General features: G+C 67.5%; 52 protein-coding genes and 1 riboswitch (2 of these 53 running past the window's edge). Of the genes, 15 read left to right on the forward strand and 37 right to left on the reverse strand.

Annotated elements, in window-relative coordinates:
* Positions 1-887, forward strand: partial view of an ATP-dependent helicase HrpB gene (gene hrpB / locus QO207_RS06320; protein ID WP_301531650.1) — the 3' portion only. It extends 1,645 nt beyond the left edge of the window; the window shows 887 of its 2,532 coding nt (coding positions 1,646-2,532); its start codon lies beyond the left edge, outside the window; its stop codon occupies positions 885-887.
* 111 nt (positions 888-998) lie between these two features.
* On the opposite strand, the gene QO207_RS06325 is transcribed toward hrpB, so the two are convergent.
* Positions 999-1,766, reverse strand: a complete 768-nt coding sequence (locus QO207_RS06325) for an ABC transporter substrate-binding protein (protein ID WP_301531651.1) — start codon at positions 1,764-1,766, stop codon at positions 999-1,001.
* Between the two features lie 104 nt (positions 1,767-1,870).
* Complete coding sequence (locus QO207_RS06330) at positions 1,871-2,953, reverse strand: endonuclease/exonuclease/phosphatase family protein (protein ID WP_301531652.1); 1,083 nt, start codon at positions 2,951-2,953, stop codon at positions 1,871-1,873.
* A gap of 151 nt (positions 2,954-3,104) precedes the next feature.
* Between QO207_RS06330 and QO207_RS06335 the strand changes: the two genes are divergently transcribed.
* On the forward strand, positions 3,105-3,941 hold the full coding sequence (locus tag QO207_RS06335) for an SDR family oxidoreductase (RefSeq protein ID WP_301531653.1): 837 nt from the start codon (positions 3,105-3,107) through the stop codon (positions 3,939-3,941).
* 116 nt (positions 3,942-4,057) lie between these two features.
* Here QO207_RS06335 and QO207_RS06340 read toward each other — a convergent pair whose 3' ends face one another.
* Complete coding sequence (locus QO207_RS06340) at positions 4,058-4,489, reverse strand: VOC family protein (protein ID WP_301531654.1); 432 nt, start codon at positions 4,487-4,489, stop codon at positions 4,058-4,060.
* Positions 4,490-4,589: 100 nt separating this feature from the next.
* A complete protein-coding gene (locus QO207_RS06345; RefSeq protein WP_301531655.1) occupies positions 4,590-5,240 on the reverse strand; it encodes a YciC family protein in 651 nt (216 codons plus the stop codon).
* Positions 5,241-5,406: 166 nt separating this feature from the next.
* On the opposite strand from QO207_RS06345, the gene QO207_RS06350 reads away from it, so the two are divergent.
* From QO207_RS06350 to QO207_RS06360, 3 genes are all read left to right on the forward strand, one after another.
* Positions 5,407-6,156: a DUF2076 domain-containing protein gene (locus tag QO207_RS06350; protein ID WP_301531656.1), complete on the forward strand. Its 750-nt coding sequence runs from the start codon at positions 5,407-5,409 to the stop codon at positions 6,154-6,156.
* A gap of 93 nt (positions 6,157-6,249) precedes the next feature.
* Complete coding sequence (locus tag QO207_RS06355) at positions 6,250-6,726, forward strand: NYN domain-containing protein (RefSeq protein ID WP_301531657.1); 477 nt, start codon at positions 6,250-6,252, stop codon at positions 6,724-6,726.
* Between the two features lie 50 nt (positions 6,727-6,776).
* Positions 6,777-8,159, forward strand: a complete 1,383-nt coding sequence (locus QO207_RS06360; protein WP_301531658.1) for a DEAD/DEAH box helicase — start codon at positions 6,777-6,779, stop codon at positions 8,157-8,159.
* A gap of 151 nt (positions 8,160-8,310) precedes the next feature.
* Here QO207_RS06360 and QO207_RS06365 read toward each other — a convergent pair whose 3' ends face one another.
* The 3 genes from QO207_RS06365 to QO207_RS06375 form a co-directional block, all read right to left on the reverse strand.
* Positions 8,311-8,679, reverse strand: coding sequence for a VOC family protein (locus tag QO207_RS06365; protein ID WP_301531659.1), 369 nt, complete (start codon positions 8,677-8,679; stop codon positions 8,311-8,313).
* A gap of 89 nt (positions 8,680-8,768) precedes the next feature.
* Complete coding sequence (locus QO207_RS06370) at positions 8,769-9,374, reverse strand: GNAT family N-acetyltransferase (RefSeq protein ID WP_301531660.1); 606 nt, start codon at positions 9,372-9,374, stop codon at positions 8,769-8,771.
* A 60-nt stretch (positions 9,375-9,434) separates the two neighbouring features.
* A complete protein-coding gene (locus QO207_RS06375; RefSeq protein ID WP_301531661.1) occupies positions 9,435-10,676 on the reverse strand; it encodes a TIGR03862 family flavoprotein in 1,242 nt (413 codons plus the stop codon).
* A 376-nt stretch (positions 10,677-11,052) separates the two neighbouring features.
* On the opposite strand from QO207_RS06375, the gene QO207_RS06380 reads away from it, so the two are divergent.
* Positions 11,053-11,553, forward strand: coding sequence for a hypothetical protein (locus QO207_RS06380; RefSeq protein WP_301531662.1), 501 nt, complete (start codon positions 11,053-11,055; stop codon positions 11,551-11,553).
* Here QO207_RS06380 and QO207_RS06385 read toward each other — a convergent pair.
* Together QO207_RS06385 and QO207_RS06390 are read right to left on the reverse strand one after the other, a co-directional pair.
* Positions 11,538-12,461, reverse strand: a complete 924-nt coding sequence (locus QO207_RS06385; RefSeq protein WP_301531663.1) for a histone deacetylase — start codon at positions 12,459-12,461, stop codon at positions 11,538-11,540. The two genes, QO207_RS06380 and QO207_RS06385, sit on opposite strands and share 16 nt — an antisense overlap.
* Positions 12,462-12,549: 88 nt before the next feature.
* Positions 12,550-13,755, reverse strand: coding sequence for an MFS transporter (locus tag QO207_RS06390; RefSeq protein ID WP_301531664.1), 1,206 nt, complete (start codon positions 13,753-13,755; stop codon positions 12,550-12,552).
* A 209-nt stretch (positions 13,756-13,964) separates the two neighbouring features.
* On the opposite strand from QO207_RS06390, the gene QO207_RS06395 reads away from it, so the two are divergent.
* Genes QO207_RS06395 through QO207_RS06410 form a run of 4 tightly spaced genes read left to right on the forward strand, consistent with a single transcriptional unit; the run spans position 13,965 to position 17,611 of the window.
* Positions 13,965-14,507, forward strand: a complete 543-nt coding sequence (locus QO207_RS06395) for a GNAT family N-acetyltransferase (protein WP_301531665.1) — start codon at positions 13,965-13,967, stop codon at positions 14,505-14,507.
* Positions 14,504-16,120: a nitroreductase family protein gene (locus tag QO207_RS06400; protein WP_301531666.1), complete on the forward strand. Its 1,617-nt coding sequence runs from the start codon at positions 14,504-14,506 to the stop codon at positions 16,118-16,120. The genes QO207_RS06395 and QO207_RS06400 overlap by 4 nt, the downstream gene beginning before the upstream one ends.
* Before the next feature lie 13 nt (positions 16,121-16,133).
* Entirely contained in the window at positions 16,134-17,003 is an 870-nt protein-coding gene (gene tesB, locus QO207_RS06405; RefSeq protein ID WP_301531667.1) for an acyl-CoA thioesterase II, read from the forward strand.
* Positions 17,004-17,011: 8 nt separating this feature from the next.
* A complete protein-coding gene (locus QO207_RS06410) occupies positions 17,012-17,611 on the forward strand; it encodes an HAD family hydrolase (protein ID WP_301531817.1) in 600 nt (199 codons plus the stop codon).
* A gap of 232 nt (positions 17,612-17,843) precedes the next feature.
* Here the strand turns inward: QO207_RS06410 and QO207_RS06415 are convergent, their stop codons facing one another.
* Together QO207_RS06415 and dxs are read right to left on the reverse strand one after the other, a co-directional pair.
* Positions 17,844-19,700, reverse strand: coding sequence for a TonB-dependent receptor (locus tag QO207_RS06415; RefSeq protein ID WP_301531668.1), 1,857 nt, complete (start codon positions 19,698-19,700; stop codon positions 17,844-17,846).
* Positions 19,701-19,788: 88 nt separating this feature from the next.
* Positions 19,789-19,985: riboswitch (cobalamin riboswitch) on the reverse strand.
* 37 nt (positions 19,986-20,022) lie between these two features.
* Positions 20,023-21,933 carry a 1-deoxy-D-xylulose-5-phosphate synthase gene (dxs, locus tag QO207_RS06420; protein ID WP_301531669.1) on the reverse strand — a complete coding sequence of 637 codons (1,911 nt, stop codon included), beginning with the start codon at positions 21,931-21,933 and terminating at the stop codon, positions 20,023-20,025.
* 246 nt (positions 21,934-22,179) lie between these two features.
* On the opposite strand from dxs, the gene QO207_RS06425 reads away from it, so the two are divergent.
* Positions 22,180-23,184, forward strand: coding sequence for an Ldh family oxidoreductase (locus QO207_RS06425; RefSeq protein ID WP_301531670.1), 1,005 nt, complete (start codon positions 22,180-22,182; stop codon positions 23,182-23,184).
* A gap of 338 nt (positions 23,185-23,522) precedes the next feature.
* Here QO207_RS06425 and QO207_RS06430 read toward each other — a convergent pair whose 3' ends face one another.
* The 25 genes from QO207_RS06430 to eat form a co-directional block, all read right to left on the reverse strand.
* Positions 23,523-25,100: an aldehyde dehydrogenase (NADP(+)) gene (locus tag QO207_RS06430; RefSeq protein WP_301531671.1), complete on the reverse strand. Its 1,578-nt coding sequence runs from the start codon at positions 25,098-25,100 to the stop codon at positions 23,523-23,525.
* Between the two features lie 264 nt (positions 25,101-25,364).
* Positions 25,365-26,282 carry a dihydrodipicolinate synthase family protein gene (locus tag QO207_RS06435; RefSeq protein WP_301531672.1) on the reverse strand — a complete coding sequence of 306 codons (918 nt, stop codon included), beginning with the start codon at positions 26,280-26,282 and terminating at the stop codon, positions 25,365-25,367.
* Positions 26,283-26,389: 107 nt separating this feature from the next.
* Positions 26,390-27,421, reverse strand: coding sequence for a proline racemase family protein (locus tag QO207_RS06440; protein ID WP_301531673.1), 1,032 nt, complete (start codon positions 27,419-27,421; stop codon positions 26,390-26,392).
* A gap of 37 nt (positions 27,422-27,458) precedes the next feature.
* Complete coding sequence (locus tag QO207_RS06445; protein ID WP_138212079.1) at positions 27,459-28,181, reverse strand: amino acid ABC transporter ATP-binding protein; 723 nt, start codon at positions 28,179-28,181, stop codon at positions 27,459-27,461.
* Positions 28,174-28,824, reverse strand: a complete 651-nt coding sequence (locus QO207_RS06450; RefSeq protein ID WP_253449182.1) for an amino acid ABC transporter permease — start codon at positions 28,822-28,824, stop codon at positions 28,174-28,176. The genes QO207_RS06445 and QO207_RS06450 overlap by 8 nt, the downstream gene beginning before the upstream one ends.
* Before the next feature lie 11 nt (positions 28,825-28,835).
* Positions 28,836-29,501, reverse strand: a complete 666-nt coding sequence (locus tag QO207_RS06455) for an amino acid ABC transporter permease (RefSeq protein ID WP_045216994.1) — start codon at positions 29,499-29,501, stop codon at positions 28,836-28,838.
* Positions 29,501-31,219, reverse strand: a complete 1,719-nt coding sequence (locus QO207_RS06460; protein ID WP_301531674.1) for an aconitase family protein — start codon at positions 31,217-31,219, stop codon at positions 29,501-29,503. Before QO207_RS06460 ends, QO207_RS06455 begins: the two co-directional genes overlap by 1 nt.
* Before the next feature lie 70 nt (positions 31,220-31,289).
* A complete protein-coding gene (locus tag QO207_RS06465) occupies positions 31,290-32,096 on the reverse strand; it encodes a transporter substrate-binding domain-containing protein (RefSeq protein WP_138212082.1) in 807 nt (268 codons plus the stop codon).
* Between the two features lie 497 nt (positions 32,097-32,593).
* A complete protein-coding gene (locus QO207_RS06470) occupies positions 32,594-33,373 on the reverse strand; it encodes an AraC family transcriptional regulator (RefSeq protein ID WP_301531675.1) in 780 nt (259 codons plus the stop codon).
* Positions 33,374-33,547: 174 nt separating this feature from the next.
* Positions 33,548-34,795 (reverse strand): FAD/NAD(P)-binding oxidoreductase, encoded by a 1,248-nt coding sequence (locus QO207_RS06475; protein ID WP_301531676.1) that lies wholly within the window; start codon positions 34,793-34,795, stop codon positions 33,548-33,550.
* Positions 34,792-35,028: a 2Fe-2S iron-sulfur cluster-binding protein gene (locus QO207_RS06480; RefSeq protein ID WP_301531677.1), complete on the reverse strand. Its 237-nt coding sequence runs from the start codon at positions 35,026-35,028 to the stop codon at positions 34,792-34,794. Before QO207_RS06480 ends, QO207_RS06475 begins: the two co-directional genes overlap by 4 nt.
* Positions 35,021-36,133, reverse strand: a complete 1,113-nt coding sequence (locus tag QO207_RS06485; RefSeq protein WP_301531678.1) for an FAD-binding oxidoreductase — start codon at positions 36,131-36,133, stop codon at positions 35,021-35,023. Before QO207_RS06485 ends, QO207_RS06480 begins: the two co-directional genes overlap by 8 nt.
* The gene (locus QO207_RS06490; protein ID WP_301531679.1) at positions 36,130-37,074 is read right to left on the reverse strand and encodes a 4-hydroxyproline epimerase; all 945 of its coding nucleotides are present in this window, start codon (positions 37,072-37,074) and stop codon (positions 36,130-36,132) included. Before QO207_RS06490 ends, QO207_RS06485 begins: the two co-directional genes overlap by 4 nt.
* A 113-nt stretch (positions 37,075-37,187) precedes the next feature.
* Entirely contained in the window at positions 37,188-37,862 is a 675-nt protein-coding gene (locus QO207_RS06495; RefSeq protein ID WP_138212087.1) for a GntR family transcriptional regulator, read from the reverse strand.
* Positions 37,863-37,994: 132 nt separating this feature from the next.
* Entirely contained in the window at positions 37,995-38,882 is an 888-nt protein-coding gene (ispA, locus tag QO207_RS06500; protein ID WP_301531680.1) for a (2E,6E)-farnesyl diphosphate synthase, read from the reverse strand.
* The gene (locus QO207_RS06505; protein ID WP_024764669.1) at positions 38,879-39,124 is read right to left on the reverse strand and encodes an exodeoxyribonuclease VII small subunit; all 246 of its coding nucleotides are present in this window, start codon (positions 39,122-39,124) and stop codon (positions 38,879-38,881) included. The genes ispA and QO207_RS06505 overlap by 4 nt, the downstream gene beginning before the upstream one ends.
* 106 nt (positions 39,125-39,230) lie before the next feature.
* A complete protein-coding gene (locus tag QO207_RS06510; protein ID WP_301531681.1) occupies positions 39,231-39,860 on the reverse strand; it encodes an START domain-containing protein in 630 nt (209 codons plus the stop codon).
* A gap of 323 nt (positions 39,861-40,183) precedes the next feature.
* On the reverse strand, positions 40,184-40,714 hold the full coding sequence (gene ppa, locus QO207_RS06515) for an inorganic diphosphatase (protein WP_081517241.1): 531 nt from the start codon (positions 40,712-40,714) through the stop codon (positions 40,184-40,186).
* Between the two features lie 81 nt (positions 40,715-40,795).
* Positions 40,796-41,614 carry a zinc-dependent peptidase gene (locus QO207_RS06520; RefSeq protein WP_301531682.1) on the reverse strand — a complete coding sequence of 273 codons (819 nt, stop codon included), beginning with the start codon at positions 41,612-41,614 and terminating at the stop codon, positions 40,796-40,798.
* 6 nt (positions 41,615-41,620) lie between these two features.
* A complete protein-coding gene (locus QO207_RS06525; RefSeq protein ID WP_301531683.1) occupies positions 41,621-42,280 on the reverse strand; it encodes a DedA family protein in 660 nt (219 codons plus the stop codon).
* A gap of 194 nt (positions 42,281-42,474) precedes the next feature.
* On the reverse strand, positions 42,475-43,359 hold the full coding sequence (locus tag QO207_RS06530) for an ABC transporter substrate-binding protein (protein WP_301531684.1): 885 nt from the start codon (positions 43,357-43,359) through the stop codon (positions 42,475-42,477).
* 90 nt (positions 43,360-43,449) lie between these two features.
* Positions 43,450-43,914, reverse strand: a complete 465-nt coding sequence (locus QO207_RS06535) for an N-acetyltransferase (RefSeq protein WP_301531685.1) — start codon at positions 43,912-43,914, stop codon at positions 43,450-43,452.
* A gap of 334 nt (positions 43,915-44,248) precedes the next feature.
* A complete protein-coding gene (gene eutC / locus QO207_RS06540) occupies positions 44,249-45,046 on the reverse strand; it encodes an ethanolamine ammonia-lyase subunit EutC (RefSeq protein WP_301531686.1) in 798 nt (265 codons plus the stop codon).
* A 15-nt stretch (positions 45,047-45,061) separates the two neighbouring features.
* Positions 45,062-46,456 carry an ethanolamine ammonia-lyase subunit EutB gene (locus tag QO207_RS06545; RefSeq protein ID WP_301531687.1) on the reverse strand — a complete coding sequence of 465 codons (1,395 nt, stop codon included), beginning with the start codon at positions 46,454-46,456 and terminating at the stop codon, positions 45,062-45,064.
* An 11-nt stretch (positions 46,457-46,467) separates the two neighbouring features.
* Positions 46,468-47,832 (reverse strand): ethanolamine permease, encoded by a 1,365-nt coding sequence (gene eat, locus QO207_RS06550; protein WP_301531688.1) that lies wholly within the window; start codon positions 47,830-47,832, stop codon positions 46,468-46,470.
* A 338-nt stretch (positions 47,833-48,170) separates the two neighbouring features.
* Between eat and QO207_RS06555 the strand changes: the two genes are divergently transcribed.
* Complete coding sequence (locus QO207_RS06555) at positions 48,171-49,223, forward strand: AraC family transcriptional regulator (protein WP_301531689.1); 1,053 nt, start codon at positions 48,171-48,173, stop codon at positions 49,221-49,223.
* A gap of 431 nt (positions 49,224-49,654) precedes the next feature.
* Here QO207_RS06555 and QO207_RS06560 read toward each other — a convergent pair whose 3' ends face one another.
* A complete protein-coding gene (locus QO207_RS06560; protein ID WP_301531690.1) occupies positions 49,655-51,175 on the reverse strand; it encodes an aldehyde dehydrogenase family protein in 1,521 nt (506 codons plus the stop codon).
* 323 nt (positions 51,176-51,498) lie between these two features.
* Here QO207_RS06560 and QO207_RS06565 point away from each other — a divergent pair, with 323 nt between their 5' ends.
* The 3 genes from QO207_RS06565 to ubiX form a co-directional block, all read left to right on the forward strand.
* Entirely contained in the window at positions 51,499-53,415 is a 1,917-nt protein-coding gene (locus QO207_RS06565) for a sigma-54-dependent Fis family transcriptional regulator (protein ID WP_301531691.1), read from the forward strand.
* A gap of 477 nt (positions 53,416-53,892) precedes the next feature.
* Entirely contained in the window at positions 53,893-55,245 is a 1,353-nt protein-coding gene (gene mpl, locus QO207_RS06570) for a UDP-N-acetylmuramate:L-alanyl-gamma-D-glutamyl-meso-diaminopimelate ligase (protein WP_301531692.1), read from the forward strand.
* 2 nt (positions 55,246-55,247) lie between these two features.
* A protein-coding gene (gene ubiX, locus QO207_RS06575; protein ID WP_017521701.1) for a flavin prenyltransferase UbiX crosses the window boundary here: on the forward strand, positions 55,248-55,754 show its 5' portion. 123 nt of this gene lie beyond the right edge of the window; only the first 507 of its 630 coding nucleotides appear in the window; the start codon lies at positions 55,248-55,250; its stop codon lies beyond the right edge, outside the window.

Raw genomic sequence — 55,754 nt, forward strand, 5'->3', positions numbered from 1 at the left:
TGTTCGGCGAGCCGGATGCGCTGATGAAGGAAGGCTGGCTGGTGATCGCTGATCTGGGCAGCCGCCAGGGCCAGCGCGAGGAGCGCATCTATCTGGCGGCGGCGCTGGAGCCGGCACTGTTCGAGACGATCCTCGCCGAGCAGGTCAGCGTCCACGGCGAGCTGGAGTGGGATGAGCGCGAAGGCGTGCTGCGCGCGGAGCGTCAGCGCAAGGTCGGCGAGCTGGTGCTGTCCACCGAGGCGCTACCCAACCTCGACGCCGAGGCCCGCAGCCGTGCACTGCTCGGCCTGGTGCGACGCAAGGGCCTGGAGTTGCTGCCGTGGACGCCTGAGCTGCGCCAGTGGCAAGCGCGTATTGCCCTGCTGCGCCGGCTCGATCTGGAAGGCAAGGGCGAGAGCGAGTGGCCGGACGTCAGCGACGCTGCCTTGCTGGCTTCGCTGGAGGACTGGCTGCTGCCGTACCTGGGCAAGGTCTCGCGGCTGTCGCACTTCGCCAACCTGGAACTGAGCGGGATTCTCCACGCGCTGCTGCCCTGGCCACTGCCGCAACGGCTGGATGAGCTGGCGCCGCGCACTTTGCAGGTACCGTCCGGCTCCAACATCCGCCTGGATTACAGCGAGTTCCCGCCGGTGCTGGCGGTGCGTCTGCAGGAGCTGTTCGGCCTGGCCGATACGCCGCGCATTGCCGGTGGGCGGGTGGCAGTGAAGCTGCACCTGCTGTCCCCGGCGCAGCGGCCAGTGCAGGTGACCCAGGACCTGGCCAACTTCTGGCGCAGTACCTATGCGGAAGTGAAGAAGGACCTCAAGGGGCGCTATCCGAAGCACTACTGGCCGGACGATCCGCTGATCGCCGAACCGACGGCGCGGGCCAAGCCGCGCAAGACCTGATCGCGGAGAGGGCTGGTTCTTGTAGGAGCGGATTCATCCGCGATGATGTCCTGCGCGATGCGGGCCTATCGCGGACGGAGTCCGCTCCTACGCGATGCCATCTCTCTGGGATCAGGGCAACTTCATCTCGTAACCGGCGGCCTGCAATTCGTCATAGGCGCGGTCCAGCCGTGCGCGCAGGCCTTCGGCGTCGGGTGCGCGGCGCGAGATGATGAGTTTGGTCGGCACGCTGTAAAGGCGGTCGTAGGCCAGCGACTCCATGTTCAGCTCGCGTCGCGCCTGCTCCACCGGGGTCTGGTAGTCGATCAGGAAGTCGCCGCGGCCGCGTTCGAGCATCTGCAGGGCGGCAGTGTGGGTGCTGGTGCGGTGCAGTTCGAGGTTCAGGCGGGTGTCGGCCAGCAGCTCGGTGATGGGCCGCCAGTAGCTGTAGCCACTGATCAGGATCACCCGGCTGCCGCTCAGGCCTTCGGGCAGTTTCGGCGAGGCGCGCGAGGGCAGGTGATAGAGGTTCAGCTCGACATGGCCGAGGGTGCGTTCGCATTCCAGTGTTGCGCCTGCCAGTTCCACTTTGCCCGGTGCGCCGGCCCAGACCTGCACGCTGCCATCCTGCAGGCCGAGGTAGACGCGGGCGCTGGGCAGTGCGCGGAAGTCGGCGCGGTAGCCGGCCTTGAGCAGGATGCGCCGGACCATCTCGGCGCCGCTGCCGCGGGTGCTGCCATCGGGCGCGGTGTAGGTGTAGGGCGGGAACTCGTAGTAGCCCACGGTCAGCGCCGGCAGCGGGTGTGGCAGGCGGTCGGCCAGCGTGGGGCGGTCTACAGCAAAGGCGGTGACGTGGCAGAGCAGGGCGACTAGCAGCCCGGCGAGACGGCGAAAGTGCATGGATACCCGAAGTGCGTGTTGTCGTTATTGTTCGTTGTCGGGCGAGCATGGGGCCGCCGCGCCGGGATTGTCCAGCGCAGTGCAGTGGCGATGTGCCGCAGCCCTCAGTGGGGCAGCAGGAAGCGCGCGGTGAGCGGCAGGTGGTTGGAGATGCGCAGGGTGTCGTGGCGGCGCACGGCGGCTTCGACGCGGCTCAGGCTGGGGCTGTGGAACAGGTAGTCGAGGGTGCGGTCGGGCTTGTGCACGCGCGGGTCATTGGGGAAGTGGGTGTACCAGGTTTGCTGGTCGGCGCCGCTGGATTCCTCCACCGCCGGGATCACCGGGAAACGTGCCGCCAGCAGGTTCAGCTCGCTGTTGGCGCGGTAGGGCGCGCGCAGCACTTCCGGCAGATAGGGGTACTGGCCCAGCGGCAGCAGGCCGAGGTCGCCGCCCATCAGCCAGGGCCGGCCGGCGGCCTGCAGGGTGCTGAGCTGGGCTTCCAGGGCTTCGACCTGGCGCTGCGGGGTGTCGTCGCCATTGGGGCGTTCCAGGCGCGTGTTGATCACGCTGAGCTGGCCGCCACCGCGGATCGGCAGGTCGCTCTGCAGCAGTGCCGGTTGCGGGGCGAACAGGCGCAGCAGCGGGATGGAGGAGCGCTGCGGCAGGGCGATGCGCTCGGCGCTGGCGATCTGGAAGCGACTGAAAGTCACCAGCTTGCGCCCGGCGCTGCCGAACACGTGGGGGTTCGGGTCGAAGCGCGCCTTCCAGTCGAAGGCGGCGGCGGAGCAGGGGTAGAGGTCGGTCAGGCGGTCGCCGATCAGCGCCTGCTGGTCCACCTTGCCGGTGGCGGCGGCGCCGTCGTCGACTTCCTGCAGCAGGACGATATCCGGCGCTTCGTCGCGGATCACCCGCACCACTTCGTCGAGGCTGTTGGCGATGTCCGCGGAACTGGGGCGGTCGTCCGGGCCGGTGGTGTCGGGCAGGTCGTCCCAGAAGATGTAGCGCTTGCCGGCCAGGTACTGGACGTTCCAGGTCATCACCTTCAGCGCCTGGCCCGGTTGCAGCTGCGGCGCCGGGGTGCGGCACTGCGCGGCCACCGCTTCGCGTTCGGCGGGGTGCCAGGCCAGCAGCCAGGCGGCAGCGGTGGCGATGAGCAGCAGGGCGATGAACAGCACGAAGAGGATGCGACGGCGAAGCGAGAGGCTCATGGGTGACCAGGGGCTATGCTTGTTGGGTCCAGAGGATAGTGGCTGTGACCGCGCATTTCACCTGCGCATTTGCCTCGGGAAGCATCCGGCAACCTTCTGGCGGGTTGCGCGGGGAGCTGCGAGGCCCACGGCGTCATGCCGGGAGGTCGTCATGCCCAGCAAGTGGTTCTCGTCTTCGGCCTACCGGCATAAGGTGGTGCTGGTCAGTGGCGGCTGCTCCGGCATCGGCCGCGCCCTGGTGCTGCGCTTTGCCCAGGCGGGTGCGCATCCGGTGATCCTCGATCTCGACCAGGCGGCGCTCGATGCCCTGGTGCAGCACCTGCGCGAACACCTCAACGTCGAGGCCCTCGGCCTGCGCTGCGACATCGCCGACGCCGAGGCGGTGCAGCGCAGCGTGGCGCTGGCCATCGAGCGTTTCGGCGGTATCGACGTGCTGGTGAACAACGCCGGTATCACCCACCGCAGCCTGTTCATCGAGACCGAGCTGACGGTGTTCCGTCGGGTGATGGCGGTGAACTTCTACGGTGCGCTGCACTGCACCCAGGCGGCGCTGCCCAGCCTGCTGGCGCGGCACGGGCAGATCGTCGTGCTCAGCTCGCTGACCGGCTTCGCGCCGCTGCTCTATCGCAGCGCCTACAACGCCAGCAAGCACGCGTTGCATGGCCTGTTCGATACCTTGCGCATGGAGCTGGAGGGCACCGGCACGGCGATCACCCTGGCGTGCCCCGGCTTCACCGCGACCGACCTGCGGCGCAACGCCCTGGTGGGCGATGGCTCGGTGATCCGCCAGCCGGCCGTGGTGCTGGGCGCCGAAGTGGCTTCTCCGCGCGACGTGGCCGAGGCGATCTACCAGGGCGCGAGGCGGAGGCGCCGGCTGCTGGTGCTGTCCAACGTCAACTGGCGCGCACGGGTGCTCGCGCGCTTCTTCCCGCGGCTGTTCGAGAAGCTGCTGGTGCCGAAGATGTCGGGGCTCAGGCCAGGGCATTAGCTCTTCGTAGGAGCGAGCTTGCTCGCGAACACAGCGACGTAGGGCGCATAACGCTCGCGGCGTTATCCGCCGTTTTGGCGGATAACCCGTTCCGGGTTATGCGCCCGACAGGGGCGTCAGTGGGAATGGGTATCGAACCCGCTGCCGGCCAAGGCCATGTCCCAGAACGAAGCCTCGATCTTGTGCCCGTCCAGGTCGCGGACGAAGCAGCCGTAGTACGGCTCGCCATACAGCGGGCGCGGGCCGGGAGCGCCGTCGTCGCTGGCGCCGGCGGCAATCGCGGCGCGGTAGAAGGCATCCACCTGCTCGCGGGAGCTGGCCATGAAGCCGAAGTGGGTGCCGTTGCCGACGCTGGCCGGGCGCCCGTCGATCGGCGTCTGCAGCCAGAACTCGGGGAACTCGCGGCCGTAGGCCACGGCGCCGGGGTGCTCCATGATCTGCCGGCAGCCCAGGGTTGCCAGCACTGCGTCGTAGAAAGCCTTGGCGCGCGGGTAGTCGTTGGTGCCGATGGAAATGTGCGAAAGGCAGCTGGGCGGGAAGTCGCTCACGGGAGTCTCCTTACTCGGGATTTTCGGGGGCGGGAAGGAGACTCCAGCGTAGAACCCCGGCGCGTGTTGTGCCGGGGGATTTGTTGCGACTTGCTGCCGCTCAGCCGGCCTCGCGGCCGAGGAGGATGAAGATGCGGTAGGCGGCCACCGTCAGCAGCAGCTGGAAGAACCCGCTCAGCGAGTGCAGTGCGACGCTGAGCACCGGCGCGTCCTGGCCTGCCTCCGCGATCCAGCCTTCGGCGATCCACACCGGCGTGAGGATCGCCAGGGAGGTCACCAGCAGCAGGAAGAAGTGCCCGGTGGTCATGGCGAAGCTCTCGCGCATCGCGTCGATGGGCGCGCGCCCGCGCTGCACCAGATTGAATTCGGCGAAGGCCAGCTTGATCATCACGAAGATACCCGGCAGTACCATCAAGTACAGGCCGATCACGATCAGCAGCGAGGTGATCGCCGAGAGCAGGGCGAACGCCGGCCACAGCCGCAGCGATGCGCTCCACAGCTCGCGCACCGTGCGCTCCTCGCCATTGCCGGCGTCGATCATGAAGAGGATCAGGCTGGCGGTGTAGATCGGGTAGAACACCAGGCCGGCGGCCATGCCCCAGGGGGCGAAGTTCTGCGAGCCGGCGGCGATGTTGATCTGCTGCTGCACCAGCGTCTCGATGACGATCCACGGCAGGCACAGCGGCAGCAGGGTGCCCAGATGGCGGGAGAAGAAGAACCAGGTGTCGCGCAGGATGGAAAGGGGATTCATCAGTAACCCGATACTGTCGGTGGGCTTCGACTCTAACTTAAGCAAACCCTCAGACAGAAGGCGCGAGAATTCTGTGACCGGAACTTGTTTTTTCTCCACCCGATCCAATGTTCCAGTCAGTAGACGATCCACCCGCTGTGATCCATCCGCTCATTTGAGGCCTGTCATGAATTCCGAAGAGCAATCCCTGATCGATGGTCTGTTCGCCCGCCTGCGCGACGCCGAGGCGCAGACCGCCCCGCGCGATGCCGATGCCGAGGCGCAGATCAACCGGCACCTGGTGCAGCAGCCGGCCGCGCCGTACTACATGGCCCAGGCGATGCTGATCCAGGAAGCGGCGATCAAGCGCCTGGACCAGCGCGTCAAGGAGCTGGAGGCGCAGCAGGCCAGGGCCCAGGAGCAGCGTCCGAGCAGCGGCGGCTTCCTCGCCGGGCTGTTCGGCGGCGGCCAGAGCCAGCAACCGCGCCAGGAACCGGCGCAGCAGCGCCCGGATGGCTGGGGCCAGACGCGCTTCTCGCAACCGGCCGGCAACAATGCGGCCTATGCGAACAACCCCGCTGCCAGCAACCCGAACGACTTCCGTCCTGCCCAGCCGGCCCAGGCTGCGCCCCAGGGCGGCGGCTTCATGCGCGGTGCCCTGCAGACTGCCGCAGGCGTGGCTGGCGGCGTGATGGTCGCCGACCTGCTGACCAGCATGTTCCACCACAACCAGCCGCAGGAAATCGTCGAGGTGATCCAGGAACAGCCGGTTCAGCCGGAGCCTTCCAGCTTCGACGACTCGCGCAGCGATGACTCCTTTGGCGGCGGCGACCGCTATGCCGACAACACCTTCAGCGACAGCAATTACGACGACGGCGGCAGCTTCGGCGACGACTCCGGCTTCTTCGGTGGTGACGACGGCGACATGTTCAGCTGAGCCACCCGCGAAGCTGTCCCGCCCGCCGGGACTGGCGGGGGCGCGCCGCTGTGCCGATAATGCGCCCCCGCTGTTCGAGTCCCGGAGTCACCGTTGAAGACCATCGCCCTGTTCGCCGACGTGCAGAACCTCTACTACACCGTGCGTCAGGCCTACGGCTGCCACTTCAACTACGCCGCGCTGTGGGCCGAGCTGAGTGCCCAGGGCACCATCGTCCAGGCCTACGCCTATGCCATCGACCGTGGTGATGCCAGGCAGCAGCAGTTCCAGCAGATCCTGCGCAAGCTCGGCTTCACCGTGAAGCTCAAGCCCTACATCCAGCGCGCCGACGGCTCGGCCAAGGGGGACTGGGACGTGGGCATCACCATCGACATCCTCGACGCCGCGCCGAACGTGGACGAGATCGTCCTGGCCTCCGGCGACGGCGATTTCGACCTGCTGCTCGACCGCGTCCGTGCCGGCGGCAGCGACGCCACCGCCTACGGCGTACCGGGCCTCACCGCCCAGGCGCTGATCCGCGCGGCCAGCCGCTACGTCCCCATCGAAGGCGCGCTGCTGCTGCGCTCCTGACCCTTGCGGCTACAATGCCGCCCATTCCGAATCGTTTCTGCGAGCGCTCCATGACCTTCGCCAATCTCGGCCTGATCGATCCCCTCCTGCACGCCCTCGACGGGCTCGGCTACCAGAACCCGACGGCGGTGCAGGCCCAGGCCATCCCGGCCGTGCTCAAGGGGCGCGACCTGCTGGCCGCCGCCCAGACCGGCACCGGCAAGACCGCCGGCTTTGCCCTGCCGCTGTTGCAGAAGCTGCTGCAGGAAGGCCCGCAGGTGGCGGCCAACTCGATCCGCGCGCTGGTGCTGGTGCCGACCCGCGAGCTGGCCGAGCAGGTGCACGAGAGCTTCCGCGCCTACGGCCAGCACGTGCCGCTGCGCACTGCCGTGGCGTACGGCGGGGTCAGCATCAACCCGCAGATGATGAAGCTGCGCAAGGGCGTCGACGTGCTGGTGGCCACCCCCGGCCGCCTGCTCGACCTGTACCGGCAGAACGCGCTGAAATTCACACAGCTGCAGGTGCTGGTGCTGGATGAGGCCGACCGCATGCTCGACCTGGGCTTCGCCCGCGAGCTGGACGAAGTCTTCGCCGCGCTGCCCCGGCGGCGGCAGACCCTGCTGTTCTCCGCGACCTTCTCCGACGCCATCCGCCAGATGGCCCGCACCCTGCTGCGCGACCCGCTGACCATCGACGTGGCGCCGCGCAACACGGCGGCGAAGACGGTGAAGCAGCACCTGCTCACCGTCGACAAGAAGCGCAAGGCCGAACTGTTCCTGCACCTGCTGCGCGAGCAGGGCTGGCGCCAGGCGCTGGTGTTCGCCAAGACCCGCAAGGGCGTCGACGAACTGGTCGACCTGCTGCTGCGCGAAGGCATCCGCGCCGATTCGATCCACGGCGACAAGCCGCAGCCCTCGCGTCTGCGTGCCCTGGCGCGGTTCAAGGCTGGCGAGGTGGACTTCCTCATCGCCACCGACGTCGCCGCCCGCGGCCTGGATATCGAGGAGATGCCGCTGGTGGTCAACTTCGACCTGCCCATCGTCCCCGAGGATTACGTGCACCGCATCGGCCGTACCGGCCGCGCCGGCGCAAGCGGGCAGGCGATCTCGCTGGTCTGCGCCGATGAAGTGCAGCAGCTGGCGGCCATCGAGACGTTGATCGGCCAGACCCTGCAACGCCAGGAAGAAGACGGCTTCGAGGCCGAGCACCGGGTGCCCGTTACCGCTCCTGGCGGGCAGATCACCAAAAAGCCGAAGAAGCCCAAGCAACCCAAGGTGCCTGAAGGCAAGCCGGGCAAGGTTCATCTCGGTTCGCTGCTGGACGACAAGCCGCAGGTCAAGGCAGTGCGCAAGGCGCCGGGCTTTGGTCTGGGCGGTAAGCCGGCTGGCGGCAAACCTGCTGCTGGCAAGACACCGGCTGGAAAGCCCGGAGGCAAGGGCGCTCGTCGGCCCTGAGTCGAACGGGGCTCGTTTTTTTCAGGGTGAGGGGCGGCTCCGGTATTGCCCCTCGCGTAGGAGCGGACTCCGTCCGCGATCGCTTCCAGGCCGGCCTCGCGGCCGGATCGCGGATGAATCCGCTCCTACGGAAACTTCCTGCGCAAACGCCTCAATCGAGGTTATGCCCGATCCGCCAGAGCACCCCGCTCGGGTCATGCAGGGTGAAGTCGCGCATCTTCCACGGCTGGTCTGCCAGCTCCCCCAGGCGCACGCCATAGCGTTCGGCGAGGCCGGAGTCGCGCACGTTCGCGTACCAGGCGTCGGCATCTTCCACCAGCAGGTGCAGCATCAGGTTCTCGGCGAATTCCCTGACGTAGTAGTTCTGCAGCAGGAAGGCGCAGTGGTCGCCATGGTGGAAGTAGGCGAGCTCTTCGGAACTCCACGGCGAGAGGAATCCCAGGTCCTTGTAGAACTGCTGGGAGAGCGCGAAATCGCGGGCGGGGACGAAGACTTTCAGTTCAACGCTGGCAGTGCTCATGGGCAACCTTCCTGGTTAATGCGTGAGCAGGCTTTCACGACGGCGACGGAGCAGGCCACCTCTGGCGGGCGGCTGGCCGCGAGTCTAGCTCAGAGTGGGCGCTGCATGTAGCGACTGCCGGCCACGCCCTGCAGGGTCGAGGTGCGCTCTACCTGCACGCTGAAGCCCAGCCGCTCATAAAGCGCCTGGGCCTTGGGGTTGGCCGTCGAGACGTCCAGCGCCGCCATGGGCAGGCCGCTGCTGCGGCCGATTTGCAGGAAGTGGTCGATCAATTGGCTGCCCAGGCCTTCGCCGCGCAGTGTCGGGGTGACGCCCAGGTGCGCGAGGTACAGGGTCTTGCGTGGCGGCGGGCAGATGATCTTTTCCAGTTGCAGGCCGCGACGCATCACGCCAGCCGAACCCAGGCCGAAGTAGCCGAGGATCTGCCGCGTGGCCGCCAGCATGTAGCCCAGGTTCACCTCGCCGCCGAACACCGTGCCAGCTGCTACTACGCGGCCGTCCTGTTCGCCGACCCAGTGCTGGCGCCAGCCGAACTGCCCACCGCCCTGGACGAAGGCGTAACGCAGGAAATCCTGGGCGCTGTTGCGGCCGGGGCGGGCGAAGGCATAGTCGAAGGCATCGGGACCGGAGCTGTAGATCAGCGGGACAGCGGCGTCGACATCAGCGGGGTGGGCGCGGCGAAAGGTGAGCGGCATGCAGGCGACTCCTGGGTGGGAATCGAGAATCTAGCACCATGGTTCCAGGATGTGCAGCGCTCAGCCTTGTCTTTCGAGCCACTGCACTGCGCCGAGCCCGGCGGCGCGGCCGCTGGCGAAGCAGGCGGTGAGCAGGTAGCCGCCGGTGGGCGCTTCCCAGTCGAGCATCTCCCCGGCGCAGAACACGCCGGGCAGGGCCTTGAGCATCAGTTGCTCGTCCAGCGCCTCGAAGGTCACGCCGCCCGCACTGCTGATGGCTTCGTCCAGCGGGCGGGGGCGCACCACGGTCAGCGGCAACGCCTTGATCAATTGGGCAAGACGCTGCGGATCGGTGTAGTCGGCGGCTGTGGACAACTCACGCAACAGCCCGGCACGCACGCCGTCCAGCCCCAGGCGGCCGCGCAGATGATTGGCCATGGACTTGGAGCCGCGCGGCTGGGCAACGGCCTTGGCGACCTGCTCCAGGCTGCGGTTGGGTAGCAGGTCGAGGTGCACGGTGGCGCTGCCGGTTTGCTCGATACATTCACGAATCCCGGCGGACAGCGCATAGACCAGGCTGCCCTCGATGCCCCCAGCGGTGACCACGAACTCGCCCTGGCGCGGCGTGCCGCCTGCCAGTGCGAGCGCGACCGGCTTGACCGGTGCGCCGGCGAACTTGTCGCGGAAGAACTCGCTCCAGCCGGCCACCTCGAAGCCGCAGTTGGCCGGGCGCAGTGGCGAGATATCCACAGCGCGTTCGGCCAGCAGCGGCACCCAGGCGCCGTCCGAGCCCAGGCGCTGCCAGCTGCCGCCGCCAAGGGCCAGCACGGTGACGTCAGCACTCAGGCTGCGCCTGCCTTCCGGCCCGTCGATCAGCAGCGCGCCGTTGGCATCCCAGCCCAGCCAGCGGTGGCGGGTGTGGATAACCACGCCGGCTTCGCGCAGGCGCTTGAGCCAGGCACGCAGCAGCGGCGCAGCCTTCATGTCGGAGGGGAAGACCCGGCCGGAGGTACCGACGAAGGTCTCGATGCCCAGGCCGTGAATCCACGCGCACAGCGCCTGGTTGTCGAAGGCGTCGATCACTGGCGCGAGGGTCTGCGCGCGCTGGCCATAGCGCGAAAGGAAGGGAGCGCGCTCCTCGGAGTGGGTGATGTTCATGCCGCCGACGCCGGCCAGCAGGAATTTGCGTCCGACCGAGGGCATGGCATCGAACAGCTCCACGCGCACGCCGGCGCCGGCCAGTACTTCGGCCGCCATCAGGCCGGCGGGGCCGCCGCCGATGACGAGGGCGGTACGGGAGGCGAGCGGGCGGGGATCGGTCATGCAGAGGCCAGGCAAAGGAGTGCGGGGAAGGGCGCAATTCTAGCGCAGCGGCGCGGCACGCCGGTTGCTCATTTTCTGTCCAGCTCTCGCTAAGCGTGCAGGGGCGGGAGTGGCGGAAGCTTTCCCGCAGCTTATCCACAGGCTGCTCCACAGTGATGGTGGAAAACAGGCAAGACGTTGTGGGATTGCGCTGGCCGGAACCTTCGCGTCTGTCAGCCTGCTGTCGGCCTGGTGAGGGATTTCTGTTACCTCCTGGTCGGGGCTTCAGCCCTGGGGGCTTGCGAGAATTCTGACGGCCGATTGAGATTCCGCCGATGTTGGCACTTTTGTGAATCCATCAGCATGCCGGGCTCTTGCAACATCGGTCCGACTGCCAATGAAAGTTCGTGATTATCTTCGCTCCCATGAGGCCCACCTGTGGGTGGAGGGCAGCGACACCCGGGTTCGGGTGAACGGCCTCGACATCGTCGTCCGCAGCCTGCCCAGTGAGGAGATCCGCACTCTGCTCAACGAGGCGGTGGCCCACATGGTGGTGCGCCTGAACAAGAACCTGCAGGGTTCGAAACTGAAGTTCGAGCAACGGGTACTGGAGCTGCTGTCGATCCAGATCGCGCTGCACAACCTCTACGTGTTCACCAACTGGAGCCGCCTGCTGCCGCGCTACCTGCAGTACGCGGGGCCGTTGCGTGCCCAGGAGCTGCTGCAGCACCACGTGCCGGAGCAGGTGATGCGCTTCTGCGAGAAGCACTACCCGGCGGACTACCGGCAACGTGCCGCAGCCCTGCTGGCCTTCTCCGACCACGAGCTGGCGCGCTGGGAACAGCAGCGCCTGCCCTCGCGCATGGACACCAACAACTCGCGTTATCGGTCCAGCTGAAGGTCCGCTGCCACCCGTGCGGCGGCGTGGTGCAGGATGCCATGGCGCCGCGCCAGTGCGTGGCGGTCCTTGTCGTAGCCGCCGCCGATCACGCCCACCACCGGGATATCGCTGGCCAGGCAGCGGCGGATGACGTGCTCGTCGCGCGCGGCCAGCCCTGCATCGGTGAGCTGCAGGTAGCCCAGGGCGTCGTCCTTGTGCACGTCGACGCCGGCGTCGTAGAGCACGATGTCCGGTTGGTACAGCGGCAGCAGATAGTCCAGCGCCTCCTGCACCACCTTCAGGTATTCCGCGTCGCCCAGGTGCAGCGGCAGGGGAATGTCCCAGTCGCTCTGCGCCTTGCGCGCGGGGAAGTTCTTCTCGCAGTGCAAGGACACCGTCACCGCATCCGGCACGTTCTCCAGGATGCGCGCGGTGCCGTCGCCCTGGTGCACGTCGCAGTCGAAGATCAGCACGCGGTTGGCCTTGCCGCTTTCCAGCAGGTACAGGCTGATCACCGCCAGGTCATTGAAGATGCAGAAGCCCGAGGCGTGGTCGTGGTGCGCGTGATGCGTGCCGCCCGCCAGGTGGCAGGCCAGGCCGTGCTGCAACGCCATTTCGGCGCTCAAAAGCGAGCCGCCTACCGCGCGCACCGTGCGCCGCGCCAAGGCTTCAGTCCAGGGCAGACCGAGGCGGCGCAACTCCTCGCGGCTCATCGCGCCGCTGCAGTAGCGCTCGATGTAGTCGCGGTCGTGGGCCAGGGCGAGGACGTCCGGCGGGCAGAGTTCCGGGCGCAGCAATTGCGCGTCCTGCACCAGGCCGCTGTCCACCAGGTGGTCGCGCAGCAGGCGGAACTTTTCCATGGGGAAGCGATGGTTGTCCGGGAAGGGCGGACTGTAGTCGTCGTGGTAGACCAGGGGCAGCGGCATGGCGTCGGCGGATCGGGGATGTGCCGCACAGGGTACGTCGGCGCGATGCGCTGACGAAAGGGCCGGCATTGCGCCGGCCCTTTGGTTATCAGCAGTCGTTGGAAGCTGCCGCGGTGCGTTGCGAGCTGCGGCTGGTGGCCACCGAGACCGACCACAGGACGAAGCCGCCGATGGCCAGCAGGCTGCCGACCCAGCCCGGCGAGGTCCAGCCGTAGCCGGCCGCCAGGGCCAGGCCGCCGAGGTACGGGCCCAGGGCGTTGGCGAAGTTGAACGCCGAGTGATTGAGCGCCGCGGCCAGGCCCTGGGCGTCTTCGGCAACGTCCATCAGGCGGGTCTGCAGCACAGTGCCCAGGGCGCCGCCGAAGCCGACGAAGAACACGCAGATGGAGATGGCCCAGATGTTCCCCGCAGTGAACGGGAAGATCGCCAGCACCACCGCGCTCCACACCAGCAGCCCGCCGGCGGTGGGCATCACGGCGCGGTCGGCGAGCACCGGGATGAACAGGTTGCCCAGGGTCATGCCGATGCCGAACACCGCCATGATCAGCGGCACGATGCTTGGCGAGACGTGGGTCACCGCGCCGAGGATATCGGCCAGGTAGGTGTACACCGCGAACAGCCCGCCGAAGCCGATGGCGCCGATGCCCAGGGTCAGCCAGACCTGACCGCGCCTGAGCGCTCCCAGCTCGCGCAGCGGGCTGGAATCCGGCTCGGCCGGCGACAGCGGCGCGAGGACGCGTACGCAGATCATCGTCAGCACGCCCAGCGCGGCCACCAGCGCGAAGCTCCAGCGCCAGCCCACGGCCTGGCTCAGCCAGTTGGCCACCGGCACGCCGATGATGGTGGCGACGGTGAGGCCGAGGAACATCCGCCCGACTGCCACGGTGCGCCGGTGCGGCGGCACGATGGAGGCGGCGACCAGCGCGGCGATGCCGAAGTAGGCGCCATGGGGCAGGCCGCTGATGAAGCGGAACAGCAGCATCCAGTGGTAGGTCGGCGCCAGGGCGCTGAGGCCGTTGCCGACGGCGAACAGCGCCATCAGCAGCACCAGCAGGGTGCGTCGCGGCAGGCGTGCGCCGAGCACAGCCAGCAGCGGTGCGCCGACCACCACACCCAGGGCGTAGGCGCTGATCACATGGCCGGCGGTCGGGGCATCGATGCCCAGCGCCGGGGCGAAGTAGGGCAGCAGGCTCATGGTGGCGAATTCGGTGGTGCCGATGGCGAAGCCGCCGACAGCCAAAGCGAAAAGCACCAGGGCCGTACTGCGTTGCAGTCCGGTGGTGGAGGTCGTCATTGGGGTTCCTTGGTCTTTTTGAGGTGCGCCATGGCGGCGCGGCTGTCTGCGTGAGCACGGTCAAGGCAGTGACCGACAGCGAAGGTAGGAGAAAAATACCAGATGAAGGCGCCTCTGTGCTGAATCGATTGCGCCTTGTCTGACGGATTGCGTCCTACAGGCCCGTGGCCGGGTATCATGGTGACCTCTGCTGAGCCGCGATGATTCCCATGGATTTTCCCAGCCTGACCACCGAGCGCCTGCTGCTGCGGCCGTGGCGCCATGACGACCTGGTGCCCTTCGCCGCGCTCAACGCCGACGCCGAGGTGATGCGCCATTTCCCCGCCTGCATGAGCCGCGAGGACAGCGACCTGCTGGCCGCGCGCATCCTCAAGCACTTCGACGAGCAGGGCTTCGGCCAATGGGTCGTCGAGCGTCGTGAGGATGGTGCCTTCATCGGTGTGCTCGGCTTGCAGCGGGTGTCGTTCGACGCGCCGTTCACCCCGGCGGTGGAGATCGGTTGGCGCTTCAACACGGCGTATTGGCGGCAAGGCTATGCGCTGGAAGCGGCTCGCGCGGTGCTGGGGTTTGCCTTCGAGCAGTTGCAGCTGGAAGAGGTGGTCGCCTTCACCGTGCCGGCCAACCTGCCGTCCCAGGGACTGATGCAGCGTCTGGGCATGCAGCGTGATGAGGCCGGCGACTTCGAGCACCCGCGCCTGCCCGAGGGCCATGCACTGCGCCAGCATGTGCTCTACCGGATTGCGCGAGCATGACGCCGATCGAGGGCGTACGCGCCTTTCATGAGCTGAGCAGCCATCGCCCGGAGCGTTTCGCTCCCGGCCCCGGCCAGCTCGACTGGGCGACCCAGCCGGCCGCCTTTCGCCACTATGCCGGGGCGCGCTGCATCGAGCTGCTGCACCGGCCGCAGGAAGAGTCGCCGGGCTATGGCGAGGTGTTCGCCGGCCCACTCGATGCGCCCGCGCCGCTGAACCTCGCCAGCGTCTCGCAGCTGCTCTACGACAGCCTGGCGCTGTCCGCCTGGAAGGACGCTGGCGGCAGCCGCTGGGCGCTGCGCGTCAACCCGTCGAGCGGAAACCTGCACCCGACCGAGGCTTATCTGCTGCTGCCTGCCGGGGCTGTGGATAACCCTGCGCTGCTGGCGCACTACAGCGCCGACGAGCATGTGCTGGAGGTGCGTGCCGAGCTGCCCGCGCCGCTGGCCGAGCAACTGAAGGACGCGCTGCCCGCGGGCGGCTTCCTGCTGGCGCTGGCGAGCATTCCCTGGCGCGAGGCCTGGAAGTACGGCGAGCGCGCCTACCGCTACTGCAATCACGACCTCGGCCACGCGCTGGCCTGTCTCGGCATCGCCGCGGCGATCCAGGGCTGGGAAGTGCGCCTGCTGCGCGGTGTGGCCGAAGCGCAACTGGATACGCTGATCGGCCTCGACCGCGAAGGCTTCAGCGAGCACGAGTTCGCCGATGCGCTGCTGTGGATCGGCCCGGCACAGCCTGCTGAATTCCCTCTGCCGAACTCCCTGCTCAAGGGGCTCGCCGAGCTGCAGCTGGCCGGCACGCCCAATCGCCTGTCGCGGGACTATCGCCACTGGCCGGAGCTGGAGCGCGTGCATCAGCTGTGCCGCGCGCCCGCGTTGCCGGCCCGCGGCTGGTCCGCACCGAAAACCGAGGCTGTTGTGGATAACCCCGGCCTGCCGCTGCGACCGATCCTCCACCGGCGGCGCAGCGCGCAATCCATGGATGGTCGCAGCGGCATCCAGGCCGACCTGCTGTATGCCTGGCTGCGCCGCCTGATGCCGGAGCGCTCGCCCGTGCCCTTCGCCTGCACCGGCGAGCCGGCGCGTATCGACCTGCTGCTGTTCGTCCATCGCGTCCAGGGCCTGGAGCCGGGCCTGTACTGGCTCGGCCGCAGCGGCCGCGAGGCGGGCGGGCTGCGCGAGGATTACCTGTGGCAGCCGCTCGAGGAGAGCGGCGTGCCGCTGTATCGCCTGCTGTCCGGCGACGCGCGCGGGCTGTCGGCGTTCCTGTCCTGCGGGCAGGACATCGCCAGCGACGGCTGTGTCGCCTTCGCCATGCTCGCCGACCTCGACGCCGCGCTGACCGAGGGCGCCTGGACCTATCCGCRCCTGTACTGGGAAGCCGGCCAGGTCGGCCAGCTGCTCTACCTGGAAGCCGAAGCGGCGGGCCTCTCGGGCACCGGCATCGGCTGCTATTTCGATCCGGCGCTGGACGAATTGCTCGGCGGTGGTCCGGACTGCCCGGTCAGCCTCTATCATTTCACCATCGGCCGCGCGGTCTGGGATGAACGGCTCAGCAGCCTTCCCGCCTATCCGTCGCCACGCCGACTCCCACTTCAGCAAGACCGCAATTGAGGAAACAACGCGCATGACCCAGATCCTGGACAACCTGGTGGCTCTGCTGAGCCTGGAACAGATCGAAGAGAACCTGTTCCGCGGCACGAGCCAGGACCTCGGGTTCCGCCAGCTGTACGGCGGGCAGGTGCTCGGCCAGGCGCTGTCGGCGGCCAGCCAGACGGTGGAGCCGGAGCGCCACGTGCACTCGATGCACGGCTACTTCCTGCGCCCGGGCGATGCCAGCAAGCCGGTCGTCTACCAGGTCGACCGCGTGCGCGATGGCGGCACCTTCAGCACCCGCCGCGTCACCGCGATCCAGAAGGGCCAGCCGATCTTCGCCCTGAGCACCTCGTTCCAGACCGACGAGGGCGGCTTCGAGCACCAGATCGCCATGCCTGACGTGGTCGGCCCGGAGAACCTGCCCACTGATCAGGAGCTGAAGAAGCGCAGCGCCGAGCAGTTCCCCGAGCGCATCCGCGACAAGCTGCTCTACCCCAAGCCCATCGAAATCCGCCCGGTCACCGAGAACGACCCGTACGACCCGGAGGTCGGCGAGCCGATCAAGTACCTCTGGCTGCGCGCCGACGGCAAGCTGCCGGACATCCCGGCGCTGCACAAGTACATCCTTGCCTACGCCTCGGACTTCGGTTTCCTCACCACCTCGCTGCTGCCCCACGGCCGCTCGGTGTGGCAGAAGGACATGCAGGTCGCCACCATCGACCATTCCGTGTGGTTCCACCGCGACCTGCGCGCGGACGAGTGGCTGCTCTACGCCATCGACAGCCCCTGGGCCGGCAACGGCCGCGGCTTCGTGCGCGGCAGCATCTTCAACCGTGACGGCCAGCTGGTCGCCTCCTCGACCCAGGAGGGCCTGATCCGCCACCGCGAGGACTGGGCATGACGCTGGACATGACGTTGGGTGAAGTGCGCCACTGGGTGTTCGACATGGACGGCACCCTGACCCTGGCGGTGCACGACTTCCCGGCGATCAAGCGGGCCCTTGGGATTCCCCAGGAGCACGACATCCTCACCCATCTGGCCGCATTGCCGGAGGACGAGGCGGCGGCCAAGCATGCCTGGCTGCTGGAGCACGAGCGCGAGCTGGCGGTGGCTTCCAGGGCCGCGCCGGGTGCGGTGGAACTGGTGCGCGCGCTGCATGGCGCCGGCTACCGCCTGGGCATTCTCACCCGCAATGCCCACGAGCTGGCGCTGATCACGCTGGCGGCCATCGGCATCGGTGACTGCTTCCTCACCGAGGATGTCCTCGGCCGTGGCGAGGCCGATCCCAAGCCCAGCCCGGACGGCCTGCTGCGCCTCGCCGCGCGCTGGGAAGTGGAGCCGCAGCGGATGCTGATGGTCGGCGACTACCGCTTCGACCTCGACTGTGCCCGTGCTGCGGGCGCGCACAGTGCGCTGGTGAACCTCGCGGAGAACCCCTGGCCGGAGCTGACCGACTGGCACGCGCAGGACTGCGCGGAGCTGGGGCGGATGGCGGGGGTTCTGGGCTGAGTCCATTCCCACACCGATGACCGGGTGGGCGTAGGGCGCAAAACGCGCCAGCGTTATCCGCCCTACGTTACTCCCTTGCCGTGCTTGCTCGCGAACAGCCACCGGTGCCGCTCCTACGGGTGCAGGGAGCCTCGAATGTAGGATGGGTGGAGCCTAGGCGATACCCATGCGGTTGGTGCAGTGAGCGATGGGTATCGCTTCGCTCCACGCCATCCTACAAAAGTCCCTCGCCTTACAGCTCCGGCGTCCAGGTCACCGCCAGCAGCGCGGTGCGGCCCGGTTCGCGGTAGGGTCGGGCTTCGCCGAAGTAGTCGCTGGGGCTGGTCGGGCGCAGGTAGTCGCCCAGGGTGTAGTTGCGGTCCAGGGCGTTATCCAGCTTCAGGTCGAAGCGAATCTCGTTGCTGGCCAGCCAGCTGGTGCGCAGGTCGAGCACGCCGTAGCCGGACAGCTCGCGGGTGTTGGCTGCGTCGTCGTAGCGCTGGCTGACTGCGCGCCAGGTGCCGCCGACGCCGAAGGCGCCGAACTGGCGATCCAGGTCCAGGCTCAGGGTGCGGCGCGCGCGGTACGGCAGGGTGTGGCCGGTGTCGCGGTCGCGCGGGTCGATCAGACTCAGGCCGAGGGCGGCCTGCCAGCCCAGCACTTCGCGGGCGACGCTGGCCTCGAAGCCGTCGATGCGCGCCTTGTTGATGTTCTCCGGCTGATTGCTGTTGCTGTCCCAGGCAATCATGTCGTCGATCTCGGTGCGGTACAGCGAGGCTTCCAGATGCGTGCCGGAGAAGTCGCCGCGCCACTGCAGCTCGTAGGTCTTCGAGGTCTCGGCCTTGAGGTCCGGGTTGCTCGCGCCTGGGTAGTAGAGGTCGCTGAAGGTCGGCGCGCGGAAGCCTTCGCCGTAGCTGGCGATCCAGGTCTGATTGTCGCCCACCGGCAGGCTGAAGGCGGCGTTCCAGCTGTTCTGGCTGCCGTAGGCCTGGTTGTTGTCGTGGCGGATGCCCAGTTCGGTGCCGAAGCTCTCGCCCTTGAAACTGTGCTGGGCGAAGAAGGCACGGTTGCTGCGCTGGTCTTCGGCGAAGGCGGTGCTGCCGTCGACCTTGTCTTCGTACCAGTCCGCGCCCAGGGCCAACTGGTTGGCTTCGTCCAGTTGCAGGCGGTTGATCCAGCTCGCCGAGTGGCGGGTGGTTTCCAGGGTGCCGTTGTTCCAGCTGTCGGCGGCGCCCACGGCCTTGTTGCGGTCGAAGCTGCGGCCCAGCTCCAGGCGGCTGTTCCACATCCGGGTGATCTGGCCGTCGAGGTAGGCGCTGTAGCTACTGACGCGGAACTGGTCCTGGGGCGAGCCCGGTTCGAAGTTGTAGGCGTCGTCGTATTCGTTCTTGCCGCGCTGGTCGTTGAGGTTCAGGCCGGCTTTCCAGTCCTCGCTGAAGCGATGATCCAGGTTCAGGTGCACGGCCTTGTTGCGCTGGGCGTCGTGGTCGTTGTCGGCGCCGACGTTGTCGCTGGTGCGGTCCCAGCCCTGGCTTTCGTCGAGGCTGCCGCCGAGGTTGTAGCGGGTCTGCTCATTGCCGCCGGAGAGGCTCAGGCTGCGCTCGAAGGTGCCGTGGCTGCCGGCGGCCAGGCGCACTTCCGGGTGCAGGCCGGCTTCGCCGCGGCGGGTGAAGATCTGGATGACGCCACCAATGGCGTCCGCGCCGTACAACGCGGAGCGCGGGCCACGGGTCACTTCGACGCGCTCGATGCTGTCGATGCTCAGGTAGTCCAGGCGGGCGATGCCGCTGCTGGCCGAGGCGACGCGCTGGCCGTCCACCAGCACCAGGGTCTGCGCGGTACTGGCGCCGCGCACGGAGTAGGAGACCACGCCGCCGGAGCTGCCCATCTGCACGCCGGGCACGCGGGCGAGCAGGGCAGGCACGCTGCGCACTTGCAGGCGTTCGATGTCGGCGCGGGTGAACACGCTGTTGGCCGAGGTGGCATCGGCGCGCGGCTGGGCCTGGCGGGCGGAGGTGATCACCTGGTCGGAAAGCTTGTAGATGTCGCCAGCGGCGAAAGCCATGCCGGGCAGCAGGCTGGTGGCCAGGGCGAGTCGGGTCAGTTTCATGGAGCGTCCTCAAAAGCGGTCGGATGACTTTCGAGGAGGGCGTGACAAGGGCGGCAGGCCGCACTTGACGGTGCGGCCCTCCGCAACACCTGTCGGGGCGTGTCGAGGGCGGTCTCCGGGCTGCCGACGTCACATCGCCGCCTTCCCGCGTAAGCAGTGGCGGATGGCGATGCTGCACTCCCTTAGGGAGCGCGTCGGTTACCGTTGCGGGGGCAGCGCAGGTCTTTCACCTGCTTCCCGTTACCTCGAACGAAAACGGGCGCACCTTAGTCGGTGCGCCCGTCACTGGCAATACTCCCGGTGGGAGATGCGCCGATCGGTCTCAGCGTTGGCTGAGGGCCTCCAGGCGCGCCGTCACCGAAGCTTCGATGCCGGCAGCGTCAAGACCGCACTCCGCGAGCATCTGCGCCGGTTTGGCGTGCTCGACGTAATGGTCTGGCAGGCCCAGGTGCAGGATCGGCTGCTGGAGGTTCTCGCGGGCGAGGAATTCGCTGACGGCGGCGCCGGCGCCACCCATCACCGAGTTCTCCTCGATGGTCACCAGCAGCTCGTGGCTGGCGGCCAGCTGGCGCACCAGCTCTTCGTCCAGCGGCTTGACGAAGCGCATGTCGGCGACGGTTGCGTCGAACTGCTCGGCCACCTTCAGCGCTTCGGCCAGTTGCACGCCGAACACCAGGAAGGCGACCTTGCCGGCCTTGCCTTCGCGGCGCAGCACGCCCTTGCCGATCTCGACCGGTTCCAGCGCCGCCTCGATGGGCGCGTTGGGGCCGGTGCCGCGCGGGTAGCGTACTGCCGCCGGGCCTTCGAAGTGATGGCCGGTGGTGAGCAGCTTGCGCAGTTCGTTCTCGTCGCTGGGGGTCATCACCAGCATGCCGGGGATGCAGCGCAGGTAGGAGAGGTCGAAGCTGCCGGCGTGGGTCGGGCCGTCTTCGCCAACGAGACCAGCGCGGTCGATGGCGAACAGCACGTCGAGGTTCTGCACCGCGACGTCATGCACCAGCTGGTCGTAGCCGCGCTGCAGGAAGGTGGAGTAGATCGCCACCACCGGCTTGGCGCCGTCACAGGCCATGCCGGCCGCCAGGGTCACGGCGTGCTGTTCGGCGATGGCAACGTCGAAGTAGCGCTCCGGGAACTTGTCGGCGAAGGCGACCAGATCGGAGCCTTCCTTCATCGCCGGGGTGATGCCGACCAGGCGCGGGTCCTGGGCGGCCATGTCGCACAGCCACTGGCCGAACACGCTGGAGTACTTCGGCCCGCCGGCCTTCTTCGGCGCGGTGTGGGCGGCGGCGCCCTCGGGTTCGAGCTTGGTGATGGCGTGGTAGCCGATCGGGTCGATCTCGGCCGGGCCGAAGCCCTTGCCCTTCTTGGTCACCACGTGGAGGAACTGCGGGCCCTTGAGGTCACGCATGTTGCGCAGGGTGGCGATCAGGGTCGGCAGGTCGTGGCCGTCGATGGGGCCGATGTAGTTCCAGCCCAGCTCCTCGAAGAGCGTGCCGGGGACCAGCATGCCCTTGGCGTATTCCTCGGTGCGGCGGGCGATCTCCCAGGCGCCGGGCAGGCGCGAGAGCACCTTCTTGCTGCCTTCGCGCATGCTGCTGTAGGTGCGGCTGGAGAGGATCTTGGCCAGGTAGTTGGACAGGCCGCCGACGTTGTTCGAAATCGACATGTCGTTGTCGTTGAGGATCACCAGCATGTCGGCCTTGACCTCCGACGCGTGGTTGAGCGCCTCGAAGGCCATGCCGGCGGTCAGTGCACCGTCGCCGATCACTGCCACCGACTTGCGCCCCGAGCCCTGCATGCGCGCGGCGATGGCCATGCCCAGTGCAGCGCTGATGGAGGTGCTGGAATGACCGACGCCGAAGGTGTCGTACTCGCTCTCGGAGCGGCGCGGGAAGGCGGCCAGGCCGTCCTTCTGGCGCAGGCTGCCCATGCGCTCGCGGCGACCGGTGAGGATCTTGTGCGGGTAGGCCTGGTGGCCGACGTCCCACACCAGTCGGTCGTCCGGGGTGTCGAAGACGTAGTGCAGGGCAATCGTCAGTTCGATGACGCCCAGGCCCGCGCCGAAGTGGCCGCCGGTCTGGCCGACGCTGTACAGCAGGTACTGGCGCAGTTCGTCAGCGAGGGTCAGCAGCTCCGCTTCGCCCAGGCGACGCAGCTCGACCGGCGTGCTGGCGCGATCGAGCAGGGGCGTGGCAGGGCGCGCGCGGGGAATCTCGTGAAACGTCGTGGGCATCAGGCTGATCGTTATGAGAAGGCAAAGATGCGGAAGTTTACCTGATGCGCTGAAATGGCCCAAGCAACGTGGGGCCAATCCTTCGGACGACCGGATGGTCGGGATGTGGTCGTCAGGCTGTGCCGAAATCGTCGTCGCTGCCGGCGATTGCGCGCAAGCGGGGCCAGGCGCGAGACTCCATGGTAGACCGATCACCGACCGGCGGCGGTTTGCCGCAGGCTTTTGTTGCAATCTGAGGAGGATGGCGTGGCCCGACTGAGCCTGGATGAACTGCGCGAACTGTCGGTGGCGATCCTGCGCCACAACGGCTTCAGCGAACCCCACGTGCAGGCGGTGACCGACACCGTGCTGGCTGGCGAGCGCGATGGTTGCACCTCTCACGGAGTCTGGCGGCTACTGGGCTGCATCCACACCGTGCGCGCCGGCAAGGTGGTGGCCGATGCCGTGCCGGAGCTGTCCGAGCCCGCGCCGGCGATTGTACGGGTGGATGCCAAGGGCAGCTTCTCGCAGTGTGCCTTCGACCTGGGCCTGCCGAAACTGGCGGAGAAGGCCCGCAGCCAGGGGTTGGCGGCGCTGGCGATCAACCATTGCGTGCATTTCTCGGCGCTGTGGGTGGAGATCGAGCGGATCACCGCCCAGGGCCTGGTGGCGCTGGCGGTTACCCCGGCCCAGGCCTATGTGGCGCCGGCTGGCGGGACGCGACCACTGTTCGGCACCAACCCCATCGCCTTCGGCTGGCCGCGTGGCGAGAACGATCCTTATGTCTTCGATTTCGCCACCACCGTCGTGGCGCGCGGGGAAATCCAGCTGCACGAGCGCGAGGGCAAGGCGATCCCGCTGGGCTGGGGCATCGACGCCCAGGGCAACCCCAGCACCGACCCGAGCGCGGTGCTCGATGGTGCCATGCTGACTTTCGGCGGGCACAAGGGCTCGGCGCTGGCGACCATGGTCGAGCTGATTGCCGGCCCGCTGATCGGCGACCTGACCAGCGCCGAATCCACGGTGTTCGACGAGGGCACCAAGTCCTCGCCACACCATGGCGAGTTGCTGATCGCGCTGGACCCGGCACGCTTCCTCGGCGCCGACGCTGCGCAGCACCTGGCGCGGGCGGAGCAGCTATTCGAATCCATCGTCGACATGGGCGCGCGCTTGCCGTCCCAGCGGCGCTTCGCGGCGCGAAAGCGCAGCCTCGCCGAGGGCGTGGAGATCAGCGATTCGCTGTATGCCGATTTGCGCAAGCTGCTGGAATAACGCGACGCCCTTGTAGGAGCGAGGGGGACGCCATCGTTATTGCTCGCGAACAGCTTTGCTCCATTGCTTGCTTGGTTCGCGAGCAAGCTCGCTCCTACGAAGAGCACGGCTCGGCGGATAACGCTGGCGCGTTATGCGCCCTACCAAAGCGTGGAACGGCGCGGCGATTGTAGGAGCGGATTTATCCGCGATGGTTTCCGGCGCGATGCGAACCTATCGCGGACAGAGTCCGCTCGTACGCAAAACCCACCACCTGGGTATAAAAAAGCCCCGGCACGAAGCCGGGGCTGAGCATCGGCGCGGACTGGCCGACAGTTCACTCCCGCGCCGACGAACCCTCAGCGAGTCACCGCACCACGCGTCGTCTCGCCATCCACCAGCCGTGCGATACCCAGCGGGTTGGCGTCCTTCAGCGCGTCGGGCAGCAGCGCGTCGGGGTAGTTCTGGTAGCACACCGGGCGCAGGAAGCGGTCGATGGCCAGGCTGCCGACCGAGGTGCCGCGCGCGTCGGAGGTCGCCGGATAGGGGCCGCCGTGGACCATGGCATCGCAGACTTCCACGCCGGTCGGGTAGCCGTTGATCAGCAGGCGCCCGGCCTTGCGCTCCAGCACCGGTACCAGCGCGGCGAAGCGTGACAGGTCCTCGGCTTCGGCGATCAGCGTGGCGGTGAGCTGGCCGTGCAGGCCGTCCAGCGCGCGGCGCAGTTCAGCCTCATCGGCCACCTCGACGACGATGGTGGTCGGACCGAAGACCTCTTCCTGCAACAGTTCCTCACCCTGGAGCAGCAATTCGGCCTTGGCCTGGAACAGTTGCGGCAGCGCTTGCTTGCCCTCCTGCGGCTGGCCGGCGAGGTGGCGCACGGCGGGGTGGGTGAGCAGGCGGGCGATGCCTTTTTCGTAGCTCTTCAGGGTGCCGGCGTTGAGCATGGTCTGCGCCGGGCGCTGGCCGATCTCGGCGATCAGGTTGGCGACGAACAGGCTGAACGCCGGCGAGGCGATGCCGATCACCAGGCCGGGGTTGGTGCAGAACTGGCCGCAACCCATGACCACCGAGTCGATCAGCTCACGGGCGATTTTCTCGCCGCGGGTTTCCAGGGCGGCGGGTAGCACCAGGACCGGGTTGATGCTGCTCATCTCGGCGAATACCGGGATCGGCTGCGGGCGTGCGGCAGCCAGATCGCACAGCGCGCGGCCGCCCTTGAGCGAACCGGTGAAGCCGACTGCCTGGATCGCCGGGTGCTTCACCAGCGGCTCGCCGACGCCGGCGCCGTAGATCATGTTGAACACGCCAGCCGGCATGCCGGTGGACTCGGCTGCGCGGGTGATTGCCTCGCCGACGAATTCGGCGGTGGCCATGTGGCCGCTGTGGGCCTTCACCACCACCGGGCAACCGGCGGCCAGTGCGGCGGCGGTATCGCCACCGGCGGTGGAGAAGGCCAGCGGGAAGTTGCTGGCGCCGAACACCGCCACCGGGCCGACGCCGGTGCGGTACTGGCGTAGATCCGGACGTGGCAGCGGCTGGCGCTCGGGCAGCGCGCTGTCGATACGCGCACCGAGGAAGTCGCCGCGGCGCAGGACCTTGGCGAACAGGCGCATCTGATTGGCGGTGCGGCCACGTTCGCCCTGGATGCGTGCGGCGGGCAGCGCGGTCTCGCGGCAGACGGTAGCGATGAAGTCGTCGCCGAGGCTTTCGAGTTCGCTGGCGATGGCGTCGAGGAACTGCGCGCGGCGTTCCGGCGACAGGGCGTTGTAGGCCGGGAACGCGGCTTCGGCGGCGCGGGCGGCGGCGTCGACTTCGGCCTCGGTGGCCTGGAGGAATTCCCGGGGCAGGGCTTCGCCAGTGCTGGCGTCGAGGCTCTGCAGGCGGACAGTGCCGGCGCCGATGCGCTGGCCGGCGATGAAGTTGTGGGCGGTCATGGGCGGGCTCTCTGGTGCTGGATTTCGGTGCGGCGAAGAGCCCCTCTCCCCAGCCCTCTCCCTGAAGGGAGAGGGAGTGTCCGAGTGGCTCGGGCGGTCGTGCTCTCCTTCGGGGATGGCATCAGGAAGAGTACGCGTTGCCTCTTCACGCCGAACCAGTCCCCTCTCCCTTCAGGGAGAGGGTTAGGGAGAGGGAACCGAACATGCCGGGGAACCATGATGCGTCCCCGCGCACGGTCGTTCGCTCTTCTCACTGGCTGCGACTCAGAGCCCCACATCCGGCAGCTTCGGCCGATTGGCCAGTGCCTTGGCCATGATCGTCYCCACATGCTCGCGATCAGCGCCCTGCAGCGCCAGGCGCGGCGGGCGGGTGAGGGCGGTGCCGCGGCCGGCGATCTCCTCGCAGAGCTTGATGCACTGCACCAGGTCCGGACGGGCGTCGAGGTGGAGGATCGGCATCAGCCATTCGTAGATCGGCATGGCCTCTTCATAACGGCCGGCCTTGCACAGGCGGAAGATGGTCTCGCCTTCCTGCGGGAAGACGTTGGACATGCCGGAGATCCAGCCCTCGGCACCCACCGCGATGCTCTCCAGAACCACGTCGTCGAGGCCGGCGAAGAGGATGAAGCGGTTGCCCACTTCATTGCGTACGTCGATGAAGCGGCGGGTGTCGCCGGAGCTGTCCTTGAAGCAGACGATGTTCTCGCAGTCGGCCAGGGAGATGAGGATGTCCGGGGTGACGTCGTTTTTATAGATCGGCGGGTTGTTGTAGACCATCACCGGCAGGTCGGTGCTGGTGGCCACGCTGCGGAAGTGCGCGGCGGTCTCGTGGGGCTTGGAGGAGTAGACCAGCGCGGGCATCACCATGATGCCGTCGACGCCGACCTTCTGCACCGCCTTGGCCACCTGGGAGGCGCCGTGGCTGGTGAACTCGGCGATACCGCAGATCACCGGCACACGGCCGCCGGAAGCGTCCTTGGCGACCTCGGTGACGGCCATCTTTTCCTCGATGGACAGCGAGGTGTTCTCACCGACGCTGCCGCACACCACCAGGCCCGAGACGCCGTCGCGCACCAGGTTGGAGATCACCTTGTGGGTGGCTTCCAGGTTGACCGAGAAATCGGCGTTGAACTGAGTGGTCACCGCGGGGAACACGCCACTCCAATTGACCTTCTTGCTCATGTTTGTCTCCAATTGTCGTATTTCGTATACGAAACGTCTGAAGGAAATCCCACAGCATTTCGTCGTCGGGTGCCGCTACGCGGCGAATCAGGGTTGAAAGGGGGAAATCAGTAGCCGTTCGGCCAGGTGTCCGAGAGCCGGTAGCCTTCCGGCCACGGGTCGGACGGGTCGAGCAGGTGCTGGTGGGTGCCGGTGATCCAGGCACGGCCGGATATGCACGGGTGGATTGCCGGTTTGCCGGCGACGCTGGTGAGGCCGTCGATGCGGCAGTGGAACTTGGAATCGATGATCGAGTGGCCGACGAAGCGCTCGCCGTCCTTCAGCTGGCCCTTGGCATGCAGCACCGCCATGCGCGCCGAGCAACCGGTGCCGCAGGGCGAGCGGTCGATCTTGCCGGGGCGGATGACCACTGCGTTGCGGCCGTGCAGTACGCCGTCGACGCGCTCCACCGGAGCGGTCAGCTGGCAGAAAGAGATGTGCGCCCAGTCGTGGTTTTCCGGGTGCTGGAAGCCCAGCTGCTGGTTCGCCGCCTGGGTGATCTTCAGGCCGGTGGCGACCAGGTCGGCGGCCTCCGAGGCGTGCAGGGTGAAGCCCAGCGAATGAGCATCGGTCAGCACGAAGCTGTCGCCGCCGTAAGCGGTATCCACCTGCAGCGAGCCCAGGCCTTCCACTTCGATCCAGGCGTCGAGCTTGTCGGCGAAGGAGGGCAGGTTGCGTACTTCCACGCGCTGCACCTTGCCGTCCTTGCAGTCGGCCACGGCCTCGATCAGCCCGCCGGGAGCTTCCAGGGTCAGGCGCGTCTGCGGTTCCTGCATCGGCAGGATGCCGCTGTCGAGCAGCACGGTGCTGACGCACAGCGAATTGGAGCCGGACATCGGCGGCACGTCGGCCGGCTCCATGATGATCCAGGCCATCTGCGCCCGCGGGTCCTTTGGCGGCACCAGCAGGTTCACGTGGCGGAACACGCCGCCGCGCGGTTCGTTGAGGACGAAGTTGCGCAGCACGTTGTCGCTGGCGATGAAGCGCGACTGCGCCCACACGGTGTCGCCCGGCGGCGGGGCGACGCCGCCGACGATGACATCGCCGACCTCGCCCTCGGCATGGCAGCTGACCACGTGGATGATCTTGCTCGAACGCATGTCTGTCTCCTGTGCGAATGGGCCAATAGGCGCGCGGTCAGTTCACCGAGCGAAGGAACTCCGCCGTCTCCGCCCGCTGCGGATTGACAATCACCTGGTCCGGCGTGCCGATCTCGTGCACCAGCCCGTCGCGGAAGAACGCCACGCGGTCGGATACGTCGCGGGCAAAGCGGATTTCGTGGGTCACCAGGACCATGGTCATGCCCTCTTCGGCGAGCAGGCGCATGGTGTCGAGCACCTCGCCCACCAACTGCGGGTCGAGCGCCGAGGTGGCTTCGTCGAACAGCATGTAATCCGGCGACATGGCCAGCGCGCGGGCGATCGCCATGCGCTGCTGTTGCCCGCCGGAGAGCTTCTGCGGGAACACCTTGAGCTTGTCGCCCAGGCCGACGTGCTTGAGCTGCTTCACCGCCATCGCCTCGGCCTCTTCCTTGGACAGGCCGAGCACCTTGCGCGGGGCGAGCATGACGTTCTCCAGCACGGTGAGGTGCGGGAAGGCGTTCCACTGCTGGAAGACGATGCCGATCTTCTGCCGCAGCTTGTTCAGGTCGGTGGTCTTGGCGTGGACCTCGATACCGTCGACGCGGATCTTGCCGCGCTGAATCGGCTCCAGGCCGTTGATGCACATCAGCAGGGTGGACTTGCCCGAACCCGAGCCGCCGATGATCGAGACCACTTCGCCTTTCTTCACGGTCAGGCTCACGCCCTTGACCACTTCCAGGTCGCCGTAGGCTTTGTGCACGTTGTCGATTTCAATCATTTTCCTGCCACCTTTTTTCCAGCCGGGCACCGAGGCGCGCCACGACCCAACTCATGAGGTAATAGATGACCCCGGCGACGCACAGCACCAGCAGGGGTTCCTGGATGCGCGTCACGATGGTCTGCGAGGCGCGGAGCAGTTCGACGATGCCGATCCACATGACCAGCGCGGTGTCCTTCATCACCCCCAGCACCAGGTTCAGCCAGCCGGGGAAGGCCACCCGCGCGGCCAGCGGCAGCACGATGTAGCGCAGGTCCTGCCAGTAGGTCAGACCCAGCGAGCGGCTCGCCCGCCGGATGCTCGGACCGACGGCGAGGATGCCGCTGCGGATGATCTCGGTGCAGAACGCCGCTGCGTACACGCCCAGTACCAGGCAGCCGACGGTGAAGGCGCTCCAGTTCAGGCCGACGATGCTCTTCAGCGAGTTGAACAGCACGAACTGGATCAGCAGCGGCACGCTGCGGAAGATGTCGAGGAACCAGCCGACCGGCATCGTGGCCCGTGGCAGGGCGGCGCGCAGCCAGCCCAGCACGATGCCGGCGAGGGTGCCGATGAGCATGGCGCCGACGGTCAGCTTGACGGTGACCCAGGCCCCTTGCAGCAGGAACATCAGGTCGTTGACGGTGAAGCTCGTGGAAAACATGCGCGCTTCTCCTAGTAGCGGAACAGTCGCCAGCTCAACAGGCGGGCGACCGCCACGATGACCTTGGCGATGATGTAATAGAGCACCGCGGCCAGGGCGAAGTACTCGAAGGTGCGGAAGGTGCGCACGTTGAAGTCCTGGGTCACGCCGGTGAGGTCGTTGTTCAGGCCCACCACCACGCCCAGCGAGGTCATCAGCACCGCCCAGACCATCTGGTTCGTCAACGGGTAATAGACGATGCGCAGCAGCTGCGGAACGATGATCATCCGGTACGCCTGGAAGGCGCTCATGCCCAGCGAGCGCGCGGCGCGCATCTGGGTGTCCGGCACGGCCTTGAGGCCGCCACGGAAGTTCTCCGCGAGGTAGCCGGCGTTGTTGAAGGTGATCCCCGCCAGCAGCGCCACCCAGGAGCTGACGTGCAGGCCGAAGGAGCCCAGGCCGAAGTAGAGGATGTAGATCTGGAACAGCGACGGGGTGTTGCGCGCAATCGACACCCAGGTGTCGGCGAAGCCCTTGAGCAGCGGGTTCTTCATCTGCCGCATGACGGTCAGCAGCAGCGCGATCAGCACGCCGAGGATCATCGACAGCGCGGCTGTCTCCAGGGTGACCCAGGCGCCGCCGAGCATGTCCGGCAGGGCCTTGAACGCGGAACGCCAGTGGAAGCTGTAGTTGAACATCAGCGTACCCCCTCGCTCAGCCAGTGCGGCACGCCGCCGTCACCGCGCCCGCTGCAGGCCGCCTCGACGCACGCAGCCAGGCTGCCGAAATGCACCTGGCGCCCGGCCAGGCCCGGACCGTAGTGGGCGTACTTCGCCGAGTTGGTCATCAGCGTGGTGCAGGCCGGCGGGATCACCGGCTCGCCGATCATGCACCAGCAGGTGTCGTTGAGCAGTTGCGCGCCGAAGTCTTCCAGCACCTTCACGTCACCGGCGGCACGGGCCTTTTCCTGTACGGCGCGGCCGAGGGCGATGACCAGCGCGACGCCTGGATGCTTGCGGCGCCCGGCGACGAGTTTCGCCAGGTCCGCGCATTCGCTGGCGGAGAAGTGCGGGTTGCCCAGCGACACCAGTTGCACGGTCGGCTCGCTGGCGTGGTCCAACTCACGCCAGGAGGCGATCAGGTCCGCCGGGGTGACGCGCAGGTGTTGCAGCGGCGCCTTGTTACCCAGGGCGGTGGTGGCGTCCGGCGCCTCCGGAGTGACGCCGGCAATGTGGAACATCGGTGCGGCGGAAGTGGTGGCGAAGGCTGCGCCGAAGGCTTTCAACGCGTCGCTGTCCGGGGCCAGCGACTGCAGGCCGTCGACCACCGGGATACGCGAGCCGCACAGCTCGCCGATGTGATAGCCGAGCAGCGGGAAGATCGATTCGTCGTGGGCGGCCGGCAGCTCGACATCGATCCGCAGCGTGGCCAGCCGGCCCTCGTCGCGGTGGCTGCCGACGTTTGGCGCGCGGCCGGTGAGGGCGATGCAGATGTCGAGGTAATCCGGGTATTTCAGGGTCCGCGCGCCGAGTACGCTGTTGGCGTACACCACGGCGTTGGACTCGGCCCAGACCACCTGTTCGCCGAGGCTCGGCTTGCTGTCCAGCAGGTAGGGCGCGCAGGTGTAACTCATCTGTGCGCCCATCTCCATGTAGGCATCGCCCAGCGCGGCGGCGGGTTCGCCGAAGGCCTTGTCGACGCCCAGCTCGCGCCAGCGGCGATGGTCCACGGAGATGGAATTGAGGGTGGTCGGCACCTTCACCTTGCCGCCCCAGTCCGCCAGCTGGCGGGCGAAGCGCAGGCTCGCGGGGCCGGTATAGATGCAGCCGTCGATGTGCGCCTGGGCGACATCGAGCAGATCCTTCGCGCCTTGCAGCGCGGCCATGCGCAGGACGATCTGCATGGCGGCCTGGGCGGCCTTGCCGTGCTTGCCGTCGAGCAAATCATGGTCGCCGGCATTCAATGCCAGGCCTGCCGGCAGCGGGCCGGCGTCGCTGGCCATCACGCCCTGCCAGCCATCGGCAGGGCGCTCGGCGGTGAGTGTTACCTGACCGTCTTCGATACGGGCCCAGCCGCCCGCGGACAACTGCTCGAAGCCCTCGCTACCCAGGCACAGCACCGGGATGGAGCGGCCGAACAGCGCCTGCGCCACCAGTACACCGAGGGTAAGGATTTCATCCGGCTCGGCCAGCAGCAGGGCTGCCGGCGCGTGGCCGTTGAGCAGTATTTCCAGCATCACGCTGCTGCCGGTGCAGGAGCCGCGTCCGCTGGGAATCGCCAGCACCCGGCCGGGCAGGAAGCTGCCCGACAGCGGATGGTGGCGGTCGATGACCTCGCCCGTGAAAGGCTCGACGCCTCCCCAGAAGCTCAGCCCGGTGTCGGCATGGAGTAGCGCCCCTTCGGCGCTACCCCCCATCAGGACCCGCCCTGTAAGGCGTGAGTCCCGCACCCTTGAAGCCTGCATCGAAGACATGTCGCACCCGCTGTCAGTAGTACACGTGGGGAACGGTGAGATCGACCGGGGCGCCGCCGACCCACTTCTCGTACAGCTCGGCGTAGCGGCCGGTACGGACCTGCTGGTTGACGAAGAGGTTGAGGTAATGGATCAGGCCGTACTCGTTGCGCGCGGCGGCCAGCGACACGTAGTCGATCACGTAGGGCGCGTTACCGACGACCTTCAGGCCCTTGTACTTGCCGGACTTGAGGGTGGAGGCGGCGACGGTGTTGGTCACCACGGTAGCGTCGATGTGGCCCTGGGCGACGGCGAGGATGGTGTCGTTCTGGCTCTGGTAGGCGCGGAAGCTGCCCTTGCCGGCCCACTTCTTCACGTCCTTCTCCAGGGCAATGGCTTCATAGGTGCCGCTGGTGTTGCCCACCGGGCGGTCCTTGAGGTCGTCGTACTTGGTGATGCCGGTGTCGTCGCGGGTCAGCACCACCATCTGGAAGGCGAAGTAGGGGATGGTCATGGCGACCGTCTTGGCGCGCTCCAGGGTGTCGGAGGTGGAGGCGACGATCACGTCGGCGCGGCCGGAGACCAGCGCAGGGATACGATCCGGGAAGGGCGTCTCGACGACTTCGGCGGTGACGCCCAGCACTTTCGCTAGGTCGTTGCAGTAGTCCACGTCGAAGCCGACCGGGTTGTTCTGCGCATCGCGCGAGCCCATCGGCGGGAAGTCCAGGGTTACGGCGCAGCGCAGCTTGCCGGACTCGATGATGTCGTCGAGCTTGTCGGCCTGGGCCTGGCCGACGAGGAACACAGCGGTGAGGGCTAGCGCAATTCGGGAGAATTTCATGAGGGCCTCTCTGAGTCAGTGTTGTGCAGCAGTTTTTGTATTATGGATTTCGTATACGATATTTTTCAGAGCAAGGCATGTGCCAGAAACCACTCGGGCGTGACCCATGGGTCGCAGCGCCCGGTGTTCGGGGGATTGGTTACTGGGAGCCTTCCGAATTAACTGTAGGCGGGTTCTGCGCGCTGTTACCAAATGAAGCAGGAATGCGTTTCGTTGCCCCTTATGGGAGCACTCGGCGGGACAGCGCTCCTGCAGGGAGCACCGGTGGGGTCTGGTCGCGGACTGTAACTTCGCGTAGGAGCGGATTCATCCGCGATGCTTTTGCGCGGCGGATACCGATCGCGGACGGAGTCCGCTCCTACGCCAGGCCGAACATGTGCGACGAACGCAACCAGCAGCTCGTAGGGCGCATAAAGCGGCACGCTTTATCCGCCATTTCCGCGGCTGGGCTGACGGCGGATAACGCCGTAGGCGTTATGCGCCCTACGGGCGTCTTGTCAGCTGGAAGCGGATTGCGACTCGCGGTACTGCGTCGGCGACAGCCCGGTCAGCGCGCGGAATTGCCGGCTGAAGGCGCTGTGGTCGGTGTAGCCGCAGCGCAGGGCGATCTCGGTGATCGGCAGGTCTTCGCCGAGCAGGCGGGTGGCCGCACCGAGGCGCGCCTTGTGGATCATCTGCCGCGGGGTGAGCTGGAAGATGCGCTTGCAGCGGCGTTCCAGCTGGGCGACCGACAGCCCGGCCAGTTCGGTCAGCTCGCCAAGGTTGATCGGCTTGTCGAAGTGTTCGCGGATATAGGCGTCCACCGCTGCCAGGCGCTGGTAAGCCGGGTGCGTGGATTGCGCTGCCTGCAGGTCGCTGGAAATCCCTGCCATGCCGATCACCGCGCCATTGGCATCGCGCAGCGCCAGCTTGTGGGTCAGGCACCAGCCGGGTTGGCGGCCGGGGTAGAGGTGCAGCTCCAGCTGGTCGCTGAGCTGGCCGCCGGTTTCCAGCACGCGGCGATCCTGCTCGGTGTAGACCGGGCCGAAGCGCGAGGGGAAGACGTCCTCGGCGGTGCGCCCGAGCAATTCGCTGGCATCCTTCACGCCGCAGCGCCGCGCGAGGGTCTGGTTGACCAGCACGTAGCGCGCCGCGGTGTCCTTGATGAAGAACACCACGCCAGGCATGGCATCGAGCAGCGGGGCTATCTGCCGGAAAGTCTGCAGCAGGCTGTCCAGGTCGCGGGCGCCCTGGGGGATCAGGTCGTGCATCGGGAAGCGGGTCGGCTGTCGGAACATGGAGAATACGGGGCGAAGGGCCTTCGTGGTAGGGCGAATAACGCCTCGGGCGTTATCCGCCGTAGTCAATTCGGGGAGGCAAAGGCGGCGGATAAAGCGTGCCGCTTTATGCGCCCTACGGAGTGCGGCGCGTAGGGCGGATAACGCTCCAAGCGTTATCCGCCGTCTGCTCTTTCAGTCTTCGGCCAGCTGCAACAGGGTCTCCACCCGCGCCGGGCTGAACGGCGGGCGCGGCGCCGGCGGTTGCCAGCCGAACAGCTGCTTCGCCGCCGCGCCGCACACGCGACCCTGGCAGGCGCCCATGCCGCAGCGGCTGGCGAGCTTGGCGGCGGTCCAGTCCGCTTTGCCGGCCAGCGCCGAGTAGGGCACGTCTTCGCAGCGGCAGACGAGGGTGTCCGGCTGGGCCAGTTGGTTCAGGCGCGGGTTGAGGGCAAACTCGCGTTTCAGTGCGTCGGCAAAACCCTGCCAGCGCTGGCGTTGCGCCCAGAACTCGCGGGCGCGATCGTGTTCACCAACGGCGGCGTGGCCAGCGATGCGGCCTTCCACCAGGGCCTTTTCCGAACCGCCGAAGCTGGTGCACTCACCTGCTGCGTAGATGCCATCGCGACTGCTCGCTTGCCAGGCATCGACGCGGATCGCGCCGTCGTCCACCGCGCAGCCCAGCGCCTGGCCGAGCTGCACGTTGGGGATCAGGCCGAAGCCGCAGGCCAGCCGGTCGCAGGCGATTTCCCTGAGCTTGCCGCCCTGACTGATACGCACTCCTTCCAGACGATCGCTACCCAGGGCGGCGACCACATGGCTGTCGGCGCGGTAGGCCAGGTCGTACAGGCCGAAGGACTGCAGCAGCTTGTTCGGCCAGCGCGGCAGCTTCATGGCAAAACGTGCGAGCGCCGGCCAGGACGCCTGCTCTGCGATGCGCAGGATTTTCGCGCCGTTGGCGCGGGCCGTGGCGGCGCTGGCGAGCAGCAGCGGGCCGCTGCCGGCAATCACCACGCGTTGCCCATCTACCGGCATACCGCCTTTCACCAGCGCCTGCAGGCCACCCGCGCCGGTGACGCCGGGCAATGTCCAGCCGGGGAAGGGCAGCAGCAGCTCGCGAGCGCCGGTGCAGAGGATCAGCTTGCGGTAATCCAGCCGCCAGCCGCGCTCGAAGTCTTCCAGCAGCAGGCCGCGCTCGCCGGCCAGGGCGACCACGCGCGTGCCACTGTGAATGTGGACGTTGGCGCAGGCGGCGACTTGCTCGCGCAGTTCGACGGCGGCACGCGGCAGGTGTGCATTGGGCCCGTCGCGCCAGATCTGCCCGCCGGGCAGCGGGTTATCGTCGAGGATGACGATACTGGTGCCGCTCGGCGCGGCGGCGAGGGCGGCGGACAGCCCGGCCGGGCCGGCGCCGATGATGACGATATCGGCCGCAGCGTTCATGGGCGGGTCTCCACCTGCATGCCGTCGCGGCACAGGGTCTGGCAGGCCAGGCGGCGCTGGCCGTCGATGCTCACCCGGCATTCCTGGCAGACGCCCATGCCGCACAGCGGCGCGCGGCGCTGGCCGCTGACCGAGGTGCGGGAGGTACCGTCACCGCCGAGGGCGAGCGCGGCGGCAACCGTGGTGCCGGCGGCGACCTGCAGCGGGCGGCCGTCGAGGATCAGCTCAGGCATGGACGTTGGCTCCGAGGAAGCGGCGCGGGGAATAGGGTTCGGCCGGCAGCGGCAGCGGCTCATCGCACAGCTGCGCGGCGAGCAGGTCGGCGGTGCCCGGCGCGGTGGTTACGCCGAGGCCTTCGTGGCCGACCGCCAGCCACAGGCCAGGGCGCTGCGGGTGCTCGCCCACCAGCGGCATGCCGTCCGGGCTGGCGGCGCGGAAGCCGGCCCAGCTGCGGATCACGTTGAGGTTGGCCAGGCCAGGCATGTAGTCCACGGCGCGACGCAGCATCTTCGCCAGCATCCAGCCTTCCACCTGCGGATCGGTGGTGCCGAACTGCCGCGAGGCGCCGATGAACAGTTGGCCGGTGGGGCGCGGCTGGATGTTGCAGGCCACCGAGGGGCCGCTGGCGTTGTGCGCGCTGGTCACGTAGCCGAGCTCGACCAGGGTACGGCGCACCTTGCCGGGGTAGCGGTCGGTGATCAGCAGGTGGCCTTTCTTCGGCTCGATGGGCAGGCCGGGGCACAGCTCGCCGGCCTGGATGCCGTTGGCCAGTACCACGGCCTTGGCGCTCAGCCACTGGCCGTTGTCGAGGCGCACGCGGGGTTCGTCGATTTCCACCACTTTCGCCTGGCGCTGGCGGATCGGCTTCAGCGCCGATTCCAGTAGCCAGGCGGCGGCGCGCGGTGCGTAGAGAATGCCGTCGCCGGTGATCTCCAGCCCGCCGTGCAGGTCCTTGCGCAGCTCGGGTTCTTCCTGCAGCAACTCGGCGCTGTTCAGCAGTTTCGCGGCGACGCCGTGCTCGCGCAGCACGGCTAACTTGCGTTCGGCTTCGGCCATCTCTTCGTCATTGGCGGCCAGCCACATCGTGCCGTTGCTGCGGTAGGCGCACTCGGCGGGCATGTCGTGGCCCCACTCGCGCCAGCGTTGCAGCGAGTAGTTGCTCAGCGCCAGTTCGGCGGCGTTGTCGTCGAGCACCAGCAGGTGACCCATGCCGACGGCGGTGGCGCCGGGCAGGCGCGCGTCCAGCACCAGCACGTCCAGCCCGCGGCGGGCGAGGGCGTGGGCGCAGGCGGCGCCGACTATGCCGGCGCCGATGACGATGATGTCCGCATCGCTCACGGGCGGATGCCCCAGGCGAAGGGATCATCCTCTTCCAGCAGCAGGGTGGCCTCGGCGCTGATGTTGGCGCGGCCACGGATGGTCGGAATGATGCGCCCCTCGGCCGGCTCGCCGACCCACTCGAAACGGCCCTCGAACTGGCTGCCGATCACGCTGGCCTGGCGCCAGGCGGCGCCGGCGGCGAGCTTGCCATCAGCCGCCAGGCACGCCAGCTTGGCGCTGGTGCCGGTGCCACAGGGCGAGCGGTCGTAGGCCTTGCCGGGGCAGAGCACGTAGTTGCGGCTGTCCGCTTCGGGGTCGTCGGCAAACAGTTCGATATGGTCGATCAGCCCGCCGTCTTCGCCGCGGATGCCCTGGTCTTCCAGCGCCTTCTGTACGGCAACGGTGTACGCGGTCAGCTCATCAAGGTTGTCGCCGGCGACGCGCAGGCCGTGATCGGAGATCAGGAAAAACCAGTTGCCGCCCCAGGCAATGTCGCCGTGCACCAGCCCGTGGCCGGGCACTTCTACCGGCACCTGCTTGCGGTAGCGGTAGGAGGGAACGTTGCGCACGCTCACCGAGCGGTCGTCGTGCAGGGTCGCTTCGACGGTGCCCACCGGCGTCTCGATCTTGTGCGTGCCGGGGCCGATGCGCCCCAGGTGCGCCAGCGAGACCACCAGGCCGATGGTGCCGTGGCCGCACATCCCAAGGTAGCCGGTGTTGTTGAAGAAGATCACCCCGGCACAGGCGCTCGGGTCCACCGGTTCGCAGAGCAGCGCGCCGACCAGCACGTCGCTGCCACGCGGTTCGAGCACGGTCGCGGCACGCCAGCTGTCGTGCTGTTCGGCCAGCAGCGCGCGGCGTTCGGCCATGCTGCCCTTGCCCAGATCGGGAAAGCCTTCGAGCACCAGGCGTGTGGGTTCGCCGCCGGTGTGGGAATCGAGAACCTGGATGCGTTTCATGCTGCCCCCTGGGGTGGTCTTGTGATTGACCCTAGGGTGGCGCGGAGCGAGGAATGCAGCTTGAGGGTTTTCCGCCGGGCCGATGATGAAATCGGCACAGCAGGCAGTTTTGTCTAACTCGGCGTAGGCCGGTTCGGCAGGTGCTCGTAGAGCGTGCGGCAGACGCCGTTGATGTGCTCTTCCAGCAGGCGCGCCGCCAGCTCGCCATCGCCGGCACGGCAGGCGTCGAGGATGTCGTGGTGCTCGTGGTCGGCGCGTTCCTTGCCGGAGGACAGGCTCATCTGCATGCGCAGGTAGCGCTCCAGCTTGTCGTGGATCGAGCGGATCAGGCCGACCAGGTACGGCCGTTGCGCTGGCTCATAGAGGCAGGCATGCAGTTCCCAGTTCAGTTCTGCCCAGCGGCCGACATCGTCCTCGCCGACGAACTCGGCACAGATACGCTCGGCGCGCTCGAAGGTCTCGGCGGTCATGTTGGGCACGGCGAGGCGGAGCGCCTGGGCTTCCAGCACCACGCGCACCTCGAACATCTGCGCCAGTTCCGGTTCGGAAATCTTCGTCACCAGCGCGCCCTTGTTGCGCTGGAACTCCACCAGCCCCTCGGCCTCCAGGCGCTTGAGCGCCTCGCGCACGGGGATCTTGCTGACGTTGAAGATCTGCGCGATGTCGTCCTGGCGGATCGGCTCGTGTTCCGCCATCTGGCCGGAAATGATCGCTTCGCGCAGGTGCTTGGCGATGGTCTCCGAGGCGGAGGGGACGATTCCCAGGTTGGGGGCGTTGCGTAGCGGCACGATGCAGTCCGGTCAGATGGCTGTTGTCGGATATGGTATACGAAATCCCTGTGATGCAGTGAAGCACCGGCAAGCGGTCATCGCAATGGGCGCATCACGGGATTTGCACACGCAATGCGCGTGCCGGAGGGATCAGTTGCGGCGTTCGACGATGTAGCGGGCGAGGGCGCGCAGCGGCTCTGCGTTGTCGCCGAAACCTTCCAGCGCGGCGAGCGCCTGGTCGCGCAGGGCCAGGGCGTAGGCCTTGGCGGCGTCGAGGCCGAGCAGGGCGGGGTAGGTCGGCTTGTCGTGGGCCTGATCCTTGCCCTGGGTCTTGCCGAGGGTGGCGGTGTCGCTTTCCACGTCGAGGATGTCGTCCTGCACCTGGAACGCCAGGCCCACGGCCTCGGCGTAGCGGCGCAGGGCTTCCAGTGCGGTGGCGTCGGCGCGGCCGCTGGCCAGGGCGCCGAGTTGCACGCTGGCTTCGATCAGCGCGCCGGTCTTGTGCCGGTGCATGGTTTCCAGCGCCGCCTGGTCGATCTTGCGGCCGACGGATTCCAGGTCGATGGCCTGGCCGCCAACCATGCCGGCGGAACCGGCGGCGCGGGTCAGGGCCAGCAGCATGTCCAGGCGGGTCTGGGCATCCTGCGGATTGAGCTGGGCGTTACCGATCACCTCGAACGCCAGCGTTTGCAGGCCGTCGCCGGCAAGGATCGCGCAGGCTTCGTCGAAGGCGATGTGGGTGGTCGGCTGGCCGCGGCGCAGGTCATCGTCATCCATCGCCGGCAGGTCGTCGTGCACCAGGGAATAGGCGTGGATCAGCTCCACCGCACAGGCCGCGCCATCGGCGCGTTCGGCCTCGCCACCCAGTGCTTCGCAGGCCGCATAGGCCAGCAGCGGGCGCACGCGCTTGCCGCCGTTGACCACGCTGTAACGCATGGCGGCGTAGATGCGGGTGAGTTCTTCACGGGGGGCGACGAAAAGTTTTTCCAGCGCAGCATCGACACGCGCCTGGCAGCGCGCCTGGTAAGCCGAGATCATGCGTCTTCGCCTTCCGGATCGAAGGGCGCTTCGCTCAGCTCACCGTCGCGTTCCAGCAGGATCTGCACCTTCTGCTCGGCCTGGGTCAGCGCTGCCTGGCAGTCGCGGGTCAGGCGGATGCCCTGCTCGAAGGCACCCAGCGAGTCCTCCAGCGACAGCTCGCCGCTTTCCAGGCGCTCCACCAGCGTTTGCAGCTCGGCGAGAGACTGTTCGAAGTCGAGGGAAGCTTTCTTGCGGGCCATGCGGACATCTCGGCGGGGGTATTCGGAAACCTCGCGACACTAGCAGAGACGGGCTTTGCGGGCAAATCTTCGGTCAGTCAGCCAGTGCTGTAGACGGCACTTTCACCTAGTACCCTGCATCCCGCACGCCCTGGTGCTCCGCCACCACCTTGAGCATGCGCAGCGACTCGAACGGCGCATCCACAACGAACTGGTTCGCCAGCCACGACGGCACGCTGCCGCCGGGTTCGCCGCGCATCTCGTAGGTGACCTCGGTGAGCTTCGGGCCCTTGGGGACCATCCGCCAGGTGCCGGAAACGCTGGGCACGCGGATGCGGTCCTGCACTGGCGGGATGTAGTCCGGCGCGGCCTGCAGGTGGCGGATCATGCCGCCGTCCGAGGTGTCCTCGGTGCTGACCTTGAGCACCAGGTCGCGCGGGGCGGCGGGCCAGGGCAGCTTGGTGTCGAGGTAGACCCAGATGGCCTCGTCGCTGTACTTGAGCAGGCGCATCTGCGCGCAGGAGTACAGCCACGCGCAGGACACCCGCAGGTTCTCCTGCAGGTGGCCGAGGGTGGCGACGTCGGCCTTCACCAGCGTGACGCCGCGAAAGCTCTTGTAGCGCGAGCCGGGCACATCGCTCAGGTAGACCTGCACGCCGTCCTGGTCCTTGGCCAGCTTCCACTCCGCGGCCTGCGCATGAGCAAGCAGCGGGAAGGTCAGCAGCAGGGCGAGCAGGAGGTGCAAGGCGCGTTTCATGGCGGTGGACCGGCGGGGGAATAGTCCGATCTTATGCCTGGCTCGTGACAGCGGCGCATTGGCCGGCGAGCGGTCTGGCAGGGGATTGCGCGGGCGGCACAGGGGCAAATCGCGGGCATTAAAAAAGCCGGCTTGTGGCCGGCTTTCAGGGGGTGGTCCAACCTTACTTCTGGTAGGGCGGACCGCCTTGATTCTGTGGCAGCGCAGCGGGCTGCGTGCGGGGGCGCAGATGGTAGCAAAGTCGGAACGAAAAACCTAATCCCGGTCATGAAAAAGCCCCGCCGGGGCGGGGCTTTTCACAGCGCGGACAAGCCGCGCCACCATCACTTGGCCTGGAAGGCGGCGACGGCCTTGTTGATGTAGTCGTGGGCCTGGGCGGTGTCGCCCCAGCCTTCGACCTTCACCCACTTGCCCTTCTCGAGATCCTTGTAGTTCTCGAAGAAGTGCTTGATCTGCTCCAGCAGCAGGGCCGGCAGGTCGGTGTATTCCTTCACGTCGTGGTACAGGACGCTCAGCTTGTCGTGCGGCACGGCGATCAGCTTGGCGTCGCCGCCGGCTTCGTCGCTCATGTTCAGCACGCCAACCGGACGGGCGCGGATCACGGAGCCCGGAGCGACCGGGTACGGAGTCACGACCAGCACGTCGAGGGGGTCACCGTCGTCGGCCAGGGTGTTCGGGATGAAGCCGTAGTTGGCCGGGTAGAACATCGGGGTAGCCATGAAACGGTCGACGAACAGGCAGTCGGTGTCCTTGTCGATCTCGTACTTGATCGGCGCGTGGTTGGCCGGGATCTCGATGGCGACGTAAATGTCGTTCGGCAGGTCTTTGCCAGCCGGGATGCTGCTGTAGCTCATGGACGACTCCAGGATGTGGTCGGGCCGAAAAAAGTGCGGCGAATTATAGGCAGATTGCCGTGGCCTAGCCACAGACATCGCCTAGTGCGCGTGAGTTTCCTGATATTCGGGGTGATCGGCCTGAAGCTTGTGCAGGCGCGAGAGCGGATCTTGCCGGTAGAACAGCGAAAGCTGTTCATAGACTTTGGGATAGGCCGCCTGAAGGAGGTCCGGAGCGGTAAAGAAGTACTCGCTGGTGACGGCGAAGAACTCTGCCGGATTCTCTGCCGCGTACGGGTCGATGGCGGTGTGCGCCTGCGGGTTGTGGTCGAGCTGGCGATTCATCTCGTCGTAGGCGGCCTGCATGGCGGCGGCCCAGTCGGCTACGCGCATGTCGCGGTGCAAGGGCGGCAGGCCGTTGGCGTCGCCGTTGAGCATGTCCAGCTTGTGCGCCAGCTCATGGATCACCAGGTTGTAGGCGTCCCAGCCGCCGCCGCTTTCCACGCCGGGCCAGGCGAGGATCACCGGGCCCTGCAGCGAGGTCTCGCCGGCGCGCTCGTCGTCGAATTCGTGCATGACGCCCGCCGGGTCGCGGTGCTTCTGCGGGCTGACGAAGTCGTCGGGGTAGAGCACCAGCTCATGGAAGCCGCCGTACCAGTTCAGGTCCGGCAGGTGCAGCAGCGGCAGCTCGGCCTGCACGGCGAGAAGCAGGCGGCGGTAGTCGTCCAGTTCGATGCCGGGCAGCGGCGAGAGGCGCTTGTCGCGCAGGAACAGCAGCGCCCGTTCACCGAGCCGCTGCAGTTCCGCTTCGCTCAGGCCATCGAGGATCGGCAGGCTGCTGCGCACCTGCGCCCACAGCTGCGGATCCAGCGGATGGCGGGCGAGGAAGCGTCGGCGGCGCCAGGCGCTGAACGACCACATCGGCGATCAGCGCTCGCCGGGCTGGGCCTTGGCCGAGGGACGCAGCTTGTGGCGGAGGAAGCCGATCACCATGGGCAGCAGGGAGAAGGCGATGATGCCGATGATCATCACCGAGAGGTTCTGCTTGATGAACGGTACGTTGCCGAAGAAGAAGCCGAGGGCGACCAGGCCGCCGACCCAGGCGATGCTGCCGGCCACGCTGAAGAACAGGAAGCGCGCGTAGGGCATGTAGGCCATGCCGGCGACGAAGGGCGCGAAGGTCCGCACGATGGGCAGGAAGCGCGCCAGGGTCACCGTCTTGCCGCCGTGGCGTTCGTAGAAGGCGTGGGTCTGGTCGAGGTAGTCGCGGCGGAAGATCTTCGAGTCAGGGTTGCTGAACAGGCGTTTGCCCAGGGTTCGACCGATCACGTAGTTGGTGCTGTCGCCGGTAATCGCTGCCACCAGCAGCAGGCTGCCGAGCATCCACGGGTCCATGCCGCCGGTGGCGCAGATGGCGCCGGCGATGAAGAGCAGGGAGTCGCCCGGCAGGAAGGGCGTCACCACCAGGCCGGTTTCGCAGAAGATCACCAGGAAGAGGATGGCGTAGATCCAGGTGCCGTAGTTGGCTACCGCCAGCGACAGGTAGGTGTCGAGGTGGAGAATCAGGTCGATCGGGTTGAATTCCATGAGAAGCCTGTGTGACAACGAGGTGAACGGCCGGGCCGCCCATTATAGGGGGCGACCGGGCTGCCGTGGCGCCCTTGCGTCAGTCCTGCGACGAAGGTCCGCGGGAGGATATTACAGCTTCTGCGTGAAAATCCTGTCGCCGATGGCCTGGCAACGCCTTGTGACAAATGCCCGGCGACGGTAGGGCGCTGCCCTCAGTACAGGCTCGCCTGCCAGCTCAAAAGGCCCTCCGGGGCCCGCGGCGACAACACCGCACCGGACTCTCCGCCGCTGGCCGGCAGCTGTTCGGCCAGCGGGTTGGCGGCGACCTCGCGGGTGTTCATCACGGTTTCCAGGTGCGCCTCGGCGATCAGCTGCTGCAGGCGGCCGCTGCGGCGCAGGGTGCGCAGGCCACGGTCGAGGCTGGCGGCCAGGGCTTCGCCTTCGGCGCGTTTCTTCGGCACCAGCACGTAGAGCGGCTTGATCTCCAGCGGCGGGTCGACGAACTCCAGTTGCTCGCGCAGGGCGGGGGCGTTCTGGCTGAGCAGCTGGTAGCCGGTGTAGCGGTCCACCACGGCCAGGTCGATGCGTCCGCGCAGGAGTTTCTCCAGGTTCTGCCAGTCGCTGCTGACCACGTCCTTGTTGAGGAAGTCGGCGGCATCGAAGCCGACCTGGTTGACGTAGCCACGCACCACGCCGATGCGATACGGACGCAGGGTATCGAGGTCGCGAGGGTTGATCGGCAGGGCGCGGTCGCGGCGGCGGAAGAAGCCGAGCTGGGAGTCCAGCAGCGGCATCGAGGTGTAGAAGTCCTGGCTGCGGTCCGGCGACAGGTAGGCCGGCATCAGCGCGTCGAAGCGGCCTTCGCGGGTTTCGTTGAGCGCCCGTTGCCAGGGCAGGAAGACCAGCTCGGCCTTGTCGCCGTTGAGCGCCAGGGCTTCATTGAGGATGCGGCTGGCCAGACCGTTGCCCGGCAGGTCGCTGCCGACGTAGGGCGACCACTCCAGGGTGGCGATGCGCAGGGTCTGCGCCTGGCTGGCGGCACCCAGCAGCGCGAGGCAGAGGCAGGCAGTACGCAGAACTGACAGGGAATGACGCATGGGATCCCTTCATGCGGGTTTCGCTGATGGCACTCTAGTGCGCGCGGCCCGCCGCTGCCAGCGGACCGGTTCGGGGCTCGAGGCAGATCGTCAGTTGAGGTCGTCGCTGATCGGCAGGATGTAGTTCTTGAACTCGCTGTCCTCGCGGAAGCCGATGGACTCGTAGACCTTCTGCGCCACTTCGTTGTTGACGCTGGTGGACACGCGCATGCGCACGGCCTGGGTTTCGCGGGCCATCTGCCGGGCGGTCTGCAGCAGGTGGTCGGCCACCAGCTGGCGGCGGGCCTCTTCGGCGACGTAGATGTCGTTGAGGATCCACACGCGCTTGAGCGACAGCGAGGAATAGCTCGGGTAGAGCTGGCAGAAGCCGAGGATCTTGTCGTCGCCGTCGTCCGGCAGCGCCAGGTAGATCACCGATTCCTTGCGGCGCAGGCGCTTCTCGAGGAATTTGCGCGAGGATTCGGGGTAGGGAAGCATGCCGTAGAACTCGCGGTATTTGACGAACAGCGGCGCGAGCAGATCGAGGTGGTCGAGCGTGGCTTGCACGATGCGCATAAGCGGGCCTCGGCGGGAGTGAATGGGCTGGTATGGCAATGCAGGGGCTATGCCAGCGGATAGCCATCGGTCCGATGCTGCACCAGAAATTGTTGAAAGCGCAATCAAAGCGAGCGTTTGATCTGGAAGGGTTGGCAGACGGGGCTTCAGATGGCGTAGGAGCGGACTTCGTCCGCGCTAGGTCCGAATCGTGCCGGAGGCCGGGGATGGTTTGTGCCGCGCAGAACTGTAGGAGCGAGCTTGCTCGCGAACCGCCTCAGCGACGGAGCCGCCGGGAAATCTGTTCGCGAGCAAGCTCGCTCCTGCAAAAGAGCATTGCGCAGCGGCTGGGTGTTCAGGTCAGCAGGAAATTCGCCCCTGGCCCGCCGCCTTCTAGGGTCGGCAGCTCGGCCTCGTCCTTCAGGTTCACCCCCGACAGCTGTCGGCGGCAGGCTTCGCGCATCAGGTAGAGCAGGCGGTGGCTGGCGAGGCCGTAGCTAAGGCCTTCCAGGCGCACGTTGGAGATGCAGTTGCGGTAGGCGTCGTTGAGGCCGACCTTCGGCGCCCAGGTGAAGTACAGGCCGAGGCTGTCCGGCGAGGACAGGCCGGGGCGTTCGCCGATCAGGATCACCACCATCTTCGCCCGCAGCAGCTCGGCGACTTCGTCGGCCACGGCGACCCGGCCCTGCTGCACCAGCGCCACCGGCGACAGATTCCAGCCTTCGTTGCGCGCCTGTTCTTCCATGCGCTCGAGGAAGGGCAGGCTGTGACGCTGCACCGCCAGCGAGGAGAGACCGTCGGCGATCACCACAGCGAGGTCGTAGCCCTGGGGATGGCGGTCGGCGTGGCGGCGCAGGAGGTCCGCCGATTCTTCGTTCAACCGGCGGCCCAGGTCGGGACGCTGCAGGTAGGTGTCGCGGTCGGCAGCGGCGCTGTGCAGCAGCAGGGTGTCGCGGCCGCGTTCGGCCAGTTGTGCGGCCAGGCCGTCGCGATCGAAGGGCAGGTGCACGGCATCGCGCGCCTGGGCGTGGGCGAACTGGAAGTCCAGTTGCGCCCCAGTTGGCAGGCTGGTGCCGGCGCGGCCCAGGGCGATGCGCGCGGAGGTCAGGCGGCGCAGTTCCTGCCAGGGGTTGGGGGTGAAGCTGTCGCTCATTGAAGACTCCTCAACTCAGGACAGTTGCGCGAGCGCGTGGCGGAAGGCGCCGGGCAACTGGCCGGCCATCTGCACATGGCCGTCCCGCTGGCGGAGGATTTCCATGCGCTCCAGCCACGCCTCGAATTCCGGCGCCGGCCGCAGGCCCAGCGTCTGGCGTGCGTAGAGCGCGTCGTGGAAGGAGGTGGTCTGGTAGTTGAGCATCACGTCGTCGGACCCGGGGATGCCCATGATGAAGTTGATGCCGGCCACGCCCAGCAGGGTCAGGAGCATGTCCATGTCGTCCTGGTCGGCCTCGGCGTGGTTGGTGTAGCAGATGTCGCAACCCATGGGCACGCCGAGCAGCTTGGCGCAGAAGTGGTCTTCCAGGCCGGCACGGATGATCTGCTTGCCGTTGTACAGGTACTCCGGGCCGATGAAGCCGACCACGGTGTTCACCAGGAACGGCTTGAAGTGCCGCGCCACCGCGTAGGCGCGGGTCTCGCAGGTCTGCTGGTCGACACCGTGGTGAGCGTTGGCCGACAGCGCGCTGCCCTGGCCGGTCTCGAAGTACATCAGGTTGTCGCCCAGGGTGCCGCGCTTCTGCGACAGGCCGGCCTCGTAGCCTTCCTGGAGGATCGACAGGCTCACGCCGAAGCTCGCGTTGGCCGCCTCGGTGCCGGCGATGGACTGGAACACCAGGTCCAGCGGCGCGCCACGGTTGATCGCCTCGATGGAGCTGGTGACGTGGGTGAGCACGCAGGACTGGGTGGGAATCTCGTAGCGCTGGATGATCGCGTCGAGCATCTCCAGCAGGGTGCAGATCGACTGCAGGCTGTCGGTGGCCGGGTTGATGCCGAGCATGGCGTCGCCGTTGCCGTAGAGCAGGCCGTCGAGCACGCTGGCGGCGATGCCGGCCGGGTCGTCCGTGGGGTGGTTGGGTTGCAGGCGCGTGGACATGCGCCCGCGCAGCCCCATGGTGTTGCGGAAGCGGGTGACCACGCGGATTTTCTGCGCGACCAGCACCAGGTCCTGCACGCGCATGATCTTCGACACTGCGGCTGCCATTTCCGGCGTCAGCCCCGGCGCCAGGGTGCGCAGGCTGGCTTCGTCGGCGGCATCGCCGAGCAGCCAGTCGCGCAGGCCACCCACCGTGAGGTGGCTGACTGGCGCGAAGGCCTGGCGGTCGTGGCTGTCGATGATCAGCCGGGTGACTTCGTCGCTCTCGTAGGGGATCAGCGCCTCGTCGAGGAAGTGCTTGAGCGGGATGTCGGCCAGCGCCATCTGCGCGGCGACGCGCTCGGCGTCGCTGCCAGCGGCGACCCCGGCGAGGCGGTCGCCGGAGCGTGCCGGGCTGGCCTTGGCCATCACCTCGCGCAGGCTGTCGAAACGCCAGGTCTGGCCACCGACGCTGTGGACGAATCCGGACATGGCGCTACTCCTCAACCCTGGCTGGCGAACGAGGCGTCGGTGCCGCGATTGAGGCTGATGACGATGCTGCAGATGGAGCAGCCGCCGATCATCAGCACCAGGAACACCGAGGCGATCACGCTATTGAACCATAGCATCGCGGCCAGGCAGACCAGCGCCAGCACCAGCGCGATGGCCGGCACCAGCGGGTAGCCCGGCGCGCGGAAGCTGCGCTCCAGGTCCGGCTCGCTGCGGCGCAGCTTGAACAGGCTGAACATGCTCATGATGTACATGACGATGGCGCCGAACACGCTCATGGTGATCATCGCCGCGGTCAGGGTCATGCCCTGCAGGCTGATCAGGCCGTCGCTGAAGATCGCCGCGATGCCCACGGCGCCACCGGCGAGGATGGCGCGGTGCGGGGTCTGGAAGCGCGACAGCTTGGCCAGGCCACGGGGCAGGAAGCCGGCGCGGGCCAGGGCGAAGAACTGCCGCGAGTAGCCCAGGATGATGCCGTGGAAGCTCGCCACCAGGCCGAACAGGCCGATCCACACCAGCATGTGCATCCAGGTCGAGTTGTTGCCCACCACGGCCTTCATCGCCTGCGGCAGCGGGTCGTTGATGTTCGACAGGGCGCGCCAGTCGCCCACGCCGCCAGCGAAGATCATCACGCCGATGGCCAGGGTCACCAGGGTCAGGATGCCGGCGATGTAGGCGCGCGGGATGGTGCGTTTCGGGTCCTTGGCTTCCTCGGCGGCCATGGCTGCGCCCTCGATGGCGAGGAAGAACCAGATGGCGAACGGGATGGCGGCGAAGATGCCGGCCATGGCGGTGGAGCCGAACACATCCGAGCCGGCCCAGCCGTTGAGCACGAAGTTGCTGAAGCTGAACCCCGGCGCGACCACGCCCATGAACACCAGCAGCTCGGCCACTGCCAGCACGGTCACCACCAGTTCGAAGGTGGCGGCGATGCTCACGCCGAGGATGTTCAGGGTCATGAAGATCACGTAGGCGCCGGTGGCGGCCCACTTCGGATCGAGGCCGGGGAACTGCACGTTGAGGTAGGCGCCGATGGCCATGGCGATGGCCGGCGGGGCGAAGACGAATTCGATCAGCGTGGCGATGCCGGCGATCATCCCGCCGGTCTTGCCGAAGGCCCGCAGGCTATAGGCGAAGGGGCCACCGGCGTGGGGAATGGCGGTGGTCAGCTCGGTGTAGCTGAAGATGAAGCAGGTGTACATCACCGCGACGATCAGCGTGGTGACGAGGAAGCCCAGGGTGCCGGCGGCGGCCCAGCCGTAGCTCCAGCCGAAGTACTCGCCGGAGATTACCAGGCCCACGGCGAGCCCCCAGAGGTGCAGGGTGCCAAGCGTCGGTTTGAGTTGTGATGCGCTCATTGTTGTTATTCCTCTCTCCGCAAAGGGAACGGGGCGGGCCGCAAGGGCCTGGACGGATACCTGAGCCTCGATGGTAGTGGCGCGTTGCCGGGCAAGACTTGACCGCTGGAACCGCCTTTCGCCGTGCAGGGTCAACTGGCTGTTACCCATCGCCCCAGGCGGCGCGCGGTGCCCGCTTCTGGTGCCGGATTTCGCCCCGACGCCCCGTGCTGTGGCAGCTGCAGGCCAGGCGCTGCGCAGGGTGTGCCTGGTTGGGTGATGGCAATTCGAGGCACGGGATTTGCTTTGTTTATCGGCACGAAGTGCCTGCATGCTGCATAACAAGATCGGTAACCGACATGAGCCAGCCCCTGTTTTCCCCGTCCGGCCTGAGTGTGCCCCTGGCCAGCAACATCGGCGTGCTGTCCGCCGCCGCCAGCGGCCTGGGTCGCTTCATCGGCGGCCAGGGCGGCGATATTGACCGCGTCTTCGGCCGCGCCGGCATCGACCCGGAACGCCTGTTGCACCCGACCCTGAGCCTGGCGCTGACCAACTACTGCCAGGTGCTGGAAGAGGCCGCGCGACAGTCGGGCTGCGATAACTTCGGGCTGCGCTACGGCCAGCAGTTCCTGCCCCGCGAGCTGGGCCTGCTCGGTTACGTCGGGCTGTGCTCGGAGACTCCGGAAGAGGCGCTGAAGAACTTCGCCGCGGCCTTCCCCTATCACCAGCACGACACCCTGATCCGCCTGGTGGATTGCGGCGAGTGCTATCGCTTCGACTACCAGGTGCGCCACGGTGCGATCCTCGACCGTCGCCAGGACGCCGAGCTGACTCTGGGCATGGCGCTGAACCTGATGCGCCATGCGCTCGGCCCGGACTGGGCGCCGCGCGCGGTGAGCTTCGAGCACGGGCGGCCTGAAGGCTGGCAGGAGCATGGCCGGGTGTTCGACGCACCGGTGCTGTTCCAGCGCGGCTGCAACTCGATGCTGATTCCCAAGCGCGACCTCTACGGCCGGCAGATGCCCGAGCGCGACGCCAACCTGCTGTTCCTGGTGCAAGACGTGATCCGTCGCCTGGGCGAACAGGGCGGCGCGCCCAATCTGGTGGAGGACGCCGGCACGCAGATTCGCCTGGCGCTGGGCGACGGCGAGCCTTCGCTGGAGGTCATCGCCGAGCAGCTCGAACTCACCACCGCCGGCCTGCAACGGCGCCTGCGCGAGGCCGGGCTGAGCTTCAGTCAGCTGGTGGAAAATACCCGTCGCGAACTGGCGCTGCATTACTTGCGGCAGCCGCAGCGGCCGATCTCCGAGCTGGCGCCGTTGCTGGGGTACTCCGAGACCAGCGCCTTCTCCCGCGCCTTCCGCCGCTGGTTCGGCGTGAGCCCCCGGCAGTGGCGTAGCGACGCGCACTGACCCGCTTTTCGTAGGACCGAGGGGGGCGCCTAGCCCTTGCTCGCGAACGGATTCCCCGGCGGCTCCGTAGCTGGGCGGGTTCGCGAGCAAGCTCGCTCCTACATTCACATCGGCGCAGGCGGCACCCCGTAGGAGCGGACCTTGTCCGCGAATCCCGCCGGCTGGCACAGCAGGCACCGCTGTCGCGGTGATCGCGGAGAAGCTCCGCTCCTACAGGTTTTGCTCCGGGCTTGAACCCTGCGTAGGAGCGGACTCTGTCCGCGATGGCATCCGGCGCGTGGCGGACCAATCGCGGACGGAGTCCGCTCCTACGAAAAGCCGACCGCCAATAGCTTTTCCCCAGGCATAAAAAAGCGCGGCCCGTGGGCCGCGCAAAGATCGATTCGGGGGAGGCCGCCCGACGCGAGCCGGGCGGGTGGATCAGAACAAATTTAGAAGAAGCCCAGCGGGTTGATGTCGTAGCTCACCAGCAGGTTCTTGGTCTGCTGATAGTGGTCGAGCATCATCTTGTGGGTCTCGCGGCCCACGCCGGATTTCTTGTAGCCACCGAAGGCGGCGTGCGCCGGGTACAGGTGATAGCAGTTGGTCCACACGCGGCCGGCCTTGATGCCACGGCCCATGCGATACGCGCGGTTGATGTCGCGGGTCCAGACGCCAGCGCCGAGGCCGTACTCGGTGTCGTTGGCGATGGCCAGTGCTTCGGCTTCATCCTTGAAGGTGGTGACGCCCACCACCGGGCCGAAGATTTCCTCCTGGAACACGCGCATCTTGTTGCTGCCCTTGAGCAGGGTCGGCTGGATGTAATAGCCGGTGGAGAGGTTGCCATCGAGCTTCTCGACCGAGCCGCCGACCAGGATCTGCGCGCCTTCCTGCTGGGCGATGTCGAGGTAGGAAAGAATCTTCTCGTACTGCTGCTGCGAGGCCTGGGCGCCGACCATGGTGTCGGTGTCCAGCGGGTCGCCGCGCTTGATGGCCTTCACCTTCTTCATCACCACGTCCATGAACTGCGGGTAGATGGACTCCTGCACCAGAGCGCGGGACGGGCAGGTGCACACCTCGCCCTGGTTGAAGAAGGCCAGCACCAGGCCTTCGGCGGCCTTCTCGATGAAGGTCGGCTCGGCCTGCATGATGTCTTCGAAGTAGATGTTCGGGCTCTTGCCGCCCAGCTCCACGGTGGACGGAATGATGTTCTCGGCGGCGCACTTGAGGATGTGCGAGCCCACTGGCGTCGAGCCGGTGAAGGCGATCTTGGCGATGCGCTTGCTGGTGGCCAGCGCCTCGCCGGCCTCTTTACCAAAGCCCTGGACGACGTTGAGCACGCCCTTGGGCAGCAGGTCGCCGATCACTTCCATCAGCACGCAGATGCTCAGGGGAGTCTGCTCGGCCGGCTTGAGCACGATGCAGTTGCCGGCGGCCAGGGCCGGGGCCAGTTTCCACGCAGCCATCAACAGCGGGAAGTTCCACGGGATGATTTGCCCGACCACACCCAGCGGTTCATGGATGTGGTACGCGACGGTGCTGTCGTTGATCTCGGCGGCGCTGCCTTCCTGTGCACGGATGCAGCCGGCGAAGTAGCGGAAGTGGTCGGCGGCCAGCGGGATGTCGGCGTTGAGGGTTTCGCGCACCGGTTTGCCGTTGTCCCAGGTCTCGGTGACGGCCAGCAGCTCCAGGTTCTGTTCGATGCGGTCGGCGATCTTCAGCAGCACCAGCGAGCGGTCCTGCACCGAGGTGCGGCCCCAGGCGTCGGCGGCAGCGTGGGCGGCGTCCAGCGCCTTGTCGATGTCTTCGGCGGTGGAGCGGGGGAATTCGGCGATGGGCTGGCCATTCACCGGCGAGGTGTTGGTGAAGTACTGACCCTTCACCGGCGCGACGAATTCGCCGCCGATGTAGTTGCCGTAGCGCGCCTTGAACGAAACGATGGCGCCTTCGCTACCGGGATGGGCATAACGCATGGTCGGATCTCCTGGGTCTTGTGCTTGTTGGGGAGGACGTTGATCAAGCGTAGAGCAAGGGCCGGGCCATGCCAGTGAAAGGCACGCCGCGCATGGGCTGGGCGGGTGGCTGGCGATGCGCCGGAAAGTGCGCTGTCACGCACCTGGCGCAGTGCCGGGTGACACTTTGTCCCGTATTCGTGACAGTCGTGACCTGACGGTCGGCCGGACGTTGCATTGGGCTGGCGCGTGGGGGATGCTGTCCTGCGTTCTGCTGAATTGTCCTACAGGATTCGGCAGGACCTCGGGGCTGCCTCCCCGTCCCCAAGCGGAGAACAACAAGAATGCGCGCCAACGATTTGAGCCGCCACGCCCGCCAGGTCATGACCGTGGCCGAGGGCAAGGCCCGCGCCGGAGCCCCCGGTGCCGACCCGTCGATCGCCCGCTCCTGGATGCGCTGCCTGGAGCAGTACCACCTCGACCCGGCGCAGCCCATGGCGCCGGCCGTGCTGGAACACGCGCGCATGCTCGAAGTCCGCGAGCGCCATCGCCAGGTCCTGGAAATTGCCAGCGGCGAGATGAACAGCCTGCACCAGCAGCTCTCCGGCGCCGGCCACGCGGTGCTGCTCACCGATTCCCGCGGGGTGATCCTCAACTGCGTCAGCGAAGCCGCCGAGCGGCGCACCTTCGAGCAGGCCGGGCTGTGGCTCGGCGCCGACTGGAGCGAGGCCCGCGAAGGCACCAACGGCATCGGCACCTGCCTGGTGGAACGGCAGGCGCTGACCATCCACCAGGACGAGCACTTCCGCAGCCGCCACACCGGCCTGACCTGTTCGGCCAGCCCGGTATTCGATCCGCAGGGCGAACTGCTGGCGGTGCTCGACGTTTCCTCGGCGCGCCGCGACGTCTCGCGGCAGAGCCAGTTCCACACCATGGCGCTGGTCAACCTGTCGGCCAAGGCCATCGAGAGCTGCTACTTCCTGCGCCATTTCGAGGACCAGTGGCTGCTGCGCTTCCACCTGCAACCGGACGGCCTCGGGCTGTTCAGCGAAGGCATGCTGGCCTTCGGTGGCGACGGGCGTATCCGCGCGGCGAACCAGAGCGCCATCAACCTGCTCGGCAGCCGCCGGGAAAGCCTGATCGGCCGCTCGCTGGAGCAGTTCTTCGATTGCCGGCTGGACGACCTGTTCAGCCGCGCCGACCCGCAACCCAATGCCAGCTGGCCGCTGCGCACCCACGCCGGGCGGACCCTGTATGCGTTGCTGCGCGGCAAGCGGCCCATCGCCGCTGCACCGGTGCTGCCGCGTGCACCGCTGGCGAAAGGGTTGTGCATCGACGACCCGCAACTGGCTCATGATTTCCGCCGTGCGCTGAAGGTCTACGCCCACGACGTGCCGCTGCTGCTGCAGGGCGAGACCGGCACCGGCAAGGAGGCATTCGCCCGCGCCGTGCACCTGGGCGGCGAGCGCGCCGGCAAGAGCTTCGTCGCGCTGAACTGCGCGGCGATTCCCGAGACCCTGATCGAGAGCGAGCTGTTCGGCTACCGCGGCGGCAGCTTCACCGGCGCGCGCAAGGAAGGCATGCGCGGCAAGCTGCAGCAGGCCGATGGCGGCACGCTGTTCCTCGACGAGATCGGCGACATGCCGCTGGCGCTGCAGACCCGCCTGCTGCGCGTACTGGAAGAGCGCCAGGTGGTGCCCATCGGCGGTGAGCCGCAGGATGTGGATATCCGCCTGATCAGCGCCAGCCACCGTGACCTGGAAGCGCTGGTGGCTGCCGGGCAGTTCCGCGAAGACCTCTACTACCGCCTCAACGGCCTGGTCGTCGCGCTGCCACCCCTGCGCGAGCGCGAAGATCGCGGCGCGCTGCTCGACCACCTGCTGGCCGAGGAGAGCAAAGGCCGCAGCGTGCGCCTGGACGACGACGTGCGTCGGCACCTGCTGGACTTCCCCTGGCCGGGCAACGTGCGCCAGCTGCGCAACGTGCTGCGCACGCTCTGTGCGCTGTGCGACGGTGGCCGCATCCAGATGGCCGACCTGCCGCCGGACCTGCGCCGCGCGCCGACTCCTGCTGCGGCTCCCGCCGGCATGGCCGAGGAGGGCGCTGACACCCTTGGCGCCGCCGAGCGCAATGCGCTGCTGGAAGTGCTCGAAGCGCAGCGCTGGCACATCAGCCGCACCGCGCAGCAACTGGGCATCAGCCGCAATACGCTGTACCGCAAGCTCAACCGCCACGGGCTGAGCAGGAAGAGCCTCTCGTAGGAGCGGACTTCGTCCGCGATTGGCCCGCTGCCATGCGGTTCGCGAGCAAGCTCGCTCCTACAGTTCCTACGTGCGTGCTCTGCGTAGGAGCGAGCTTGCTCGCGAACGCTATCCGGGTTTCAGCCGTCGGATCGCAGTGCCTGGCTTTGTAGGAGCGGACTTTGTCCGCGATGACCTCCGGCGAGGGACCGAGCCTTTCGCGGACAAGGTCCGCTCCTACAGGATCAAGCGCCCACCCAGCGGAAGAAGCCGCTCAGTGCTTGGCTTCGGTGTTGCAGATAATGACCTGTGCATCGGCGTACACCCTCGAACAGTTGTACGCCCCAGGGTTCACTCCCGTGACGACTTTCCCCGGCCCGTGGGAACCGCCTCCCCACCTCGTCGTCTGATGCCCCGGCGGCGGGCCGCGCGGGGGCGCGCTGTGCTACTCTGCCGCCCATTCGAAGCGCCTGGAAAGGCTTGATTGCAGGAGTCTGCATGCACATCCACATCCTCGGCATCTGCGGCACCTTCATGGGGTCGCTGGCCGTCCTGGCCAAGGAACTGGGCCACCGCGTGACCGGCTCCGACGCCAACGTCTACCCGCCCATGAGCACCCAGCTGCAAGCCCAGGGCATCGAGCTGATGCAGGGCTACGATCCCGCGCACCTGGAACCGGCACCGGACCTGGTGGTGGTCGGCAACGCGCTGTCGCGCGGCAACCCGGCGGTGGAATACGTGCTGAACAAGGGCCTGCCCTACGTCTCCGGCCCGCAGTGGCTGGCCGACCACGTGCTGCAGGGGCGCTGGGTCCTGGCGGCCGCCGGCACCCACGGCAAGACCACCACCAGCAGCATGCTGGCCTGGGTGCTGGAGCATGCCGGCATGAGCCCGGGCTTCCTGATCGGTGGCGTGCCGCAGAACTTCGGCGTCTCCGCGCGCCTGGGCGGCACCCCGTTCTTCGTGGTCGAGGCCGACGAGTACGACAGCGCCTTCTTCGACAAGCGCTCCAAGTTCGTCCACTACCACCCGCGCACGGCGATCCTGAACAACCTGGAATTCGACCACGCGGACATCTTCCCCGACCTCGCGGCCATCGAACGGCAGTTCCACCACCTGGTGCGGACCATCCCCGGCGAAGGCCTGGTTATCCACCCCACATCCGAGACCGCGCTCAAGCGCGTGATCGACATGGGCTGCTGGACCCCGGTGCAGACCACCGGCGCAGGCGGCCAGTGGCAGGCGCGCCTGCTCAGCGAAGACGGTTCGCACTTCGAGGTGCTGTTCGACGGCAAAGCCCAGGGCACCGTGGACTGGGAGCTGACCGGGCAGCACAACGTCGCCAACGCCCTGGCCTGCCTCGCGGCGGCCCGCCACGTTGGAGTGGTGCCGGAGCTGGGCTGCGCCGCGTTGTCGGCGTTCAAGAGCGTCAAGCGGCGCATGGAGAAGGTCGCCGAGGTCAACGGCGTGACCATCTATGACGACTTCGCCCACCACCCGACCGCCATCGCCACCACCCTCGACGGCCTGCGCAAGCGCGTCGGCGCTGCGAAGGTGATCGCTGTGGTCGAGCCGCGCTCCAACTCCATGAAGCTCGGCGCCCACCGCGACGGCCTGCCGGAGTCCGTGGTGCAGGCCGACAGCGTGTTCTGGTACGCGCCGCCGAACCTCGGCTGGGACCTGGCTGCCACCGTTGCCAGCTCCACCGTGCCCACGCAAGTGTGCGATTCGCTGGAAGCCATCATCGACGGCGTGAAGGCCATCGCCGCGCCGGGTACCCAGGTGGTGGTCATGAGCAATGGCGGCTTCGGCGGTCTGCACGGCAAGTTGGCCAAGGCACTGGAGGGCTGAGCATGGCCGGAGCCGAACGCGTCACCCTGGCCATGACCGGCGCATCGGGCGCCCAGTACGGCCTGCGCCTGCTCGACTGCCTGGTGCAGGAAGACCGCGAGGTGCACTTCCTGATCTCCAAGGCTGCGCAACTGGTGGTGGCCACCGAGACCGACGTGACCCTGCCGAGCAAGCCGCAGGCGATGCAGGCTTTCCTCAGCGAATACACCGGCGCCGCGCCGGGGCAGATTCGCGTCTACGGCAAGGAAGACTGGATGGCCCCGGTGGCCTCCGGTTCCGGCGCGCCCAGTGCGATGGTGGTGGTGCCCTGCTCGACGGGGACGCTCTCGGCGATTGCCACCGGCGCCTGCAACAACCTGATCGAACGTGCCGCCGACGTGGCGCTGAAGGAGCGCCGCCAGCTGATCCTGGTGCCGCGCGAGGCGCCGTTCTCCAGCATCCACCTGGAGAACATGCTCAAGCTGTCCAACATGGGCGCGGTGATCCTGCCGGCCGCTCCGGGCTTCTAC

Origin of the sequence: Pseudomonas sp. CAN1 (genome assembly GCF_030462585.1) — a bacterium.
Lineage (GTDB): Bacteria > Pseudomonadota > Gammaproteobacteria > Pseudomonadales > Pseudomonadaceae > Pseudomonas.

Bases quoted from the DNA above. Each gene is read 5' to 3' on its own strand.
- QO207_RS06370 (WP_301531660.1), bottom strand. From the start codon at position 9,374: ATGCCGCTCACCTTTCGCCGCGCCCACCCCGCTGATGTCGACGCCGCT.
- QO207_RS06360 (WP_301531658.1), top strand. From the start codon at position 6,777: ATGACCTTCGCCAATCTCGGCCTGATCGATCCCCTCCTGCACGCCCTC.
- QO207_RS06475 (WP_301531676.1), bottom strand. From the start codon at position 34,795: ATGAACGCTGCGGCCGATATCGTCATCATCGGCGCCGGCCCGGCCGGG.
- QO207_RS06380 (WP_301531662.1), top strand. From the start codon at position 11,053: ATGAAAGTTCGTGATTATCTTCGCTCCCATGAGGCCCACCTGTGGGTG.
- QO207_RS06555 (WP_301531689.1), top strand. From the start codon at position 48,171: ATGAGCCAGCCCCTGTTTTCCCCGTCCGGCCTGAGTGTGCCCCTGGCC.
- QO207_RS06460 (WP_301531674.1), bottom strand. From the start codon at position 31,219: ATGGGGGGTAGCGCCGAAGGGGCGCTACTCCATGCCGACACCGGGCTG.
- QO207_RS06395 (WP_301531665.1), top strand. From the start codon at position 13,965: ATGGATTTTCCCAGCCTGACCACCGAGCGCCTGCTGCTGCGGCCGTGG.
- QO207_RS06345 (WP_301531655.1), bottom strand. From the start codon at position 5,240: ATGAATCCCCTTTCCATCCTGCGCGACACCTGGTTCTTCTTCTCCCGC.
- QO207_RS06545 (WP_301531687.1), bottom strand. From the start codon at position 46,456: ATGTCCGGATTCGTCCACAGCGTCGGTGGCCAGACCTGGCGTTTCGAC.
- QO207_RS06505 (WP_024764669.1), bottom strand. From the start codon at position 39,124: ATGGCCCGCAAGAAAGCTTCCCTCGACTTCGAACAGTCTCTCGCCGAG.
- QO207_RS06560 (WP_301531690.1), bottom strand. From the start codon at position 51,175: ATGCGTTATGCCCATCCCGGTAGCGAAGGCGCCATCGTTTCGTTCAAG.
- QO207_RS06375 (WP_301531661.1), bottom strand. From the start codon at position 10,676: ATGACCGATCCCCGCCCGCTCGCCTCCCGTACCGCCCTCGTCATCGGC.
- QO207_RS06480 (WP_301531677.1), bottom strand. From the start codon at position 35,028: ATGCCTGAGCTGATCCTCGACGGCCGCCCGCTGCAGGTCGCCGCCGGC.
- tesB (WP_301531667.1), top strand. From the start codon at position 16,134: ATGACCCAGATCCTGGACAACCTGGTGGCTCTGCTGAGCCTGGAACAG.
- QO207_RS06510 (WP_301531681.1), bottom strand. From the start codon at position 39,860: ATGAAACGCGCCTTGCACCTCCTGCTCGCCCTGCTGCTGACCTTCCCG.
- QO207_RS06330 (WP_301531652.1), bottom strand. From the start codon at position 2,953: ATGAGCCTCTCGCTTCGCCGTCGCATCCTCTTCGTGCTGTTCATCGCC.
- eutC (WP_301531686.1), bottom strand. From the start codon at position 45,046: ATGAGCGACAGCTTCACCCCCAACCCCTGGCAGGAACTGCGCCGCCTG.
- QO207_RS06440 (WP_301531673.1), bottom strand. From the start codon at position 27,421: ATGCGTTCGAGCAAGATCATCCACGTGGTCAGCTGCCATGCCGAGGGC.
- QO207_RS06415 (WP_301531668.1), bottom strand. From the start codon at position 19,700: ATGAAACTGACCCGACTCGCCCTGGCCACCAGCCTGCTGCCCGGCATG.
- QO207_RS06390 (WP_301531664.1), bottom strand. From the start codon at position 13,755: ATGACGACCTCCACCACCGGACTGCAACGCAGTACGGCCCTGGTGCTT.
- ppa (WP_081517241.1), bottom strand. From the start codon at position 40,714: ATGAGCTACAGCAGCATCCCGGCTGGCAAAGACCTGCCGAACGACATT.
- QO207_RS06535 (WP_301531685.1), bottom strand. From the start codon at position 43,914: ATGCGCATCGTGCAAGCCACGCTCGACCACCTCGATCTGCTCGCGCCG.
- QO207_RS06450 (WP_253449182.1), bottom strand. From the start codon at position 28,824: ATGTTTTCCACGAGCTTCACCGTCAACGACCTGATGTTCCTGCTGCAA.
- QO207_RS06410 (WP_301531817.1), top strand. From the start codon at position 17,012: ATGACGTTGGGTGAAGTGCGCCACTGGGTGTTCGACATGGACGGCACC.
- QO207_RS06445 (WP_138212079.1), bottom strand. From the start codon at position 28,181: ATGATTGAAATCGACAACGTGCACAAAGCCTACGGCGACCTGGAAGTG.
- dxs (WP_301531669.1), bottom strand. From the start codon at position 21,933: ATGCCCACGACGTTTCACGAGATTCCCCGCGCGCGCCCTGCCACGCCC.
- QO207_RS06335 (WP_301531653.1), top strand. From the start codon at position 3,105: ATGCCCAGCAAGTGGTTCTCGTCTTCGGCCTACCGGCATAAGGTGGTG.
- ispA (WP_301531680.1), bottom strand. From the start codon at position 38,882: ATGATCTCGGCTTACCAGGCGCGCTGCCAGGCGCGTGTCGATGCTGCG.
- QO207_RS06350 (WP_301531656.1), top strand. From the start codon at position 5,407: ATGAATTCCGAAGAGCAATCCCTGATCGATGGTCTGTTCGCCCGCCTG.
- QO207_RS06455 (WP_045216994.1), bottom strand. From the start codon at position 29,501: ATGTTCAACTACAGCTTCCACTGGCGTTCCGCGTTCAAGGCCCTGCCG.
- QO207_RS06490 (WP_301531679.1), bottom strand. From the start codon at position 37,074: ATGAAACGCATCCAGGTTCTCGATTCCCACACCGGCGGCGAACCCACA.
- QO207_RS06530 (WP_301531684.1), bottom strand. From the start codon at position 43,359: ATGCGTCATTCCCTGTCAGTTCTGCGTACTGCCTGCCTCTGCCTCGCG.
- eat (WP_301531688.1), bottom strand. From the start codon at position 47,832: ATGAGCGCATCACAACTCAAACCGACGCTTGGCACCCTGCACCTCTGG.
- QO207_RS06365 (WP_301531659.1), bottom strand. From the start codon at position 8,679: ATGAGCACTGCCAGCGTTGAACTGAAAGTCTTCGTCCCCGCCCGCGAT.
- mpl (WP_301531692.1), top strand. From the start codon at position 53,893: ATGCACATCCACATCCTCGGCATCTGCGGCACCTTCATGGGGTCGCTG.
- QO207_RS06430 (WP_301531671.1), bottom strand. From the start codon at position 25,100: ATGACCGCCCACAACTTCATCGCCGGCCAGCGCATCGGCGCCGGCACT.
- QO207_RS06520 (WP_301531682.1), bottom strand. From the start codon at position 41,614: ATGTGGTCGTTCAGCGCCTGGCGCCGCCGACGCTTCCTCGCCCGCCAT.
- QO207_RS06465 (WP_138212082.1), bottom strand. From the start codon at position 32,096: ATGAAATTCTCCCGAATTGCGCTAGCCCTCACCGCTGTGTTCCTCGTC.
- QO207_RS06565 (WP_301531691.1), top strand. From the start codon at position 51,499: ATGCGCGCCAACGATTTGAGCCGCCACGCCCGCCAGGTCATGACCGTG.
- QO207_RS06325 (WP_301531651.1), bottom strand. From the start codon at position 1,766: ATGCACTTTCGCCGTCTCGCCGGGCTGCTAGTCGCCCTGCTCTGCCAC.
- QO207_RS06525 (WP_301531683.1), bottom strand. From the start codon at position 42,280: ATGGAATTCAACCCGATCGACCTGATTCTCCACCTCGACACCTACCTG.
- QO207_RS06385 (WP_301531663.1), bottom strand. From the start codon at position 12,461: ATGCCGCTGCCCCTGGTCTACCACGACGACTACAGTCCGCCCTTCCCG.
- QO207_RS06470 (WP_301531675.1), bottom strand. From the start codon at position 33,373: ATGTTCCGACAGCCGACCCGCTTCCCGATGCACGACCTGATCCCCCAG.